Origin of the sequence: Thioclava sp. ES.031 (assembly GCF_002563775.1) — a bacterium.
In the GTDB taxonomy this organism is placed as follows: Bacteria; Pseudomonadota; Alphaproteobacteria; order Rhodobacterales; family Rhodobacteraceae; genus Thioclava.
In genome coordinates this window covers 2482501-2537056 of sequence record NZ_PDJO01000001.1, presented here as the reverse complement: position 1 = coordinate 2537056, position 54556 = coordinate 2482501, and the positions used below count along the sequence as shown (strand labels likewise).

Genomic DNA, 54556 nt, shown 5'->3' with positions numbered 1-54556 from the left:
GTCATCGGAGGCGTTCACGTTGCTCTCGCGCACAAGCTCCATCAGGCCCGCCACGCGCACGGTGTAGAATTCGTCAAGATTGGTGGCCGAGATCGACAGGAAACGCACGCGCTCCAACAGCGGCACACGCGGATTGCGCGACTCTTCCAGCACCCGCCAGTTGAAGGCCAGCCAACTCAGTTCGCGGTTGAAGAACCGGCCCGGGCCGCTGATCTCCGACTCGGGCAGCGCGATTGGCGTGGGGAAGGGGGTCTTGAGGAAATCTGCTTGGGTCATGGCGCGCTTATCGTTGGATTTTGTAATGGCTCCGTGACAGTTTGCGCGGCTCAGTCGAGACTGTCCAGAACCTCCGCCGCCAGTCTTTGGGTGATCGCACGGCGTTGTGCGAGCGCCTGCCGATCGAGCGCCGCGACCAGTTTGCGCGCGGTCGCGAGAGAGCGGTCCATCCGCGTGACCAGCCAGCCGATCAGGTTCGGCGGCACGGTCAGTTGCCGGTCCGAGAACAGCTTCACCAGAACGGCCGCCAGCAGCGCGTCATCGGGGGGCGTGATCCGCACCGTCGCGGTCGCCTCCATCCGGCTGATCAGATCGGGCAGGGTCATCCCCCAGTCGCGCGGCGGCGTGCGCGCGGTCAGCAAAAGTCGCCCACCCTCGGCCTGCATCAGATTGTGCAGGTGAAACAGCGCGCGCTGGCCCGCCTCATCCGCGCCGAGCCTCTCGGCCCGTTCGATCACGGCGGCCCCTTTCGCGACGAGGGCAGGGGCCATCTCTTCGGTCAGCTCGCGCGCGGGTAAGATGTCGGCGCCCTGTTCATCGGCCCAGATCGTCGCGAGATGCGTCTTGCCCGCGCCTTCCGGCCCGATCAGGATCATCCGGCCCAGCGGCCATGTTTCGGGCGCATCGAGGGTCGTCACCGCCAGCGCATTGGCTGGCGAGATGAAGAAGTCTTCACGCCCCTGCGCGGAACGCAGGTGCAGCGGGAAGGTCAACTGCTCGGCCATTCTCAGCTCTCGTGTTCGGTCGTCTCGGTCGCGCCCGTCACTTCCCCGGTCTCCTCGTTGATGAGAGAGATCGGCGAATGGGCTGTCGGCTCGCGCTCCGTTTGCCCTCGGTAAAGCGCCCCTTGCAGATATTGGTCGATGAAGAAGCGCGCAACCACTCCGATCACCGCAGCGACGGGAACGGCGACCAACATGCCAACAAAACCGAACAAAGTACCGAAAGCGGACAGCGCGAAGATCAGCCAGAGCGGATGCAGCCCGACCGAATCGCCCACGAGTTTCGGGGTGACGAAATTGCCTTCGAGAAACTGGCCGAGCACGAAGATGCCCGCGACGATGCCGATATTGAACCACTCGCCCCAGAACTGGAACAGCGCGAGGCCGATGGCGAGCGCGCCGCCGATGATCGCCCCGATATAGGGGATGAAGGTCAGCGCGCCTGCGACCGAGCCCACCAGAAGCCCGAAATCGAGCCCCGCCGCCATCAGCGCGATCGCGTAGAAGGTGCCCAGCACGAGGCAGACCGTGACCTGTCCGCGCACGAAGCCCGAGAGCACCCGGTCGATATCGGTCGCGATGGTGCGGATCGTGTGGACGTGATCGCGCGGCAGCCAGCCGTCGATCTTGGCGACCATCCGGTCCCAGTCGAGCAGCATGTAGAAGGCCACGACCGGCACCACGACGATGAAGACGACCACATTCACCAGCGTCATCGCCGAGCTTAGCAGGGTCGCCGCCAGTTCGCCGCCCCGCGCCTTGATCGCGGTGCCGAGCGTGTTGAGCGTGTCATTCACGACCGAATTGTGCAGGAGATTGGGGAAACGCTCGTTCAGGAAGGTCTGCAACGAGGCCAGAAGATCGGGCGCGAGGGCGACCAACTGCGCCAGCTGCCGCGCCAGCATCGGCACCACGGCGAGCGCGAGGATGACGAAAATCAGCACCGTCGCCAGCCCGATGATCGCGGTAGAGACCGCGCGGCTCAGCCCCAGCTTCTCCAGCCGGTCGGCCAGCGGGTCGAGGAAATAGGCGATCGCGCCCCCCATGATGAAGGGCAGGATGACATTGCCCAGCCACCACAGCGACAGGACCAGCACCAAGGCGGCGACGGACCAATAGGTGACTTGCTGGCGGGCAGGCAGGGCCATGCGCGGTCCTTTTCAGCGATGCGTTCGCTCTAACGTGGCGAAATGCGGTGGGAAATCAAGGCTAGGATCGCCCGCGCCCCTTCCTCTTGGCGGAAATATCCCGGGGGAGGCGCGGATGCGCCGGGGGCGGAGCCCCCACATAGGCGACACCCGCGACCTGCGCCACCATCTTGCCCAACGCCCCCGTTTCCTCTAGGCCAAACGCAACGTCTGACACCAACCCTCGAAGGACCGCTCATGCGCCTGTCCCGCTATTTTCTTCCCGTTCTGAAAGAAACCCCCGCCGAGGCGCAGATCGCCTCGCATCGGCTGATGCTGCGTGCGGGTATGATCAAGCAGCAGCAGGCCGGGATCTATTCCTGGCTGCCGATGGGCTTCAAGGTGCTGCGCCGGATCGAGCAGATCGTGCATGAAGAGCAGGCGCGCGCCGGCCATCTCGCGATCCAGATGCCGACGCTGCAATCGGCCGATCTGTGGCGCGAGTCGGGCCGCTATGACGGCTATGGCGAGGAGATGCTGCGCATCACCGACCGGCAGGGGCGCGATATGCTCTACTCGCCCACCGCCGAGGAAATGGTCACCGATATCTTCCGCGCGCATGTGTCGAGCTACAAGCAGCTGCCGCTGACGCTCTATCAGATCCAGTGGAAATTCCGCGACGAGATCCGTCCGCGCTTCGGCGTGATGCGCGGCCGCGAATTCCTGATGAAGGACGGCTACAACTTCGATCTGTCGAAGGAAGACGCGCTGCACGCCTATAACCGCCACCTCGTCAGCTACCTGCGCACCTATGAGCGCATGGGCCTGCAGGCGATCCCGATGCGCGCCGATAGCGGCCCGATCGGCGGCGATTACACGCATGAATTCCTCGTGCTGGCCGAGACGGGCGAGTCGGAAGTGTTCTACGACAGCGAGATCACCGATCTGACCTTCGGCGACCGCGAGATCGATTATGACGACGTGGCGCAGTGCCAGAGCGTGCTGGAGGAGTTCACCTCGCGCTATGCCCGCACCGACGAGACCCATGACGAAGCGGCCTTCAACGAGGTCCCGGAAGAGCGTCGCCGCGTCGCGCGCGGCATCGAGGTCGGTCAGATCTTCTATTTCGGCACGCAGTATTCCGAGGCGCTGGGCGCGAGTGTCCAGACCCCGGATGGCACGAAGGTTCCGGTCCATATGGGCTCGCACGGGATCGGCGTGAGCCGTCTCGTCGGCGCGCTGATCGAGGCGAACCACGACGACAAGGGCATCATCTGGCCCGAGGGCGTGACGCCGTTCCATGTCGGTATCGTCAATCTCAAGCAGGGCGATGTCAGCTGCGACAGTGCCTGCGAGGCGCTCTACCGGGCGTTCCTCGATCACGGGCTCGACCCGCTCTATGACGACCGCGAAGAGCGCGCAGGCGCGAAATTCGCCACCATGGACCTGATCGGTCTGCCGTGGCGCATCACCGTCGGCCCGCGCGGGATCGCGGCCAACAAGGTGGAACTGACCTGCCGCCGCACCGGCGAGAGCGAGGAGATGCCGGCGGAAGAGGCGGTCGAGAAGATCGTGGGCATCTATGAAGGGCTTTGATCTGATCTTTGCCGCCAGCGCGGTCGCGGCGGGCATGCTCGCCGGGCCCGCTTTGGCGGAAGGCACGGGGCAGGGCGCCGGGCAAGGGCTCGTGGCGTGGTCGAGCGAGACGCTCGGCATCTCGGCGAAAGTGCCGCAGGGCTGGACGTCGGACGAGATGCCGGGGGGTGGGATCCTGTTCTCCGCCCCCGATATCGACCCGCACAAGACCGCCCATGTCGCGCTGCGCGCCCATGTCGATCAGGGGGCCGACCTCACGGTGGCACATGAACAACTGCTGCACACGATCCTGCTCGATGGCGATACGGTGCTGTCGGATGACGTGACCGAGGACGGGTTCGCAATCCGCTCCAAGGACTCGTTCGGCAAGGTGACGCTGCGCAAGACCGAGCGGCTCGATTGCGAGGGTGGGGCGGTGCTGGCCTCCGTGCAGACCGATTACCCGGCCGATCTGGCCGAGGGCATGGCGCCGCTTCTGGCGGATGTGCCCGGCACGCTGGGCTGTAAATAGGGGGCTCTGCCCCCGCCCGTTCCGGGCTCCCCCGGGATATTTCGACCAAGCCGAAACAGGCGCGCTCTCGCCGCTATGACCGGGCGCAGGCTTGACCTTTCGACCCCGCCGCGCCAGCTTGCGCCGAATTTTCGTGGATGGAGCCGATGGCCGCACGCACTGCCCCGTTTTCCCGTTTCGAGTTCATGATCGCGTGGCGCTACCTGCGCGCGCGCCGCGCCGAAGGTGGCGTCTCGGTCATGACATGGATTTCCCTGATCGGCATCGCGCTTGGTGTCGCCGCGTTGATCGCGACGCTTGCCGTGCGCGCGGGCTTCCGCGCCGAGTTCGTTTCGACCATCGTCGGCTCGAACCCGCAGATCACGGTCTATTCCGCGCCGATGGAAGTGGCCGAGGGTTCGGGGGTCTATTCCAAGCTGATCCGCGACTATGCCGCGCGCACCGAGCGGATCAAGGCGATCCCCGGTGTGGTCAGCGCGGCCCCGGCCGTGCGCGGTCAGGCGATGGTCAGCTTCGGCGACCGCTCCAACGTGGCGGATGTCTACGGGTTGGCGCTGTCGGATCTGAAGAACATCCCCAATATCGCGCATTCCGACGACGCGCAGGGCGATATCGACAATTACGGTGAAGGCATCGCGATCGGCATCGGGATGGCGCGCGATCTGGGCGTGACGGTGGGCGACACGGTCAAGGTGATCTCGCCCAACGGGGCCAAGACGCCGTCGGGCACGAGCCCGCGCGTGAACGCCTATAAGATCTCGTATGTGTTCTCGGCCGGGCGTTATGACATCGACCAGACCCGGCTTTATATGCCCTTCAAGGAGGCGCAGAGCTTCTTCAACCGCGAGGGCGGGGTGGATGAGATCGACGTCGACGTGGCCGATCCCGAGCGCATCGCCGAATGGGAGCCCGCGATCATGGATGCGAGCGGGAAGGGCACGCTTTTGTGGACGTGGAAGGACGCCTCGTCGAGCTTCCTGCGCGCGCTCTCGGTCGAGGATAACGTGATGTTCATCATCCTCTCGATCCTCGTGCTGATCGCGTCGATGAATATCACCTCGGGGCTGATCATGCTGGTGAAGAACAAGGGCCGCGATATCGGCATCCTGCGCACGATGGGGCTTAGCGAGGGCTCGATCCTGCGGGTCTTCTTCCTGTGCGGGGCTTTCACCGGGGTGATCGGGACGCTGGCCGGTCTGGGGATCGGGGTGCTGTTCTCGGTGAATATCGACCATGTCATGGGCTTCGTGAACTGGCTCAATGGCGGCGATGCCTGGGATCCGTCGATCCGTGGCATCTATCATCTGCCCGCGAAATTGCAGCCCTGGGACGTGACCAAGGCGGTGGCGCTGTCGCTGACGCTGAGCTTCATCGTGACCATCTTCCCGGCGCGCCGTGCTGCGCGCATGAACCCGGTGGAGGCGCTGCGCTATGAATGACGTGCTGATCTGCGAACAGTTGGAAAAGTGCTACAACCGGGGCAAGCCGAACGAGATCACGGTGCTCAAAGGTCTCGATCTGACCATTCCGAAAGGGCAGGTCGTGGCGCTGGTCGCGCCCTCGGGGGCGGGGAAATCGACGCTTCTGCATATCGCGGGGCTGCTGGACACGCCCGATTCCGGCCGGGTTCTGATCGACGGCGAAGACCTGACCGGTGCGCGCGATGGCAAACGCACGGCCGCGCGGCGCGAGAAGCTGGGCTTCGTCTACCAGTTTCACCACCTGCTGCCGGAGTTCTCGGCGGTCGAGAATATCGTGCTGCCGCAGCTGGCCAATGGCGTCAGCCGCAAGGCCGCGGAAGAGCGGGCCAAGGACCTGCTGAGCCGCGTCGGCATGGCGGGCCGGATGGATCACCGCCCCTCGGCGCTATCGGGGGGCGAGCAGCAGCGTGTGGCGTTCTGCCGGGCGCTCGCGAACGGGCCGAGCCTGTTGCTGGCCGACGAGCCCACCGGCAATCTCGACCCCGCCACCTCGGATACGGTGTTCGACGTGCTGATGGGGCTGGTGCGCGAGACGGGCCTGTCGGCGCTGATCGCGACGCATAACATGGAACTCGCCGCCAAGATGGACCGTGTGCTGCATCTGGATAACGGCGCGCTGGAGGAGGGGATATGATCGTTTACGGGATTTCGACCTGCGACACGGTGCGCAAGGCGCGCAAAGCGCTGGAAGCGGCCGGGCGCGATGTGCAGTTCCGCGACGTGCGGGCCGAGCCTTTGACGGGGGCCGAGGTCGCGGAATTCGAGGCGGCCTTCGGCGACAAGATCGTCAACCGCGCCTCCACGACGTGGCGCAACCTGCCCGAGGATGAGCGCGAAAAGCCTGTCGCCGATCTGCTGGGCGAACACCCTGCGCTGATGAAGCGCCCGGTGATCCGCGAGGGTGACAAGCTCACGCTGGGCTGGGCGAAGGCCACGCAGGCCGAATGGCTCTGAGAGGGGCGCCTCTCTCCGAAGGCTGAGACAGAAAAACGGCGCGCATCCTGCGATGCGCGCCGTTTCAAATTCTTACCGTCCGATCACCCGATCAGAGCAGGACCAGATCCGATGCCGAGGAGCGGCCGTCGCGACCCGACTGCAGCTCATATTGGATCTTCTGATTGTCATCGAGCCCCTTGAGACCCGCACGTTCGACAGCAGAGATGTGCACGAACACGTCCTTGCCGCCTTCGTCGGGCGCGATGAAGCCGTAACCCTTGGTGGAATTGAACCATTTCACGGTGCCAGTGGCCATTACCGTCTTCTCCTTCGTAGTCTCCCGGCGCGATATTGCGTCCGGGCCGTGCAGCCAGTCTCTTTCGGGTCTTCCGGCTGCCTTTTTCAGAAGCGAGGCGGTAGGAAAGTCTGTAACACACGCATATTCAAGTCTCTCCGAGAATTGCGAAAATGCAATGACATTCCATGAGGGGCGTAAGCCCCTCACAGGTCTGTGAAAATTCGCGATAGGCCGTTGAATTGGCGATTATTCGCGCAAATCAGGCGGCGTCGATTCGGTGATCAGCTGCGCCACGATCTCGTCGATCGCCACCGTGGAGGTGCGGGTATCGCCGAGTTTGCGGACCGAAACCGTGCGCTCCTCGACCTCTTTCATCCCGATCGCGAAGATGTAGGGGACCTTGCCGAGCGAGTGCTCGCGGACCTTGTAGTTGATCTTCTCGTTGCGGGTGTCGGCCTCGGCGCGGATACCGGCGGCGCGCAGCTTTTCGGTCACTTCCAGCACGTAGTCGTCGGCATCCGAGACGATCGAGGCCACGACCACCTGACGCGGCGCGAGCCAGAGCGGCATCTTGCCCGCGAAGTTCTCGATCAGCATGCCGATGAAACGCTCGAACGAGCCCAGCACCGCACGGTGCAGCATCACGGGGCGGTGGCGTTCGCCATCGGAGCCCACGAATTCCGCATCCAACCGCTCGGGCAGGTTGGTGTCGACCTGCAGCGTGCCGCATTGCCAGTCGCGCCCGATCGCGTCGGTGAGCACGAATTCCAGCTTCGGCCCGTAGAACGCGCCTTCGCCTTCGAAGATCTCGTAATCGTAACCGGCGGCCTTGCAGGCATTGCCGAGCGCGGCTTCGGTGTAATCCCAGCTCTCATCGCTACCGATGCGCTTTTCCGGGCGCGTCGACAGCTTGATGCGCCAGTCGGTGAAGCCGAGATCGTCATAGATCCCCGAGAGGAACTTGATGAATTTCTCGGTTTCCACCTCGATTTGATCTTCGGTGCAGAAGATATGCGCGTCGTCCTGCGTGAAGCCGCGCACGCGCATGATGCCGTGCAGCGCGCCCGAGGGCTCGTAGCGCGCGCAGGAGCCGAACTCGGCCATGCGCAGGGGCAGGTCGCGATAGGATTTGACGCCCTGATTGAAGATCTGGACGTGGCAGGGGCAGTTCATCGGCTTGAGCGCGTTGACCGTCTTCTCGCGCGCATGATCCTCGTCAACTTCGACGATGAACATGTTCTCCTGATAGTTCTCCCAGTGGCCCGAGGCTTCCCAGAGCTTGCGGTTCACCACCTGCGGCGTGTTCACCTCGACATAGCCGTCGGCGCGCTGCTTGCGGCGCATGTAGTCCTGCAGCGCGGTGTAGATGGTCCAGCCGTTCGGGTGCCAGAAGATCTGGCCCGGCGCCTCTTCCTGCATGTGGAAGAGATCCATCTCGCGGCCGAGCTTGCGGTGGTCGCGCTTGGCGGCCTCCTCCATCATCGTGACCCAGGCGTTGAGGTCCTTCTTGTTTTTGAAGGCCACGCCATAGATGCGCTGCAGCATCGGACGGCTGGAATCGCCCAGCCAATAGGCGCCCGCGACATGGGTCAGCTTGAACGCATCCGCCGGAACCTGACCGGTATGCTGCAGGTGCGGACCGCGGCAGAGATCCTGCCAGTTGCCGTGCCAATACATCCGGATGTCCTCGCCTTGCGGGATCCGGTTGATCAGCTCGACCTTGTAGGGCTCGTTCGTCGTCAGATAGTGGTCGATCGCGTGTTTGCGGCTCCAGACCTCGGTCTTGATGGCGTCGCGCGCGTTGATGATCTCGCGCATCTTCTTCTCGATCGCGCCGAGGTCTTCGGGCGTGAAGGGCTCTTCGCGGTCGAAGTCGTAGAACCAGCCATTGTCGCGGACCGGGCCGATCGTGACCTTCACGCCGGGATAGAGCTCCTGCACGGCGCGGGCCATGATATGGGCGAGGTCGTGGCGGATCAGCTCCAGCGCGGGGCCGTCATCCTGCATCGTGTTGATGGCGATCTGCGCGTCTTCCTGGATCGGCCATTGCAGATCCCAATGCGCGTCATTCACTTGCGCGGAGATCGCTTTCTTCGCCAGCGATGGTGCGATCGAGGCGGCCACTTCGGCCGGCGTCACGCCCGCGTCGTAGTCGCGCGAATTGCCATCGGGAAAGGTGAGGGAGATCTGGGACATGTCGTCCTCCTCGTCGGTTTGGCGCCCACGGAACGCCCGGTTGCGGGATATATGGTTCCCGAGCCTTTTGCGCGGCTCGCGCGCGGCTGTCAATGGGGCGGGGCAGGGGGAGATGTCGCAGGGGGGGGGCTGCCCCCGTCGCCGGAGGGCGACAAAACGCAGGAGGGGGCGCTGCCCCCGCGCTGACGCGCTCCCCCGGGATATTTCGGCCAAGGCGAAGACCAGAGGCGGCTGCCCCTTCGTTTTGGTCAAAATATCCCGGGGGTGAGGTGCGCAGCACCGAGGGGGCAGCGCCCCCTTGGCTATGGGCCAAGAAAAAGGCGCCGCTCGGGCGCCTCTCGCTTACATCTTGTTGAGCTTGCTCTGCAGATCGGCGAGCTGTTTCTTGATCGAGTCCAACTCGCCGCGATCATCGCCGCTCTCGGGCGCGGGGCCGGACGAGCCTGCCGTGCCCCAGCCGGCCATCATGTTCTGCAAGAAGGCCTGTTGCTGCGCCTGCAGCGCCTCGAAGCCCGGCATGGAGGACATGGGATTCGGCATCTTGTTCATATTCTCGAGCATCTGCGAGTGCCCCTCGCGCAGCATCTCGAAGCTGGCTGCGAGGAATTGCGGCACCACCGATTGCGCCGCCCCCGTATAGGAGCGCACCAGATCGGTCAGCACATCGACCGGCAGGACATTCTCGCCGCGGCTTTCGTGCTCGGCCACGATCTGCAGAAGATATTGCCGCGTCAGGTCGTCGCCCGATTTCAGATCGACAATCTGCACCTCGCGCCCGTCGCGGATGAATTTCGCGATGTCTTCGAGCGTCACGTAATCGCTGGTCTCGGTGTTGTAGAGACGGCGGCTGGCGTAACGCTTGATCAGCAAGGGCTTTTCGTCTTCGGCCATGTGATGCGATCCTCCCCGGATTGTGCTTGTGCAGCGATTGTGTGACGCCGCGCTGCCAAAAGCAATAAAAGAAAAAGGGCGCGCCACGAGGGCGCGCCCGAGATACGCGGGGCCGACTGGGAGGAGGAAGCCGGTGCCCGCGGTGAATTCTTACTTCGCAGCCGCGGTGGCTTTCTTCGTCGCAGCGGTCATGTCGGCGGTCGCCTTCTTGACGTTTGCGGAGGCTTCTTCCGACATGTCCTTGCCAGCGGCCATCATCAGCTCGACGGTGTCCATCTGAACCTTTTTCGCGATTTCAGCGAAAGCGGCCATGTTTTCGGCAGCCATCTCGGCCGAAGCCGATGCGAAGTCGCTCATCGCCTTGGCGTAATCGGCGGGCTCTTCCTTGGTCTTGGTCAGGTCGCCCATCTTGTCGATGGTGCCCTTGGTCCATTTGGTCGAGATTTCGGTCGACTTGCCGGCAGCTTCAAGCGCCACCTGCGACATCTTCTCGCCCAGAGCCGCTTGCGATTTGAAAGCGTCTTGGAATTTCGAGGTGTCGACGGGGAAGGATGCCATCATGTCCTGCATGATCTTGGTGTAGTCTTGGGTCTTAGCCATGTGAGTGCTCCGTTGGGTTGGGGCCCGTGGTCTGGAACGTTGGCGGGGCCCTTTGGGTTACGCAACGTATATACATGCTGCGGCGCAGCATTTCAAGAGAAGAATTGCTGCGCTGCAGAAATTTTCAACCCAAGCGGGAAAGTTTTATCTTAACTATCTCTTTGACATAAGTGCCGGGCGCATCAGCCAAAACCGGGTGATCTGCATCGCCGGGCTGGCGTGCGGGCACCATCGCGCCGGACTTCTTGGCCAGCCATTCGCCCCAGCGCGGCCACCAGCTTCCCTCGTGGAATTCCGCCTGCGCGCGCCATTCGTCGGGATTCGCGATCGGAGCTTCGGAGGTGTAATGGCCGTATTTTTTCTTGCTGGGCGGGTTCACGATCCCGGCGATATGGCCCGATTGCGACAGGATGAAGGTTTTGTCCTTCGATCCCATCTTCGCGACCCCGTTGAACGAGGCGACCCAGGGCGCGATGTGGTCGGTCTCGCAGGCGATCGCCATAAGCGGCACATTCACGTCCGAGACCTTGACCGTCTCGCCCAGCACCTCGAAGCCGTCGCGCGCGAAGCGGTCCTTCTGGCAGAGCCCGCGCAGATACTCGACCGCCATCTTGCCCGGCAGGTTCGTCGAGTCGCCGTTCCAGAACAGCAGGTCGAAGGCGGGCGGGGATTCCCCCATCATGTAGCTGCGGATCGCGGGCCGATAGATCAGGTCGTTCGAGCGCAGATAGGAGAAGGTGCGCGACATGAAGTAGCTGTCGAGCACCCCGTCGGCCTTGCATTGCCGCTCGATCCCGTCGACGAAATCGTCCTGCAGGAAGACCGCGAATTCGCCCTGATCCGAGAAATCGGTGAGCGTGGTGAAGAAGGTGGCCGAGTTGATCGACTTGTCCTTGCGCTTGTTCAGAAGGCCCAGTGTCAGCGAGAGCGTGGTGCCCGCGATGCAGTAGCCCACCGCGTTGACCTTCTTCTCGCCGGTGATCTTCTTCACCTCGTCGATCGCGGTCAGGTAGCCCTCCTGCACATAGTCATCCATGCCGACATCGGCATAGCTCTGATCGGGGTTCTTCCAGCTCACCACGAAGAGCGTGAAGCCCTGATCGACGATCCAGCGGATCAGCGAATTCTGCGGCTTCAGGTCCATGATGTAGAAGCGGTTGATCCAGGGCGGGAAGATCACCAGCGGGGTCTTGTGAACCTTTTCGGTGGTCGGCGTGTACTGGATCAGCTCGAACAGGCGGTTGCGATAGACCACCGCGCCCTCGGCCGTGCCGATATTCTCGCCCACGGTGAAGGCGTCCTTGTCGGCCAGCGTCACCAGAAGATCGCCGCGGTTCGCCTCGATGTCGCGCACGAGGTTCTCGAGCCCTTTCACGAGGCTCTCGCCCTCGGTCTCGATCGCCTTCTCCAGCGCGTCGGGGTTGGTGGCGAGGAAATTCGTGGGCGCCATCAGGTCGATGATCTGGCGCGAGAAGTAGTTCAGTCGCTGACGGTCCACCGGGTCGAGATCGTCGAGCTTGTCGACCGCCTCTTTCACGCCTTTGGCCGCGATCAGATACTGCTGTTTGATGTAGTTGAAATAGGGGTGGCTGTCCCAGAGAGGATTGGCGAAGCGCGGGTCGGACGGGCCGGGGTCCTCGGGCGGGCGGAACGCGCCCTTGGCGAGCGCCTCCTGCGCTTCGAGGTAATGCTTCATCGCCTGACCCCAGTAATTCACCTGGGCTTCGAGGATTTTCGAGGGTTTTTCGAGCCACTCATTCATCATGGCGGCGGAGGACGTCATGTAGAGATCGGCGCCGGGGCCTTCGAGGGCCGGATTCATCGGTCGCTTATGGGCGATCGCGTCGACCATGCGCTCGGTCAGTTCTTCGATGCGCGCCAGATTGTCTTGCATCTTCTGCGATGCAGCAATTTTGTCCGTCTCCTCGGTTGTCATAAATGATATTCCTCCCTATCCTCTGCACCAGCATAATATCGCCGCAGTCTTGGGGTAAAGCGGCGTTTCCATTGCCGAGTGAGTGCGTGGCCCGCCCCGAGGAGTTGCATATGAAAACGATCATGTCCTACGACCTGATGGAGACCTTCAGGAACACGAACGAGTGGATGGGCGCCTCGGCGCGCGCCATGGCCTCCTACCCGGTCTGGGGTCTCGCCCCGCATCCGATGTTCAAGATCATGTCGGCCTGGGGCCGCGTGACGGAGCGCTCGTTCGCACGGATGGTGATCAAGCCCGACTGGGGCATCCATTCGATCGCAGCCGAAGACGGGCGCGATCACCTCGTCGAGGTCGAGACCGTGCTCGACAAGCCCTTCGGCAGCCTCGTGCATTTCAACGTCCACGGTCGCGAGCCGATGGAGCGGCGCATCCTGCTGGTGGCGCCGATGTCGGGCCATTACGCGACGCTGCTGCGCTCGACCGTGGCCTCGCTGCTGCCCGATGCGGATGTGTGGGTGACCGATTGGCATAATGCGCGCGACATCCCCGTGTCCGAAGGCAAGTTCGATATCGAGGATTATACCCTCTATCTTGTCGATTTCATGAAGAAGATGGGCCCTGACTGCAACGTGATCGCCGTGTGTCAGCCGGCACCGCTCGCGCTGGCCGCGACCGCCTATCTGGCCGAGGAAGACCCGGCCGCGCAGCCGCGCACGCTGACCCTGATCGGCGGTCCGATCGACCCCGACGCGCAGGCCACCGAGGTCACCGATTTCGGGCGCCGCGTCACGATGGGCCAGCTCGAGCAGATGGTGATCCAGCGCGTCGGCTTCAAATACAAGGGCGCGGGCCGTCTGGTCTATCCGGGCCTGATGCAGCTCGCCTCGTTCATCTCGATGAACATGGACAAGCACGCGCAGGCCTTCCAGGAGAAGATCTGGAGCGAGGCGCAGGGCGAAGGCTCCGAGCATGACAAGCATTACCGCTTCTATGACGAGTATCTCGCGGTGATGGATATGACGGCGGAGTTCTACCTCTCCACCGTCGAGCGCATCTTCAAGGGGCTCGAGATCGCCCAGAACCGCTTCGAAGTCGCGGGCAAGATGGTCGATATCTCGAAGATCACCAAGGTCGCGGTGAAGACCGTGGAGGGCGAGAAGGACGATATCTCCGCCCCCGGCCAATGCGTCGCCGCGCTCGATCTGTGCTCGGGCGTGCCGGATTCGATGAAGCAGCAACATCTCGAGCCCGGCGCAGGCCATTACGGCATCTTCGCAGGCTCCAGCTGGCGCAACAACATCCGCCCGCTGGTGCTCGATTTCATCGATGAGAACGCGGATAACCCCGCGCCCGGGAAGGGCAAGCCCGCGACGGTCACGCCGATCCGCAAGAAGCCGGTGAAGACGGCCGAGGCGGGGTGAGACTTCGACCTTCGCGAGAGTTTTAGAAAAGCGCTGCTTCGGCAGCGCTTTTTTATTCGCGACTTCGCCATCGTTTTGACGGGTTTCGGCGCATGATCGGAAAATCACTTTGATTTTTTGAGACCGAAATTATGGACGCATTGTTTTTCCCCGTTGTGCTTCTCCTCCTCCTCTTAGCCGCGATCGTAAAATCCCCACGCTTCAAGGGGTTCATCGGAGAGGTTTACGTCAGCAAAGGGCTCAAGAAGCTCGCTGAAGAAGGGGGTATGCATCTTTTCGATGATGTGACCCTGCCCGTGAAGGACGGGACAACGCAAATCGATCATGTCCTCATTTCGCGGAGCGGCGTGTTCGTGATTGAGACCAAGAACATGAGCGGTTGGATATTCGGTGCGGAGAGGCAATCTCAGTGGACGCAGGTTCTCTATAAGAAAAAGACCAAGTTTCAGAATCCGCTGCGGCAAAACTACAAGCACATCAAAGCGATTGAAGACTGTCTTGGTGTAGACGGCAGCAAGGTTCAGGGGGTTATCGTCTTCGTTGGTGGGGCGGTCCCGAAAACCGAGTTTCCTCCCAGCGTTCACTGGCGACGGAACTCGATGCTCAACTTTCTGAAGTCTCCCCACCAAGTGATACTCACGGAGGGTGAGGTTGAGGCGCTATGTCAGGCGTTGGAAAGCCGACGGTTCGAGCGGGGTTTGAGGACCACGCAGCAGCACATCAAGAACGTCAGGACGCGAGTCGAAGCGCAGGCGTCGACAGATGCGTGTCCGCGATGCGGATCCGCGATGGTCGAGCGCCGTAGCAAGAAGACGAATGACGTCTTCCTGGGCTGCACGAATTTCCCGAAGTGCCGTGGAACCCGGAAAGTCGAAGCCCCGAAGGTTGTTGCGTTCTCACGCCAACAATAACGGCGCCTCCAGCCAGTCGCGCAGGCCTTGGGTGATCTTCTCGGGTTGCTCCAGCGGGCTCAGGTGGCCTGCGCCGAGGATCAGGCGAAATTCGGCGTGGGGCATCAGTTCGGCGAGGAATTCGTGGCGGCGCGGTGGGCAGATCTTGTCGTATTCGCCGCACATCAGCAGCGCGCGGGTTTTCGTGGCGCGCAGCGTGCGTTGCAGGTCGGGGCGGCGCATCAGGGCGCGCGATTGCACCTCGAACGTGTCGGCGCCCAAGCCTGCCGCCATCTCCAGCATCATCGCCTGAATCTCGGCGCGGCCGGGATCGGGGGCGAGGCTCTCGGCGGGGACTTCTTCGAGCATCATCTCGTCGAGCCGCCCGGTGAGCGCCTTCACGATCCGCGTCTCGCGCGCGGCGGCGACCTGCGGCATCTCGGGCAGGGGGGAGACGTCGAGCAGCGCGACCTGACTGACGCGGTCGGGGGCGCGGCGCAGGATTTCGATCGCGACGATCGCGCCCAGCCAATGCCCGACCAGCGCGAATTGCGGCGGGGCCTCGTCGAGCACCCGCTGCGCCATCTCTTCGATCGTCGCGCCACGCAGCCGCGCCACCATCACCGAGCGCTCGGTGGACAGCTCTTGCAGCGGGTGCCAGAACAGCCGTGCGTCGCACATGAATCCGGGTAGAAAGACCAGCGGGTCGCTTGGCATCGCTCGAAACCTCAATCGCGGCGCGTTTTCGCGCTTCTCGCGTCGAGTGTGCCGCAAGGGGCGAGGCCAAGCAAATCGAAATGCCGCAAGCGGCGGATCACAGCCGGGCGAGCACCTCCGCCAGCGCGGTCTCGATCAGCGCGAGGCAATCGGGGTCCGAGAAGCGGTGATCGGCGCCTTTGACCAGGGTCAGGCGCATGTCCTCGCCCTCGGCATGCTCCAGCAGCCGGATCGCGGTCTCGGTGCTGACGGCCTCGTCGGCGGTGCCTTGCAGGAAACGCGTGGGGAAGGGCAGCGCCAGCGGGCTGCGCAGCACCAGCCGCTCGCGGCCCTCGTTGATCAGGCGGCGCGTGATGACATAGGGCTCGCCGTAATCCGACGGGATCGCGATGGAGCCTTCGCTCTCCAGCTTGTGCCGGGTTTCCTTGTCGAAGCTCGCCCAATAGCCGTCTTCGGTGAAATCGGGGGCGGCGGCGATGGTGACGAGGCCTGCGACTTTCTCGGGATGTTCGCGTGACATCAGAAGCGAGATCCAGCCGCCCATCGAGGAGCCCACGAGGATCTGCGGGCCTTCGGTCTTGGCCATGATCACGTCGCGCGCATCCTCGAACCAGTCGCCGATGGCGCCGTCCTCGAATGCGCCGTCCGAGACACCGTGGCCGGAATAGTCGAAGCGCAGGAAGGCGCGGCCTTCGCGCTTGGCCCAGTCCTCGAGCGCCAGCGCCTTCGTGCCTTCCATGTCGGATTTGAACCCGCCGAGGAACACCACGCCCGGCCCTTTGCCTGGCGTCAGGTTATAGGCGATGCGGCGGCCTTCTTGGGTCTCGAAATACTCGGTCATCTGCGCTCCCTGCGATCTGTTCGCGCCCAGCCTATCGGGCGGCGCGGGTGGCCTCAACCTGTCCGCTTGCGCTCAGTGCGCGGGCTTTTCCTTGCCGGTAACGGCGCGGTAGATCGGCTGGATGATCCGGGTGACGACGGGGATCAGGACCAGACCGTAGATCAGCCCGAAGATGCCGTCGAAGAATGCGGTGATGGCCCAGCTGACGAAGCCTTCCGCCGTGCCTGCCGCATGGGCTGCGGCCTCGGCCTGATGGTGGATCCAGTCATAGGGCGCGTGCCAGCCAAGCTCTGCCAGACCGTGCAGCACGATATTGCCGCCGACCCAGATCATCGCCGCGGTGCCGACGATCATCAGGGTCTTCATCAGCCATGGCATGACTTTCACCATGCCGCGCCCGAAGGCTCGGGTCGCAGAAAGGTTCGCGTTCTCGGCCAGCCAGAGCCCCGCATCATCGGCTTTCACGATCAACGCGACCGAGCCATAGACCAGCACCGTCACGCCGATGCCGATGATCGCAAGCGCGATCGCCTCCATCCAGATCGGTTGGCCCGAGGGCAGGGCGGCAAGGCCGATGGTCATGATCTCGGCGGAGAGGATGAAATCGGTCTTCACCGCGGCTTTGACGCGCTTTTCCTCGAGGTGGTCGGCGGTCTCCGCCGCGACATGGCCCTCGGCGTCCGGCTCATGCGGTTTGAACAGGTGATAGACCTTCTCCGCGCCCTCAAAACACAGGTAAGAGCCGCCCAGCATCAGCAAGGGCGTGATCAGCCACGGCGCGAAGGCAGAGAGCAGCAGCGCCGCTGGCAGCAGGAAGATCAGCTTGTTCTTGATCGAGCCGAGCGCGATTTTCCCCACGATCGGCAATTCGCGGGCGGGCTTGAAGCCGTGGACATATTTCGGCGTGACGGCGGCATCGTCGATCAGCGCGCCAGCGGCTTTCGAACCTGCCTTGGCCGCCTGACCTGCCGCATCGTCGATCGAGGTCGCCGCCACCTTGGCGATCCCCGCCACGTCATCCAGCAATGCCAGCAAGCCACTCATCGCAAACCCTTTCCCAATCACGCCCGCGTGAGCCTAGGGCGCGTCACCCCAAGCCACAAGCGCGAAGACTTGTTCCCGAATTCTTTCCGTCCCGACATGAAAAAGGCGCCCGAAGGCGCCTTGATCGGAATGGTTTGCAAGGCTTACAGCCCCAGCTTCTGCGCGACGATTTGGTTGACCGCCTTGGGGTTGGCCTTGCCGCCCGAAGCCTTGATGACCTGACCGACGAACCAGCCAGCCAGTTTCGGATTGGCCTTGGCCTTCTCGACCTGCTCGGGGTTCGCGGCGATCACCTCGTCCACGGCGGCCTCGATGGCGCCGGTATCGGTGACCTGAATCATGCCGCGCTCTTCCACGATCTTCTCGGGGTCGCCGCCTTCGGTATAGACGATCTCGAACAGGTCCTTTGCGATCTTGCCCGAGATCTTGTCGGACTTGATCAGCCGGATGATCGCGCCGAGCTGCGCGGCATCGACCGGGCTCGACGAGATGTCGTGATCTTCCTTCTTCAGGCGACCGAACAGCTCGTTGATGACCCAGTTCGCGGCGAGCTTGCCGTCACCGGCCTCGGCCACCACGGCCTCGAAGTAATCCGCGTTCTCGACCTCTGCGGTCAGCACCGAGGCGTCATATTCCGACAGGCCCAGCTCCTTGACGAAACGCGCCTTCTTCTCGTCGGGCAGTTCCGGCATCGAAGCGCCGATATCGTCGACCCAAGCCTGCTCGATTTCCAGCGGCAGCAGGTCGGGGCAGGGGAAGTAGCGGTAATCATGCGCCTCTTCCTTCGAACGCATCGAGCGCGTCTCGCCCTTGTCGGGATCGTAGAGGCGGGTTTCCTGCACCACTTCGCCGCCGTCTTCGACGATGGCGATCTGGCGACGCGCCTCGTATTCGATCGCGGCTTGGATGAAGCGCATCGAGTTCATGTTCTTGATCTCGCAGCGCGTGCCGAGATGGCTGAAATCCTGCGTTTCCTGATATTTCTCGTAAGCGCCCGGCTTGCAGATCGAGACGTTCACGTCGGCGCGCAGGTTGCCGTTCTGCATGTTGCCGTCGCAGGTGCCCAGATAGCGCAGGATCTGGCGCAGCTTGCCGACATAGGCCGCCGCTTCCTCGGGGCCACGGATGTCGGGGCGCGAGACGATTTCCATCAGCGCGACGCCGGTGCGGTTGAGGTCCACGAAGGACATATGCGGATCCATGTCGTGGATCGACTTGCCCGCATCCTGCTCGAGGTGGATGCGCTCGATCCGGACCTTGCGGGCGACGCCCGGGCCCATGTCGACGATGATTTCGCCCTCGCCCACGATGGGGTGATAGAGCTGGCTGATCTGGTAGCCCTGCGGCAGGTCCGGGTAGAAATAGTTCTTCCGGTCGAAGGCCGAGCGCAGGTTGATATCGGCCTTGAGGCCGAGGCCCGTGCGCACGGCCTGCGCCACGCAGAACTCGTTGATCACCGGCAGCATGCCGGGCATCGCCGCGTCAACGAAGGCCACATTGGAGTTCGGCTCTGCACCGAACTTGGTCGAGGCGCCCGAGAACAGTTTGGCTTTCGAGGCCACCTGCGCGTGGACTTCAAGCCCGATCACCAGCTCCCAATCCGATTTGGCACCGGCAATGACCTTGGGTTCGGGGGCTTGGAATTCGAGATGGTCGAGCATGTCCACATCCTGTCAGTAAAGGCTTGGGCAAGCTTCTAGGACAGGGCAGGGGCGGGAGCAAGAGGGCGACCGCCCCGGATTGGGGATCAGACCACCGGCACGCCGTAGGATTCGAAAATCGCGCTGAGCCGGTCGAGCGGCGGCGTGGCCTCTCGCGGCAGGTAGGCGCGACGCCCGTCGCGCAGCGTGACCATGCATTCGTCGCCCGCAAGCTTGCGCCGCCGCAGCCGCGCCGAGTCGATCTGTGCGAGCGGGAACGTGCCCAATTGCCGCCCATTCCGATAGACTTCCATTCGTGCAGGCGTGATCCGCAGCAGCCCCGAGCGGTTGCGCATCAGCTTGTACAAGGTGAGGGCGAGATAGATCCACGCGGCGACATGGATCCAGGTCGTCGCGGTCAGTTTCATTGCGCCGTAAAGCAGCGCCATCCCGAAGGCGAGGGCGAGATACCCTCCCGCCCGGCGGGCTTGGTGTCGATACTCAAATTCGTTGTCGTCCATGGTCGAGCCCATCCGCGAAATTGCGTGCCGCCCGCATGGCGCGGGCGTCCGCGTTTCGTAGGTCAAGAACCCGGCACGGATGGGCCGAGAATGCGGCCAATCCGTGGTGAGATGGGCGCGCCCGCGGGCGCTGAGCGGAAATCAGCCCAACAGACGCTGCGTCATCTCCGACAGGTCGCGGCTGAGGCCCGGTTGGGCGGCGATCCGTTCCAACTCGCTGCGCATCTTTTCGCGCCGGCCTTCGTCATAGCGAGTCCACGTCTCGAAAGCGGTGGACATGCGGGCTGCGACCTGCGGATTGACCGGATCGAGCTTCATCAGCCAGTCGGCATAGAAGCGATAGCTCGCCCCGTCCGCGCGGTGGAAGCCCGCGTGATTGCCCGACAGCCCCGCCATCAGCGCGCGGAAGCGGTTCGGCGTCTTCCATGTGAAGAGCGGATCGCCGGTCAGCGCCTCGGCGCGCTCCAGCGCCATCCCTGGCGGGCAATTGGCCAGCTGGACGAGGAACCACTTGTCCATCACCAGCCGGTCGCCCTGCCAGCGGTCGCGGAATTCGGCCATGGCCGCGGCGTCCTGCCCGGTCTGCACCAGAGCTGCGAGCGCGCCGAGGCTTTCGGTCATGTTCTCGGCCGAGGCGAATAGCGCCCCCGCCCGTGCTCCGCCGTCGATGCGGTTCAGGAGCCGCAGGACCGCAAGGCGCAGCGCCCGCGGACCGGCCTGCTCGGGATCGGAGCTATAGGGACCCCTCGCTTCGGTGCTGGTGAAGATCTCGGCCAGAAGCGTCTTATGCGCATTCGCCAGATCGCGGGCGAGCCCTTCGCGCGCCGCGTAGATCGCCGCCGGATCGGGCGTCTCGCCCTGATCGTAGAGCGCCTGCGCGATGCTGTCCTCGGAGGGCAGGTTCAGGCACAGTGCGCGGAAGGCCGGATCGGCGGTCTCGTCGCGCAGCAGCGCCCCGATCGCATCAGAGAAGGACGCGTCGGACTTCTGTCCTTGCACCCGCCCTATCAGCACTTTCTGGGCCAGCGCGCGGCCTGCCTCCCAGCGGTTGAACGGGTCGCGGTCATGGGTCAGCAGGAAGGCCAGCTCGGACGTGTCGGCGTCGCGCTCCAGCCGCACGGGGGCGGAAAAGTCGCGCAGGATCGAGGGCACCGGGCGCGTCGCGAGCCCGTCGAAGGTGAAGCTCTGTTTCGCCTCGGTCATCTCCAGAACGGTGGAGGGCACGACCTCGTCGCCATTTTCGGACAGAAGGCCGACTTCGATCGGAATGTGGCGCGGAAGTTTTTCCGGCTGGCCCGGCGTGGGGCGCGTTTCCTGTTCGAATTCAAGCGTATATGTGCCGTCCTTGAAGCTGTCGCGCACCCGCAGGGTCGGCGTGCCCGCATCGGTATACCAGCGCTTGAACTGGCTCAGATCGCGGCCCGAGCTGTCCTCGAAGACCTTCAGCCAGTCCTCGATCGTGCAGGCTTGCCCGTCATGACGCTCGAAATAGAGGTCGAGCGCGGCGCGATAGCCCTCTTGCCCGAGCAAGCGATGCAGCATCCCCACGATCTCGGCGCCCTTCTCATAGACGGTCGCAGTGTAGAAGTTGTTGATCTCGCGGTAATGATCGGGGCGCGGCGGGTGCGAGAGCGGGCCGCGATCCTCGCGGAACTGCCGTCCGCGCAGCGCCAGCACATCGTCGATCCGCTTCGTCGCATGGCCGCGCATGTCGCCGGTGAACTGCTGGTCGCGATAGACCGTCAGCCCTTCCTTCAGGCACAGCTGGAACCAGTCGCGGCAGGTGATCCGGTTGCCGGTCCAGTTGTGGAAATACTCATGCGCGATGATGCCCTCGATACGCTCGTAATCGGCGTCGGTCGCGGTCTCGGGCGAGGCGAGAACCCATTTGGAGTTGAAGATGTTCAGCCCCTTGTTCTCCATCGCGCCCATATTGAAGTCATCGACGGCGACGATGTTGAAAATGTCCAGATCGTATTCGCGCCCGTAGGCCTCTTCGTCCCAGCGCATCGAGCGATGCAGTGCCTGCAGGGCGAAGTCGCAGCGATCTTCGTCGCCCGGACGGACCCAGATGTTCGTCGCGACCTCGCGGCCCGACATCGTGGTGAATGTGCCCGAATGCGCGCGCAGATCGCCCGCGACCAGCGCGAAGAGATAGGCGGGCTTGGGCCACGGATCGACCCATTCGGCATAGCCTTCGCGGCTCTCGATCAGGTCGCCATTCGCCAGCAGCACCGGCTGGTCGCCGGTGATCGTGACGTGGAAGCGCGCCATCACGTCGGGGCGGTCCGGGTAGAAGGTGATCTTGCGGAAGCCCTCGGCCTCGCATTGCGTGCAATACATGCCGTTCGACATATAAAGCCCTTCCAGCGCGGTATTCTTCGACGGCGCGATCCGCGTGACGGTCTCCAGCGTGAAGGCCTGAGACGGCAGAACATGCGCCGGGATCGTAAGGCCCGTCTTGCTCAGCGTGTAGTCGTCAGGCGTCAGCGCGCGCCCGTCCACTGCGACCGAGACAAGCTCCAGATCTTCGCCATCGAGTTCCAGCGCGGCCGCCTCTTGCCGGGGCGAGAAGGCGAGGCGCGCGCGCACTTCGGTCGCATCCGGGTCGAGCGTGAAATCAAGCCGCACGGTCTCGAGGGTGAAGGGGTAGGGGCGGTAGTCGCTCAGGCGCTTGGCAGGGGCTTCGGCAGCCGTCAGTTCAGCGGACATTCTAACGATATTCCTAATTAACTTCGGGTTATTTCAGGTGGAGTGCGCCCGCGCGAAAGCAAGTTCGCCTTTGCGTGAGCAGCGCCTCTCGTGACGGGCGGGCGCGATCCGGTCTTGGCGTCGCAGTCCCGCAGCTGGCGGCACAGTATCCGCCCCGCTCGGGGTTTTCAAAGCGGTTTCGCGGACCGCTCGGAGAGACGCGGTGGCGCGCCGGGTGAACCCGAAGCGGGAGGGCTGCGTTACCTAGGGTGAAAGGGGGCGGTTTAGCGCAACGTCGCGACCGCCCCGACATGAACCTTTGGAAGATGGAAGGAGGACATTCGATGTCCGCACCCGATACCAATGTGAAGACCCAGCAGAAGAGACACGCCCCCGCCCTGATCGGGATCGCCGTGGTCGCGGTGCTGGGCGTGGCGGTGATCCTGGTTTGGCTCGCGATGGCGGCAGATACCTCGGAACCCGCGGCAAGCGATGCGGGGCAGGCCGAGGTCACGACGCAGCCCGCGCCGGAGACCGAGGGTGTCGTGCGCTCGGAACCGCCAGCGGAACCGCTGGACGGGGTTGGCCTGTCCACCACGCAAGCGCCTGAGACGACCGGTGTCGGCACTGCTGAAAGCAATGGCGACGCGACGGAGGCCGACCCGATCCAGCAGTGAGCTTGGACGGGTCGCGCGCGCCTGCGGTGCCCACGTTTCCGTGAGCCGCTGGCCTTTTTGCGCCCTTTCACCGTCTTAGCGTCTTCCCGCGCGCTGACGCCAATCCGCTGGACATTCTCGTCCAGCGGTTTCATCTAGTACGCGTCTAAGAAAACCGGGAGGGCACAATGGCACAGCGGGTCGCACGTAACGAACTGCAGGTGGCGGTCGAACTGGCCGCCTTCATCGAGGATCAGGCTTTGCCGGGAACCGGCGTCGCGCCCGAGCGCTTCTGGGAGGGGCTGTCGGACCTGCTGCATACGCAGGGACAGAAGAACCGTGCGCTGCTGGAGACGCGCGAGGCGATCCAGTCCAAGCTCGACGACTGGCACGCGCATCACCGCGCCGAAGGCTTTGATTTCGAAGACTATAAGTCCTTCCTGAAAGAGATCGGCTACCTCCTGCCGGAAGGCGACGACTTCAAGATCGAGACGCCGGAAACCGATCCCGAATTCGCCACCGTCTGCGGTCCGCAGCTCGTCGTGCCGATCACCAATGCGCGCTATGCGCTCAACGCCGCGAATGCGCGCTGGGGCAGTCTTTATGACGCGCTCTACGGTACGGACGCGCTTGGCGATCTGCCGCAGGGCAAGGGCTATGACCCCGAACGTGGCGCCCGCGTGATCGAGCGCGCGAAAGCATTTCTCGACGAGGCGGTGCCGCTTGCAGGCGGAAGCTGGACCGGCGTGACCGCGCTGCGCGTCGAGAACGGTGTCTTCTTCGTGGAGAACGCGGTGGGCGAAACCGGGCTGGCCGATCCGGCGCAGTTCCTCGGGTTCAACATCTCCGACGAGGGCGCGCTGTCCGAGGTTCTGCTGGAAAATAACGGGCTGCATCTCGTGATCGAGATCGACCCGACCACCGAGGTAGGCCAGGCCGATCCCGCCGATATCGCCGATGTCATCCTCGAGGCCGCGATCAGCACGATCATGGATTGCGAGGACTCGGTCGCCTGTGTCGATGCCGAGGACAAGGTTCAGGCCTATGGCAACTGGCTGGGCCTGATGAAGGGCGATCTGCGCGAAAACGTCGTGAAGAACGGCGAGAAGACGGTCCGGCGGCTCGAAGGCGATTACCAGTTCACCGGCGGCGGTGGCGAGAAGATCACGCTGAAGGGCCGCTCGCTGATGCTGGTGCGCAATGTCGGTCACCTGATGACCACGCCCGCGATCCTGACCCGCGACGGCGAAGAAGCCTGCGAGGGGCTGATGGACGCGATGGTCACCACGCTTTGCGCGATGCATGACCTCAAGAAGACCGAAGGCCCGCGCAACTCGGTCACCGGCTCGGTCTACGTGGTGAAGCCGAAGATGCACGGCCCCGAAGAGGTCGCCTTCGCGACCGAGATCTTCGACAAGGTCGAGGAGGTTCTGGGCCTGCCACGCTACACCGTGAAGCTGGGCATCATGGACGAGGAGCGCCGCACCTCGGTCAATCTCAAGGAATGCATCCGCGCCGCGAAGAACCGCGTGGCCTTCATCAACACGGGCTTCCTCGACCGCACGGGCGACGAGATCTACACCTCGATGCAGGCCGGGCCGATGCTCGCCAAGGGCGAGATGAAGGGCCAGCCTTGGATCGAAGCCTATGAGGATCGCAACGTCGATATCGGGCTGGCCTGCGGGCTGGCGGGTAAGGCACAGATCGGTAAAGGCATGTGGGCGATGCCCGACCGGATGGCCGATATGCTCGAGGCCAAGGTCAATCACCCGCTGGCGGGTGCGAACTGCGCCTGGGTGCCGTCGCCGACGGCCGCCACGCTGCATGCCACGCATTACCACAAGGTCGATGTGAAGCGTCGCCAGCAGGAGATCGCCGCGATGAACCGCCCGGCGCGGCTCGACGATCTGCTGACGATCCCGCTCGCACGCGGCAAGAACTACTCGGAAGAGGAAATCCGCACCGAGATCGAGAATAACGCGCAAGGCATCCTCGGCTATGTCGTGCGCTGGGTCGATCAGGGGGTGGGCTGCTCGAAGGTGCCCGACATCCACGACGTCGGCCTGATGGAAGACCGCGCGACCTGCCGGATTTCCAGCCAGGCGATCGCGAACTGGCTCGAACATGGGCTGGTCAGCGAGGGTCAGGTGATGGAGGCGCTGCGCAAGATGGCCAAGGTCGTCGACCGCCAGAACGAGGGCGACCCGAACTACCGCCCGATGGCGCCCGGCTATGACGGCTTCGCCTTCCAGGCGGCGTGCGATCTGTGCTTCCTGGGTACGGTCCAGCCCTCGGGTTATACGGAACCGGTGCTGCATCAGCGCCGCCTGCAAGTGAAGGAGGAACGCGCATGATCACGCTCGAACAAGCGCAGAAGATGATCGACACCGCGCTCGCGCAAGGTGTGGAAGACGAACTGAAACCGCTCTCGGCGATCGTGCTGGATGCGGGCGGCCACCCGCTGGCTTTCGCGCGCGCCGATGGCGCCGCGCCGGGCCGGTTCGAGATCGCGCGCGCCAAGGCTTACGGCGCGGTGATGCTGGGCATGGGCGGCAAGGCGCAGATGGCGCGGGCCGAAGCGCAGGCCTATTTCATGGCCGCCGTGAACGGCATCTATGACGGCAAGACCTGCCCGGTGCCCGGCGGCGTGCTGATCCGCGATGAGAGCGGGGCTGTGATCGGTGCGATGGGCGTCACCGGCGATACCTCGGACAATGACGCCAAGGTGGCCGTGGCCGGGATCGAGGCTGCGGGCTTCACCGCCGAGGACTGATCCTTTCGCAAGGTTCGATTTCGGGCGGTCCGGCAGGCGATGCCGGGCCGCCCGCGTCGTCTCTGCCCTCGCTCGGAGCCCGCTCGGGCCATTGACGCGCCCGGCGCGCTCTGGCAGGGGAGAGCGCAAATAAGGACAATGAGAATGCACCTGTTTTCCGACATCCGCGCCGCGGTGATTGCGGCACTCGATCAGATGGTTTCCGAGGGCGCGCTGCCCGAGGGGCTGGACTACGCAAACGTCGCGGTGGAGCCGCCGCGCGATCCGCTGCATGGCGACATGGCGACCAACGCCGCGATGGTGCTGGCCAAGCCCGCCAAATCGAAGCCGCGCGACATCGCCGAGACGTTGGCAGGCAAGCTGGCCGCAGATGACCGGATCGTCAGCGCCGATGTGGCCGGTCCCGGCTTCATCAACCTGCGCCTCGATCCGAAGGTCTGGGCGGATGTGACCCACGCCGTGCTCAAAGAGGGCGCGGATTACGGGCGTTCCGATCTGGGTAAAGGTGTGAAGGTGAACGTGGAATATGTCTCCGCGAACCCCACCGGCCCGATGCATGTCGGCCATACGCGCGGCGCGGTCTTCGGCGATGCGCTGGCGAGCCTGCTGGATTTCGCGGGCTATGACGTCACGCGGGAATATTACATCAACGATGGCGGTGCGCAGGTCGATGTGCTCGCCCGTTCCGCCTATGAGCGTTACCGCGAAGCCTGTGGCCTCGAGCCGGAAATCCGCGAGGGGCTCTATCCCGGCGATTACCTGATCCCGGTCGGCGAGGCGATCAAGGCGAAGTATGGCGAGAGCCTGCTCGACAAGCCCGAGGAAGACTGGCTCGAAGATATCCGCGAATTCGCAACCGAGCAGATGATGGAGATGATCCGCGGGGATCTCGCCTGTCTCGGCGTGAAGATGGACGTGTTCTCCTCCGAGAAATCGCTTTACGGCACCGGCCAGATCGAGGCTGCGCTGAAGCGGCTCGAGGATCTGGGCCTGATCTACGAGGGCGTGCTCGACCCGCCGAAAGGCAAGCTGCCCGAGGATTGGGAGGAGCGCGAGCAGACGCTGTTCCGCTCGACCGACTATGGCGATGACGTGGACCGTCCGGTGAAGAAGTCGGATGGCTCCTGGACCTATTTCGCCCCGGATATCGCCTATCACTGGACCAAGATCGACCGTGGTTACGACCTGCTGATCGACGTCTTCGGCGCCGACCATGGCGGCTATGTGAAGCGGATGAAAGCGGCGGTGGCGGCGCTGTCGGATCGCAAGGTGACGCTCGACATCAAGCTGATCCAACTGGTGAAGCTGTTCAAGAATGGCGAGCCCTTCAAGATGTCGAAGCGCGCGGGCACGTTTGTCACGCTGCGCGACGTGGTGGAGCAGGCGGGCGCGGATGTGACCCGCTTCCACATGCTCACCCGCAAGAACGACGCGCCGCTGGATTTCGATTTCGACAAGGTGCTGGAGCAGTCCAAGGACAACCCGGTCTTCTACGTGCAATATGCCCATGCTCGGGTCTGCTCGGTGTTGCGCAAGGCGGCCGAGGCTGGCTGGGACATGTCCGATGCGCGTCTGGCCGAGGTCGATCTGTCCGGCGACTGGCATCCGTCCGAGCTGGAACTGGTCAAGAAGATCGCCGAATGGCCGCGTCTTCTGGAGATCGCGGCGCGCGCGAACGAGCCGCACCGGGTGGCTTTCTACCTCTACGATCTTGCCTCGGACCTGCACAGCCTGTGGAACCGTGGCAATGACGAGCCGGCCCTGCGCTTCCTGCAGGAGGGCAACGAGGCCGCATCGGCGGCGAAAATCGCCCTTGCCCGTGCCAGCGCCGTTGTCATTTCCGCCGGTCTTGGTATTCTTGGCGTGACCCCGGCTGAAGAGATGCGCTAAACGCACGCCGCCGGGAACAGGCAAATTCCGGGTCAACCGGGCAAGGCCGGGCAACCGGCGGCGAGGCGACGAGCATGACGACCTACGACTACCGCGAGAGTGGGGGTTACGGGCATGAACACCCGCAGCCCCATTACGCGTATCCCGAAGATCCCGCTCCTGAACGTGCGCCACGCGTCGTGTCGCGCTGGGTCAATGTGGCCGGGGCGCTGACATCGGTCGCGATGATCGCGGGTCTCGTGGTCTGGGGCTACAAGCTGGCGATGCGCGACCTCAACGGCGTGCCGGTGATCCGCGCGATGGACGGGCCCGCCCGGATCGCGCCCGAGGACCCGGGCGGCGAACTTGCGCGCCATACCGGTCTTGCCGTGAACGACGTCGCTGGCACGGGGCAGGCGGCGCCTGCGCCCGAGAAAGTGACGCTCGCGCCCAGCCCGGAAGGCTTCACCGACGATGACAAGCCGATGGGCGAGCTGGCGGCTCAGGCCAAGGTGGCAGGCGATGAGGCCAACACTGCGTCCAATCCGGCCGTGGAGGCCGCAATCGCGGCGCTCGAGCCTGCCGCGCTCAATGCCGATCCCTCTCAGGTGAAGGACGCGCCCGACATTCCCGTCAAGCCCGCGCTGATGAGCCCGGCCATGCCCGAGACGCGCCCCGACGCGGTCGCGCAGGAAGCCGCACCCGAGAGCGACGCGGTCAGCGGCGTGATCCCGGCCTCGGTGCCGGGCGTGTCGCGCTCGCCGCGCCCGCAGGCCAAACCGATGCGCGATCAGCTTCTGGCGGCGGCGCTGGAGCAGGCGGTGACGAAGCAGATGTCCTCCGGTCAGGCCGAGGCGGGCGTCGTTGACATCAATCCTGCGGATCTGGCGGCGGGCACGCGCCTCGTTCAGCTTGGCGCCTTCGACACCGAGGCCGCGGCCAAGGGCGAATGGGACCGTATCGCCAAGCGCTTCGATGCGCTGATGTCCGGCAAGAAGCGCGTGGTTCAGAAGGCGAGCTCGGGCGGGCGCGATTTCTATCGCCTGCGCGTCGCGGGCTTTGACGACGTGACCGAAGCGCGCCAGTTCTGCGCCGCCCTCGTGGCCGAGCGGCAGAACTGCATCCCGACGCAGGCGCGCTGATGGGCGTCGCCGCGATCTTCGGCTGCGAGGGGACCGAGCTCTCCGCGCGTGAACGCGACTTCTTCCGCGAGGCCGACCCGTGGGGCTTCATCCTGTTCTCGCGCAATATCGACACGCCCGAGCAGGTCGCCCGGCTGACCGATGCGCTGCGCGGGGCGGTGGGGCGCGATGCGCCGGTGCTGATCGATCAGGAAGGCGGCCGGGTGCAGCGGATGCGCGGGCCCCAGTGGCGCGAATGGCTGCCACCGCTGGAGCAGGCGAAGCGGGCAGGGGCGCAGGCGCCGCGCTCCTTCTGGCTGCGCTCGCGGATCATGGCGGAGGAGTTGCGCGCGGTCGGCATCGACGTGAACTGCGCGCCGACCTGCGATATCGCGGGGATTCTGACCCATCCTTTCTTGCAAAACCGCTGTCTGGGCGAGGACGCCGCTACCGTGATCGCCAATGCGCGCGCCACGGCCGAGGGGCTGCTGGCGGGCGGCGTGCTGCCGGTGATCAAGCATATCCCCGGCCACGGCCGTGCGATCTCCGACAGCCACAAGGACCTGCCGGTGGTCGAGGCCTCCAAGGCCGATCTGATCGCGCGTGATTTTGCGCCCTTCAAGGCGCTGAACGATTTGCCGCTGGGGATGACCGCGCATATCCGCTTCACCGCGCTCGACGATGCCCCTGCGACGCAGAGCGCGAAGATCATCAAGATGATCCGTGAAGAGATCGGCTTCGGCGGGCTCCTGATGAGCGACGATATCGGGATGGAGGCGCTGGCGGGCGGCTTCGGGACACGCACGGCTGCCGCACTGGCTGCGGGCTGCGATCTGGTGCTTCATTGCAAGGGCGACATGCCCGCGATGGAAGAGGTGGCGATGGCCGCCCCGGCGATGAGTGAGGCCGCAAAGGCCCGCGCCGAGGCCGCGCTGGACCGGCGCTTGCCGCCCGAGACAGTTGACATGGCCGCGCTCGATGCCGAACTTGAGGCACTCTTGAGCGGCGGCATGGATGAGTGACACCGAAAATCTGTTCGACTCGCAAACGGTAGCGGATCGGCTTCAGGCCGAGGCGCTGATCGTCGATGTCGACGGGTTCGAAGGCCCGCTCGACCTTCTGTTGACGCTTTCGCGCAGCCAGAAAGTCGATCTGCGCAAGATCTCCGTGCTGCAACTGGCCGAGCAATATCTGGCCTTCGTCGACCGCGCGAAGGCGCTGCGGATCGAGCTGGCCGCGGATTACCTCGTGATGGCGGCGTGGCTCGCCTTCCTGAAATCGCGGCTTCTGCTGCCGCCCGACCCGGAGGCCGAAGGCCCCTCGGCGGAAGATCTGGCCGAGCATCTGGCCTTCCAGCTGGAACGCCTGCAGGCGATGCGCGAGGCGGCGGCGCAGCTGATGGCGCGCGACCGGCTGGGGCGCGACACCTTCGCGCGCGGTATCTCGGAAGAGGTCGAGCGCGTCCGCAAGGTCACCTATTCGGCCTCGTTGATGGACCTGATGCAGGCCTATGCGCGCATCCGCACGCGCGATGAATTCCGCCCCTATGCGTTCGATCGGACCAATGTCTTCACGATGGAGGAGGCGCTGGACCGGATGCGCGGGCTGATCGGTTTCGCGGGCGGCTGGTCGGAGCTGACCACCTTCCTCCCCGACGGCTGGACCGCCGATCCCAAACGCCGACGCTCGGCCACCGCCGCGACTTTCGCGGCCTCGCTGGAGATGGCCAAGCAAGGCCAGATCGAGCTGCGCCAGAGCGATACGTTCCAACCCATTTCGATCCGGAAGAAGACATGAACGACGAGCCGGAACAGACTGAAGAAAAAGAAGAAACCCTCTTTGCGGCGCCGCCCATCGCCGAGCAGGAGCGGATGGTCGAAGCGATCCTTTTCGCCTCTGCCGAACCCGTCCGTCTGCGCGAGATGGAAGAGCGGATGCCGCATGGCTGCGACCCTGCCGAGGCGCTCGTGCATCTGCGCAAGCGCTACGAGGGGCGCGGCGTGCGCGTGGTGAAGGTGGGCGACGCCTGGGCCGTGCGCACCGCGCCCGATCTCGCCTTCCTGATGCAGAAGGAGACGGTGGAGGAGCGCAAGCTGTCCCGCGCCGCCGTCGAGACGCTCGCGATCATCGCCTATCACCAGCCGGTCACCCGCGCCGAGATCGAAGAGATCCGCGGCGTCGCCGTCTCGCGCGGCACGATCGACCAGTTGCTGGAGATGGAATGGATCCGCTTCGGCCGCCGCCGGATGACGCCGGGCCGCCCGGTCACCTTCGTCGTGACGCAGGAATTCCTCGACCAGTTCAGCCTCGAGAGCGCCCGCGATCTGCCGGGCCTCAAGGAGCTGCGCGCCGCCGGTCTGCTGGACTCGCGCCCCCTTCCCGGTGCAGGCTCGGATGACGACGAAGAGGGCGAGGAGGACGAAGCCCAGACCGGCCAGTCCGAGCTGTTCGAGGATTGAGAGGGATCAGATGAACCTCAACCAGATCATCAACATGGTCATCCGGATGTTCCTGCGCCGCGGGATCAACTGGGGGATCAACAAGGGCGTCGGCATGGCCTCGAAGCGGGGCGGCAAGGGCAAGAGCGCGGGCCCGATGACGGCGCAGGAGCGCAAGGCCCAGCAGGGCGCACGTGAGGCGGTCAAGCGGGCACGGAAGGCGGCGCGGATCACGCGGCGCATGTGAGGGGCTCCGGCAGCTCGCTTTCTCAGCAATTGTGATAGCGGATAGGGTTCTGCCCATGTCGTTTGTCTTCGGGTAGGCGCTTCCCTCTCGAACCAACAAAATATTCCCATATTTCATCGTTGGCTTTGTGACCTATGAAGCCGATACGCTTTGATGTCGGCTCGCTAAATCTGCGTGGCGGGAAATGCTCTGGGGTGGCTGGAAGCCATTCTTCGGGAACGAAAGCGCCGCGCACTACACCATGGATTACTGCCAAAACATATTCGGCACTGCGTGCGCGCTGCTCCGACAGCCGCCAAGCATAGCGGACTCTGTCCAGCAATTCTTCATCGGACGTATGCTCTGCGGAATTGATGTTGATAAGGATAAGCCTGTAATCGCCGAGATCGGCTTCGGGCAAAGAGTATTTGTCCGCGATTTCCTGCGCGTGCATTGGACCGCGATCGTTGCTGTAATGGCCCGCTGAAATGTTGGATAGGCCAGCATAGGCGTCGATCAAAGCCGCTTCGACCTCATATGCTGTTTTTGCATCAGGAATTCCATGGCGATGAACAATGTGAACTACATCGAGACCAGCGCGATGAATATCGTTAAGTCGTTTGACCTTGAGAGATACTTCGTCTTCTGAATTGCCTTCCGCATCATCGTCGGACGCGACGATTTCGGTTACATCAGTCGCGTGTCGGGCGTTCACATGTTGGAACAAACGATCACCTTTTCCTTTTCCTACGTAGAATGTTTCTCCGTTTCGCGGATCAATCAGACGATATACGTAGAATTGGATTTTTTCGCCCACTCCTAGAGGAAACTTGTCCATCTTGGTGCTCCGATTTTTCTAACCAAACTGGTTGATATGCTTCAAAGAATGATGGCCAAGTCTGGTACGAAACTTATGAAAAATAAACTGGGCTCACGTCTTCCTTTTCACCGCCCCTGCCGTCGCGCCATGAAGGCCAGCCGCTCGAACAGATGCACATCCTGCTCGTTCTTCAGAAGCGCCCCGTGCAGTTTCGGCAGAAGGCTTGCGCCTTCGCGTTTGAGGTCTTCGGGGTTCAGATCCTCGGCCAGCAGCAGTTTCAGCCAGTCGAGCACCTCGGAGGTCGAGGGTTTCTTCTTCAGGCCCGGCGTCTCGCGGATCTCGTAGAACTGGCTCAGCGCCTCGGTCAGCAGGCGGTCCTTGATGTCGGGGAAGTGGACGGCGACGATGTCTTTCATTACCTCCGGCTCGGGGAAGCGGATGTAGTGGAAGAAGCAGCGGCGCAGGAAGGCGTCGGGCAGCTCCTTCTCGTTATTCGAGGTGATGATGACGACGGGGCGGTGTTTGGCCCGGATCGTCTCGCCGGTCTCGTAGACATGGAACTCCATCTTATCGAGTTCCTGCAGCAGGTCGTTCGGGAACTCGATATCGGCCTTGTCGACCTCGTCGATCAGCAGCACGACTTTCTTGCCCGCCTCGAAAGCCTGCCAGAGCTTGCCCTTGCGAATGTAGTTCTTCACGTCGTTGACGCGTTCGTCGCCCAGCTGGCTGTCGCGCAGCCGGCTCACCGCGTCATATTCGTAAAGGCCCTGCTGCGCCTTGGTGGTGGATTTGATGTTCCACTCGACCATCTCCATTCCGAGGCTCTGTGCTACCTGTCGCGCGAGTTCCGTCTTGCCGGTGCCCGGTTCGCCCTTCACCAGAAGGGGGCGCTCCAGCGCCACGGCGGCATTGACCGCGACGGTCAGATCGGGCGGGGCGACATAGCTGTCGGTCGATTGAAATTGCACGGGGAACACGCTCCGGTTTCGAGATCGCTGCGCAATGATCTTGCGCAAATCGTTTGCAACCTATCTGCGCCAAAATGCTGCCGCAACCCGGGCGTAAGATTTGATGAGGAAACACGCAGTCCGGGTGAATGCGGACGTGACAACACAGTGTTCTTGGGGTATTGCCTCGCCCGAGGAGAGTTGGCCGATGGCGAATGACGATCATGGTGACGCCCCCGGCACGTATGAGAGGGCAGGTATGAGAGCTGAAGTATTCCTTCCGGATGATTATCGTCCGGCCGAGAATGAACCCTTCATGAATGACCGGCAGCTGGAGTATTTCCGCAGAAAGCTTCTGGCGTGGAAGGCCGAACTTCTCGAACAATCCGCTGAAACGCTCGAAGGTCTCGCGGAATCCGCGCGCAACGTTCCCGATATTGCCGATCGCGCCTCCGAGGAAACCGATCGTGCGCTGGAACTGCGCACCCGCGACCGTCAGCGCAAGCTGGTCAGCAAGATCGACTCGGCGCTGCGTCGGATCGAAAATGGCGAATATGGCTATTGCGAGAAGACCGGGGAGCCGATCTCGCTCAAGCGTCTTGATGCGCGTCCGATCGCGACGATGACGCTGGAGGCGCAGGAAAAGCACGAACGCCGCGAACGGGTGCATCGCGACGACTGATCGCCTGCGCGGACTGCGTGTGGTGATGCACAAAACGCGCGTTGCCTTCGGGCGGGAAGGCGCGCAAAACATTTCGACACCGGCACCGCCAAGGTGCCGGTGTTCGCTTTTGAAGGAGGTCCCATGCTGATCGGGCGCAAGGTTACGGTTCTGGGTGCGGGGATCGCGGGGCTGACCGTGGCGCGGGCTCTGGCGATGCGCGGCGCGGATGTCGAGGTGCTCGAACAGGCCGAGGCGATCCGCGAAGTGGGCGCCGGGCTGCAGGTCTCGCCCAACGGGGCGGCGGTGCTGCGCGCGCTGGGTCTGGGTGAGGCGCTGGAGGCTGCCGGGCCGCGCGCCGAAGCGGTGCGGCTCGTCGATGGCGAGACCGGGAGCCAGGTCGCCAAGCTCGACATGGCGCGGCTGCGCCCCGATGCGGATTACCATTTCGTCCATCGCGCCCGGCTGATCGAATTGCTGGCCGATGGGGCGCGCGAGGCGGGGGTGAAAATCCGCCTGTTGCAGCAGATCGAGCGGGTGGACCTGTCCGGGCCGCATCCGGTGCTGCACACCAAGCAGGGCGCCGAGATCGAGACCGACCTGTTGATCGGCGCGGATGGGCTCAATTCCAAGACGCGCGAGGCGCTGAACGGGCGGGTGGCGCCGTTCTTCACCCATCAGGTTGCGTGGCGCGCGCTGGTGCCGTGCGACGATTCCGAGCCGAAGATCGCGCAGGTCTTCATGGGCGCGGGCAAGCATCTGGTGAGCTATCCTCTGGGCCGCGGCCTGCGCAATATCGTGGCCGTCGAGGAGCGGCATCGCTGGGTCGAGGAAAGCTGGGCGCTCGAGGATGATCCGATCAATCTGCGCACCGCCTTCGAGGATTTCTGCCCGACCGTGCGCGGTTGGCTCGATCAGGTCGAGAAGGTGAACCTCTGGGGATTGTTCCGTCATCCGGTGGCCGAGCGCTGGTTCGCGCCCGGTGTTGCGATTCTGGGCGACGCCGCGCATCCGACGCTGCCTTTCCTCGCGCAGGGGGCCGTGATGGCGATGGAGGATGCCTGGGTTCTGGCCGAGGCGCTTGCCAATTACGAGACCGACGAGGTGGCCTTCGCCGCCTATCAGAATGCGCGCTGGGATCGCTGCGATCAGATCGTGACTGCTGCGAACAAGAACGCGCGGAACTATCACCTCTCGGGGGCGCCGCGCACCATCGGGCATCTCGCATTGCGTGCCGCCTCGCGATTCACGCCGGAGCGGCTGGTGGGGCGGTTCGACTGGATCTATGGCCACGACGTGACGCAGCAGGCGGGGTAGGGCGGTGGTGCCTGCCTGAGGGCGCATAGGCGGTGTCAGCGCGGGCTCGACCGACCTGCGGGCTTGCGAGATAAAGTGCCAAGCCACATAGCGCGCCAATCGCCCACCCGAGGCTCGGGCGCTGCCCTCAGTCGCTACAGAGTCGCTGCCCCGGCCCTTCGCTTGCGCTTCGGGCGTTCGCCGGGCGTCCTTCCATTGGAAGGACGCTAATCCCGGCTCACCCCATCCGGAAATGCTTGGCGAGCTTCAGGCCCTGTCCCTGATAGTTCGAGGCGATGTCCTTGCCGTAAAGCTGGCGCGGCTCCTCGGCCATGCGCTCATAGACGAGACGGCCCACGACCTGCCCATGCTCGAGCGCGAAGGGGGCTTCGTGGCAGCGCACTTCCAGCACCCCGCGCGAGCCCGTCCCGCCGGCCGCGCCATGTCCGAAGCCGGGATCGAAGAAGCCTGCATAATGGACGCGGAATTCGCCGACCATCGCCAGATAGGGCGCCATTTCGGCAGCGTGATCGGGCGGGATCGTCACGGCCTCTCGGCTGACGAGGATATAGAACGCGCCGGGGTCGAGGATGATGCGGCCATCGGAGGCGCGCACCTCTTCCCAGAAATCGCGGGCCGGGTAATGGCCGATCTTGTCGATGTCGATCACCCCGGTATGGGGTTTGGCGCGGTAGCCCACCAGATCGCCCTCGGCGGGCTTCAGATCGACCGAGAAGCCCAGACCCTCGTCGATCACCGCGGGGCCATCCACAAGCGGCTCCTGCTGATGCAGGATCTTCAGTTCGGCATCGCTGAGCACCGCCTGACCGGCGCGGAAGCGGATCTGGTTGAGACGCATTCCGGGCCGCACCAGCACCGAGAAACTGCGCGGACAGATCTCGGCATAGAGCGGGCCGCTATAGCCTTCGGGGATTCGGTCGAACTCGGTGCCGTCATCGGTAATCAGGCGAGTCAGCAGATCGAGCCGCCCGGTGGAGCTTTTGGCATTGGCGACCGCCGTGACGTCCTCGGGCAGCGCGAGGGTCTCCATCAGCGGCACGAGATAGACGCAGCCCTTTTCCAGCACCACGCCGTCATCGGTCAGCGCCATGCGGTGCATCTCGAAATCATGCAGGCGGTGCGAAACCTTCGCGCCCTTGCCCGCGAGGAACGAGGCGCGCAGCCGGTAGGCCACGGTGCCAAGCCGCAGGTCGAGGCTCGCAGGTTGGATCTGTTCGGGAATGATGGCTGGCTCGGCGGCGATCTCGCCCCGCGAAATCATCTCTTGCAGCATCGTGTCTGGCAGCACGCCGATGGTCATCCGATCCCTCCTCCGGATACACGAACGCCCACCCCGATAAGAGGGTGGGCGTTTGTCGAAATGGTCGGGCTGGCGAGATTCGAACTCACGACCTTCCGTCCCCCAGACGGACGCGCTAACCAGGCTGCGCCACAGCCCGACGAGGGGGATATAGTGCGAACCGGGCGGCGGGTGCAAGCAGTTAGTGAGAGAAATTTCACGCCAATTCGTCCGGGGTTGCGATCAGTCATTCCGCTCGCTCGGAGCCATGCTGTGCGAGCCGCGCCTGAAGGGCCTGCGCACGCAGGCGCAACATGCGCAGATCGCCCCGATCGGCGGGGCTCAGCCGCGCCGGATCGAGCGTGCGCAGCCCATGTAACAGCTTTGCCAGATCGGCCCGCGCGGCGATTTTCGCGGCGCGTTCCTGCGGCCCGCGGTCGATCGTCATCGCCACGACCGGGGCCATCGGTTCCGGCTCGGGTTCGACATCGAGCGCCATCGGGGCCTCCGCGTCGTCATCCGACTCGTCCGCTTCGGGGGATTCGCCGGAGGCGGTTTCCGACTCGTCGAAGAAGGAAGGCTGCGACGGGGCAGGGAAGGGTGTCACGGAGCCGCCCTGATGGGCCTCGACGGCGGCGTCCTTGGCGGGGGCAAGATCGAGCAGTTCCTCGGGGCGCTCAGGCGATGCCTCGGATTGGGACTCGTCTTGAGCTGTATCCTGCGCGCTGTCCTCGAGAGAGGCCGCCTCTTGCGGGGGCTCCTCCTGCGGCGCGATTTCTTCCGGCGCGGCCTCGGTCGACTCGGGCTCGCCTAGGGTCGCGTCCTGCGCCTGAGGCTCTTCTTGCGGGGCAGGGCTGTGCTGAGGCGCGGCAACCGGGGCAATCGGCTCCGAAGCGCTCTGCGTGGCCTCATCGGCCTCGCGCTCATCCTCGACGCTGACCTCGCCACGTGCGGCCACTTCGCGGATGCCTTCCTCGCGCAGCAGTTTCTGCACGCCGCGGATGGTCATGCCTTCTTCATGAAGCAGATGCTTGATGCCGCCCAGAAGCGCCACATCGGCAGGCCGGTAATACCGCCGCCCGCCGGCACGCTTGACAGGTTTCACTTGCGTGAACTTGCTCTCCCAGAACCGAAGAACATGGGTCGGCGTGTCGAGAAGGTCTGAAACCTCAGAGATCGTCCGAAACGCGTCGGCGGATTTACCCATCGGTAGGACCTGTCATTTGTTATCGGGTTACTTCGAGTTGCCCGCCGCCACGCGGTCCTTCATCAGATGCGAGGGACGGAAGGACAGCACGCGACGCGGCGAGATCGGAACCTCTTCGCCGGTCTTGGGATTGCGGCCCATGCGCTTGGCTTTCTCGCGCACCGAGAAGGTGCCGAAAGAGCTGATCTTGACCGTCTCCCCCTCCACGAGGGCGTCGGACATATGCTGCAGCACGCTTTCGACAAGCTGCGCCGATTCATTGCGCGACAATCCAACTTCGCGGAACACCGCTTCGCTCAGATCCATGCGCGTCAGGGTCTTCGACATCCTATCCCCCCGGATAAACGATTTGGCTAACAGTGACCGACCGCAATTCCCGAGTCAATATCAAGCACTTGGCGGACGGGATTGATGCGCGGGCTCACGCGCGTTTGCGCGCAAGCCGGGCAAAACGCGTGCAGAGAGGCCGCGTTTACCAGCGCAGGACGACCGAACCCCATGCCAGACCGCCGCCGATCGCCTCGGTGACCAGCACCTGGCCTTCCTTGATCTGGCCGCGTTGCTTGCCGACCGAGAGGGCCAGCGGGATCGAGGCCGCGGAGGTGTTGCCGTGGTCCTGAACCGTGACGATCACGCGGTCCATCGGCAGCTGCATCCGCTCGGCCGTGGCCGAGATGATGCGCAGGTTGGCCTGATGCGGCACGATCCAGTCGACGTTCTCGCCGGTGAGCCCGGCCTTATCGAGCGCCTTATGCGCGGTCTCGGCCAGTTTGGTGACTGCGTGTTTGAAGACCGCGTTGCCCTGCATGCGCAGGTGGCCCGCCGTGCCGGTGGTAGAGACCCCGCCGTCGACATAGAGCAGATCCTTGTAACGCCCGTCGGAATGCAGATCGGACGACAGGATGCCGCGATCATTCGCGGTGCCGGTGCCTTCGGCGGCCTCGAGGACCAGCGCGCCCGCGCCGTCGCCGAAGAGCACGCAGGTGCCCCGGTCGGTCCAGTCCATGATCCGCGAGAAGGTCTCGGCGCCGATCACCAGCACGCGCTCTGCCTGCCCGGAAAGGATCAGCCCGTTCGCATTGGTCAGCGCGAAGATGAAGCCTGCGCAGACCGCTTGCACGTCATAGGCAAAGCCCGTGGTCGAGCCCAAGCCCGCCTGAACCATCGTGGCGACGGAGGGGAAGGTGCTGTCGGGCGTCGAGGTCGCGACGACGATCGCGTCGATCTGGTCGACGCTCATATTCGCGTCTTCGAGCGCGGCCTTCGCGGCCTTGATCGCGAGATCGGAGGTGTATTCCCCTTCGGCGGCGATATGACGGCGCTCGATCCCGGTACGCCCGCGAATCCATTCATCCGTGGTATCGAGCGTTTTCTCGAACTCGGCGTTCTCGACAACGCGCTCGGGCAGGTAATGGCCTACGCCGCGCACCACGGATCTGATCGTCATTGGCTGCTCTCGCTTTTCTCGGCGGCAGATGGCGCGCCGGATTTGGTCTCATCCTGCCCCGAGGGAAGGGTGGTGGCAACCCGTGCGGCAAGCTTCGCGCCGAAGCCCGAGCGTGCCAGACGGGCGGCCAGTTCGATCGCGGCGGCGAAGCTGGTGGCATCCGCTGAGCCGTGCGATTTCACGACCGTACCGTTGAGGCCGAGGAAGACGCCGCCATTGGCGCGGCGCGGATCGGTCTTGTGACGCAGGCGCTTGAGCGCGCCCATCGCGAAGAGGGCGCCCAGCTTCGACATCACCGAAGAGGTCAGCGCCTCGCGCAGGAGTTCGGCCACGAATTTCGCGGTGCCCTCGCCGGTTTTCAGCGCGACATTGCCGGTGAAGCCGTCGGTCACGATCACGTCGGCGCGTGCGCCGGCCAGCTCGTTGCCCTCGACGAATCCCGCGAAGTCGAACTGGCCCGCCTCTTGCGCGTTGCTGATCAGCTCATAGGCTTCTCGCAGCTCGGGGCGGCCCTTGTGCTCTTCGGTGCCGATATTCAGCAGACCGATGCGCGGACGCTCCAGCCCCAGCGCATTGCGGGCATAGGAAGTGCCCATCAGGGCGTAGGTCAGAAGATCCTCCGCATCGGCTTTCACGTCGGCGCCCATGTCGAGCATGACGTTCCAGCCCGCAGGCCCGCGGGAGGGCCAGAAGGAGGCGATGGCCGGACGGTTCACGCCCGGCATTTTGCGCAGCCGCATCATCGAGATCAGCATCAGCGCCCCGGTATTCCCGCAGGAGACCGCGACATCGGCCTCCTTGTCGCGCACCGATTCGATGGCCGACCACATGGAGGTGTCCTGCCCGGTGCGCAGAACCTGCGCGGGCTTGTCCTCCATCGTGACGGTTCGCTCGGCGTGGCGCAGATCGACACAGTCGCCAAGATCGTGCTTGGCGATCAGCGGTTCGAGCTGCGGGCGCGGGCCGTGGATGATGAAATGCAGATCGGGGTGAGCGCGATGCGCCTTCGCGACGCCGGCGATCGTGGCCTCGGGGCCAAGATCACCACCCATCGCATCGACGGACAGAACGACAGCGCCGGCATTCGCCGGCGCTTTGCCCTTCTGGGCGGCTCGCATTTCTGCGGCCTTCATCTGCGATCCCGACTGCGGCTGGTCCTGCGTATCTTGCATGACGTGCGGCGCGGGTCGACGGGCTTACGCCGCGTCGTCGTCCAGATCGACCTCTTCGGTCAGAGCGACGACCTCACGGTCGGCGTAGTGACCGCAGGACGGGCAGACGTGATGCGGGCGCTTGAGTTCGCCGCAGCTGGGGCATTCCGCCGGGTTGCCAGCGGTAAGCGAGTCGTGGGCGCGGCGCATGTTACGGCGCGAACGCGTGACTTTATTCTGAGGGACAGCCATGTCTCAACCTCGGGGTTTCGGGGGCCAGTAGCCCGTGTTTGCGGCGTTACAGCCCTGATTTTCCTTGTGGTTTCGTCACTTGGCCGAAAGCGTCTCTCGGGGTGCGAAGCCAAACGTCGAATGAGGCCGGGAACATACTCGGATTCTTTTTCCGTGCAAGCCTTTTTTCCGGCCATTTTTCAAGCGGTTTCGGGCGGCCCGAAGCCGCGTCTTCCACTATGCGTCGCCCTTACCGTTTTCGCCCTTGGCAAGCAAGTCGCGCAGATTGGCAAAAGGCTTCATCTGCTCGTCGCTGAGCGGCTCGGCGCCCGGCTCTGTCACCTGCGCGCCTTCCAGTTCCGCGTCTGCTGCACGCGGATAAAGCGGAAGGGCCAGCTCCATCGCCTCGAGCGCGACCACGCCGAGATTCACTGTCGTGGGCAGCGGTTCGGCGGTGTCATCCTCGGGCATCTCGACCTCTTCGGAGGTCGGCATCTCCATATCGGCGAGATAACGCCGCACCACCTCTTCGCGAATATCGGTCGTGACCGGGGCGAGGGTGATCACACAATCCTGAACCACGCGGGCCTCGAGGGTCGCGCGCAATTCCCAGTCCGAGCGCCCCTTCGGCGCAAGCTCGCCCTTGAGGCGCAGCGCCTCGACGCCGCGAATATCCGCCCAGTCTGCGATCGCCTTGAGCCGCTCTCCCTTGGCTTCGATGTCGAAGCGCGTGGGCTTGCGGCTGGGCAGATCGGCCAGCCGCATGGGCTCGCTCCAGATCGTCTCGGGGGCGGCGGGCAGGTCGGGATCGACGGGGGTCTGTGTCATGTCCGGCTCCTTGTTTTGGGTCGCCCGGCGTTGTCCGGCGACCCCTTGCATGCGCCCGAGTGCCCAATCGGCGCGCTCTAGCGCTTGAGGGCGGCGCAGTCATGATGTAAGCGTCACTAAAAGCCCGAAGTGTCAGAGGCAATAGGGGGTTGCAGGTGGGGATCGGTTCTATGATGCGCAAGGCCATGCTGTTTATCGCGTTCGGCGTGGTGCTTTTCGCGGGTGCCTGTTCTCCGATTTACCGCAACCATGGCTATGTGCCGATTGACGAAGACCTCGCTCAGATCGAGGTCGGCAAGAGCACGCGTGACGATGTCGCGTCCGCGATCGGGCGGCCCAGCTCGACCGGGCTTCTGGAAGGCTCGGGCTGGTATTACGTCGGTTCGCGCTGGAAAACCGTGACCTGGCACGCCCCTGAGGAAATCAAGCGCGAAGTCGTCGCCGTGTCGTTCAACGACAATGGTGTCGTCTCCAATGTCGAACGCTTCGGCCTTGAGAAAGGTCAGGTCGTGACGCTGTCGCGCCGCGTGACCGAGAGCAAGGTCAAGGGCGTCGGCTTCCTGCGTCAGCTGATGGGCTCGATCGGTCGTGTCAGTGCCGGCCAGGTTCTCGGCAACAACTGATCGCGGCGGGGCGACCGATCGCCGGCCGCCACCATGACCCGCGAGGTCGCATGTCCCTGAGTTTCGCAAAAGGCGCCTATCAGGTCCGCGAGGCGGCAAGCCCGGAAGATCGAGAGGCCGTGCTGCGCCTGCGCGCCGATGCGTTCCGGGCCGGGGCTTCCGATGCTGACCGCTTCGACCCGCTCTGCCGCCACATCCTGATTTGCGACGATCACGGACCCGCCGCCGCCGCGCGGCTTTTGCTGCTGGAGGGTGGGGCCGCGCTGCCCGAGGGCTATTGCGCCCAGTTCTACGATCTCGCGCCGCTCGCCGCATGGGCCGGGCCGATCCTCGAGCTGGGCCGCTTCTGCACCCGTTCGGGGCTGCGCGACCCGGACGTGCTGCGACTGGGCTGGGCCGCGATCACGCGGATTGCGGAGGAGAGCGGGGCCGGGCTGCTGATCGGCTGCTCCTCTTTCACGGGCAGCGACTGGCAGGCGCATCGCGCAGGGCTTGCCCATCTTGCATCCCGCGCGCTTGGCCCCGCCGCGTTGCGCCCACGTCCCAAGGCGCCCGAACGCGTGGACTATCCCGCGGCGCTGGCGGGGGAGGCGGGCGATGTCAGTGCGCTGCCGCCGCTGCTGCGCTCCTATCTCGGCATGGGCGGTTGGGTGTCGGATCACGCGGTGATCGACTGCGATCTCGACACCTGTCACGTTTTCACCGCGCTGGAGATTGCCGCGATCCCCGAGGCGCGGCGGCGCAGCCTGCGGGCGCTGGCGCAATAAGGCGGGCGGCTGGGCGGCTTGAGAGGGCGGAGGCCTCCGGCGGGGATATTTGTCTCAAGGAGAAGGGGGCGCGGGCGCGCATAGGGGCTGCGTCGCGCATGGCCCATTGACCTTTCGCCAAGGCCCGCTTAGCTCGCGAGCATGGCACGTGCACCGCTTTTACAGCTTTCCGACATCTCGCTCACCTTCGGCGGCAATCCCGTTTTCGAAGGACTCTCCCTCACCGTCCAGCAAGGCGACCGCGTCGCGCTGGTGGGCCGAAACGGCTCGGGCAAATCCACCTTGATGAAGGTGATGGCCGGGCTGGTAGAGCCGGATTCGGGCACGCGGGTCGTCCCGCCGGGCATTTCCGTGGGCTATATGGAGCAGGAGCCTGACCTGTCGGGCTTCGCGACGCTGGGCGATTTCGCCGCCTCCGAACTGGACCCGGCCGAGGCTTACAAAGTCGAGATGGTCGCAGAGGGGCTGAAGTTCAAACCCGAGACCCCGGTCGAGACCGCCTCGGGCGGCGAGCGTCGCCGTGCGGCGCTGGCCAAGCTTCTGGCCGAGGGGCCGGAGCTGATGCTGCTCGACGAGCCGACGAACCATCTCGATATCGAGGCGATCGCCTGGCTGGAAAACCAGCTGAAGGAGACCCGCAAGGCCTTCGTGCTGATCTCGCACGACCGCGCCTTCCTGCGCGCTCTGACGCGGGCCACGCTCTGGATCGACCGGGGCGAGGTGCGGCGCAACGAGCAGGGCTTCGAGACTTTCGAGGATTGGCGCGAAAAAGCCTGGGCCGAGGAAGACGAGGCCCGTCATAAGTTGAACCGCAAGATCAAGGCCGAGGCGCGTTGGGCGGTCGAGGGCATCTCGGCCCGGCGCAAGCGCAATCAGGGCCGGGTGCGCGCGCTGCAGGCGCTGCGCGCCGAACGCGCGGGCCAAATCAAGCGGCAGGGCGTTGCCGCGATGGAGCTCGACTCGGGTCAGCAATCGGGCAAGCGGGTGATCGAGGCCACGGGCCTGTCCAAGCGCTATGGCGACAAGCAGATCGTGAAGGATTTCGACCTGCGCGTGCTGCGCGGGGATCGCGTGGCCTTCGTCGGTCCCAACGGTGTGGGCAAGACGACGCTTCTGAAGATGCTGACCGGCGAGGTCGCACCCGATGAGGGCGCGGTGAAGCTGGGCACGAATCTCGAGATCGCCGTCTTCGATCAGGCGCGTGCGACGCTCAATCCCGAGCAAACGCTATGGGACGGGCTGGTCAACGACCCGGATATGGCGGTGAAGGGGCGCTCCGATCAGGTGATGGTGCGCGGCACGCCGAAACATGTCGTGGGCTACCTGAAGGACTTCCTGTTCGACGAGCAACAGGCGCGCGGCCCGATCCGGTCGCTTTCGGGCGGCGAGCGCGCGCGGCTTTTGCTGGCGCGGATCATGGCGAAGCCGTCGAACCTGCTGATTCTCGACGAACCGACCAACGATCTCGACGTGGAGACGCTCGATCTGTTGCAGGATCTGCTGGGCGAATATGACGGCACGGTGCTGCTGGTCAGCCACGACCGCGATTTCATCGACCGGGTCGCCAGCACGACCATCGCGATGGAAGGCGACGGGCGCGCCACCGTCTATGCGGGCGGCTGGTCGGATTATCAGGCGCAGAAGGCCGAGGCCGCGCCGGAGACCAAGCCCGCGCCGAAGAAAGACGCACCCAAGGCAGAGGCGAAACCCGCCGCGCCCCAGAAAGCTGCGCCGAAGAAAGCGGGCCTCAGCTTTACCGAGAAGCACCGGCTGGAAGAGCTGCCCGGCGTGATCGAAAAGCTCGAGCATGAGATTTCCAAGATCAACGAATTGCTCGCCGATCCCGATCTCTTCACCCGCGAGCCCGTGAAATTCGCGAAGGCGACCGAGATGCTGAGCGACCGCCAGTCTGCGCTCGACGCGGCCGAGGTCGAATGGCTCGAGCTCGAAGAGAAGGCGCAAGAGGCCTAGGCCCTTCGCACGCGGCTCGGTCGGATGCCTCCGGCGGGGATATTTGATCCAAGCCGAAGGGGAAGGCATTCTCTTTCGGATTGGCAGAAATATCCCGGGGGCTGGCGAAGCCAGCGGGGCAGAGCCCCTCTGACGGGGCGACAAGGAGGGGCGCATGACCAAGCGAACGGGGACCAAAGGGACGGGACCGCTCAGCGGGCTGCGCATCGTCGAGATTTCCGGGCTGGGGCCGACGCCATTTGCGGCGATGTGTATGGCCGATTTCGGGGCCGAGGTGATCCGCATCGCGCGGCCCGGCTCGGGCGGGGCCGAGAATCATGTCCTGGGGCTGGAGGTCGACGTGCTCGACCGAGGCCGCGACGTGGTGGAGCTGGATCTCAAATCCGACGCCGGGCGCGAAGCGGTGCGCACGCTGATCGCGCGCGCCGATGGGGTGATCGAAGGCATGCGGCCGGGCGTGATGGAACGGCTGGGGCTGGGGCCTGACGATTTCCCCGATCATCCGGCGCTGGTCTATGGAAGGATGACCGGCTGGGGGCAGGAGGGGCCGCTGTCGCAAACGGCGGGCCATGACATCAACTACCTGTCTCTGACCGGGGCGCTGCACGCTATGGGCGGAGAGGCGCCCGCGATCCCGCTCAACCTTCTGGGCGATTTCGGCGGTGGCGGGATTTATCTGGCCTTCGGGATGCTGGCGGCGCTGTGGCAGGCGCGAGAGACCGGGCGGGGGCAGGTCGTCGATTGTGCGATCACCGACGGCGTGGCGCATCTGATGGCGATGATCACCGGGATGGCCGGGCAGGGGGCGTGGACGGATCGGCGGCAGGCGAATCTGCTCGACGGGGCCGCGCCGTTCTACACGGTCTATGAATGTGCCTGCGGTGGGCATATGGCGGTGGGGGCACTCGAGCCACAATTCTACGCGGCACTGATCGCGGGGTTGGGATTCGCGCCCGAGGACTTGCCTGCGCGCGAGGCCCGTGCGAATTGGCCGGCGTTGCGTGACGCTTTCGCCGAACGCTTTGCGACTCGCAGCCGGGATGACTGGGCCGAGGTCTTCGCGGGCAGCGATGCCTGCGCGACGCCGGTGCTGTCGATCGCTGAGGCCATTGCGCATCCGCAGAACGCCGAACGCGGCGCCTATGTCGATCTCGACGGCATCGCCCAGCCCGCACCTGCGCCACGGCTCTCGGCCACGCCGGGGCAGGCGGGCGCGCAGGGGCGAAGGCTCTCTGCGGCGGAGGCGCTCGCCCGCTGGAGCGATTGCGGATAAAACCTCGATTTTCCTTGACAGATGGGGGCTGATCCCCGATATCGGCCCGACCCGGCGGAGAGTCTTCTTTCCGCCGGGCCTCGTTTTTGCAACTTCGCTTCCATGAGAAGCGCGCAGTCCGACGGCGGGCCGACAGGTCCAACGAACTCCGATCAGGGGCCACAGGGCGCGGATGAAGAAAAGGAAAGACCCATGTTTGCGGTCCTCAAGACCGGCGGCAAGCAATACAAGGTTCAAGCGGGCGATCTGCTCCGCGTGGAACTGCTCGCAGCCGAAGCTGGCGATAAAGTCCAGTTCAACGAGATTCTGATGGTCGGCGGCGACAAGCCCCAGTTCGGCACCCCGCTCGTCGAAGGTGCGGCCGTGCAGGCGGAAGTCATCGACAACATCAAGGCCGACAAGGTCATCACCTACCACAAGCGTCGTCGTAAGCACTCGTCGCAGCGTACCCGTGGTCACCGTCAGCAGCTGACCCTGCTGCGCGTCACCGACGTCCTCGCCACCGGCGGCGACAAGTCGGGCGTGAAGGAAGCCGTGGGCACCGCGATCGCACGTCGTGCAGCGCATGGTGGTAAAGGCGAAGCCGCTCCGGCCAAGCCCGCCAAAGCCGCTGCTGCTCCGAAAGCCGCGCCGAAGGCTGATGCCGCCGTCGCGGAAGCGGACGATCTGAAGGTCATCACCGGTCTCGGCCCGGCGGCCGAGAAGAAGCTGAACGAAGCTGGCATCACCACCTACGCCCAGCTCGCTTCGGTCGATCCCGAAACCTTTGAAGCTACCAAGGTCAAGCCCGACTGGGTCGAGCAGGCCAAAGAGCTCGCGAAATAAGGAGAGACACCCATGGCACACAAGAAAGCAGGCGGTTCATCCCGTAACGGCCGCGACTCTGCGGGTCGTCGTCTTGGCGTGAAACTGTTCGGCGGTCAGGCAGCGATCCCGGGCAACATCATCGTGCGTCAGCGCGGCACCAAGTGGTGGCCGGGTGAGGGCGTCGGCCTCGGCAAGGATCACACCATCTTTGCAACGGCTGAAGGCCGCGTCACCTTCCATAAAGGCCTCAAGGGCCGCACCTTCGTATCGGTCCTCCCGGCTGCGGAGGCCGCCGAGTAACCCGACCGACGAAAGTGTCACAAAATCGGGGGATCGGCTGAAAGGCCGGTCCCCTTTCTCGTTGCGGTGCAGCACGCAAATGTTTGCAATCGCGGCGAGAAAATTTACCGGGTCGGGGGATGTATCGTCATCTTCCTGTCCTATTTATTTACTAGGACCACGCGGCAGGAGGGGCCGCCGGTTCGTCCGCGTTTCGAGGAGGAGCGCCCATGTACCAGGAGACGATTTCCACCCAACCCGTGATCGAAACGGAGCGTTTCGTGCTGCGCCCGCTGCGCCGTTCGGATGCCGGTCTGATCGAGATGTATTCCGGCGATAAACGCGTCGCCGAAGGCACTCGCGCGATACCGCATCCGCTGCCGCCCGGCACGGCCGAGAATTTCATCACACGCGCACAGGCTGAAGACCGCGTCGAAGACGTCTGGGCGATCGATGGCTCGCGTCATGGCATGGGCGAGCTTCTGGGTGTCGTCTCGCTGACCCGTCTCGACGACGATCAGTCCGAGATCGGCTATTGGGTGGGTCCGGGCTTCTGGAATACGGGCCTCGCCTCCGAAGCGGTCGCGGCGATCATCGCGGCGAACCCGCAAAACGCGCGCACGCTCTTTGCCGAGGTCTTTCAGGACAATCCGGGTTCGGCCCGTGTCCTGACCAATTGCGGCTTCGAGTATCTGGGCGATGCGGAAAGCTGGTCGCTCGCGCGCGGTCGCCATGTTCCGACTTGGACCTATCTGCGCAAGATGTAACGCAGGCCGAGAGCGTGGACGGGAGGGCGCTGCCCTCCCGAACCCTCCCGGGATATTTGGGCCAAGAGGAAGATGCATCTCATTGAAACGCCGCGCCTCGTCTTGCGTCCGCTGACTTCGGAAGATGTCGATGCGATCGCGCGGGCCGCGAATGATTTCGAGGTTGCGCGTTGGCTCACGCGGATGCCGCATCCCTACAGCAAAACCGATGCCGAGGCCCTGGTCGCTGCCAATCGCGAGAATTTCGGGCGAGTCTGGGGAATCACGCGACCGGGCGATTTTTGTGGATTGATCGGGAAGGTCGGCGCGTTCGGTTATTGGTTGGGCCGGGACCACTGGGGCAATGGCTATGCCACCGAGGCCGGTCGCGCCGTCATCGCTGTGCATTTCGAGGCCCCGGATGCGCGGCCGCTCGCGGCGGGCTATTTCGAGGGCAATCACCGTTCGCGCAGGGTTCTCGAGAAGCTCGGGTTCCGCACCATAGGCGAGTCGCTTGTCGATAACCGGGCGCTGGGGCGCAAGCTCCGGCACTTCGACATGATCTGCGAGACTCCGCCTCGCGACGCGCATTCCCCTTCATCTTGGTGAAAATATCCCGGGGGTGTGGGGACCGCGCCCCCACGCGGCGCTTGATCCTGCGCGCGCGGGCAGCTATCCCGGCGCCTTGATGAAAGGGGCCTGACCATGAAATTCCTCGATCTCGCCAAGGTCTATATCCGCTCGGGTGGCGGCGGCGCGGGCTGCGTCTCGTTCCGGCGCGAGAAATATATCGAATTCGGCGGCCCCGATGGCGGCGACGGCGGCAAGGGCGGCTCGGTCTGGATCGAGGCGGTCGAAGGGCTCAATACGCTCATCGATTTCCGCTACCAGCAGCATTTCTTCGCCAAGTCCGGCCAGCATGGCATGGGTAGCCAATGCACCGGCAAGGACGGCGATGACGTTGTGCTGAAAGTGCCGGTCGGGACCGAGATCCTCGACGAGGATCAGGAGACGCTGATCGCCGACATGACCGAGGTGGGCCAGCGCGTGCTGCTTGCCAAGGGCGGCAATGGCGGCTGGGGCAACCTGCATTTCAAATCCTCGACCAACCGCGCGCCGCAACGCGCGAATCCCGGTCAGGAAGGTGTCGAGCGCACGATCTGGCTGCGCCTGAAGCTGATCGCGGATGCCGGGCTTCTGGGTCTGCCCAATGCGGGCAAGTCGACTTTCCTGGCTGCGACCTCGAATGCGCGCCCCAAGATCGCGGATTATCCGTTCACGACGCTGGTCCCGAACCTCGGCGTAGTCGGTATCGACGGGCGCGAATTCGTCGTGGCCGACATTCCGGGGCTGATCGAGGGCGCCTCCGAAGGGCGGGGTCTCGGCGATCAGTTCCTCGGCCATGTCGAGCGCTGCTCGGTTCTGCTGCATCTGGTGGATGGCACGGCGGAGGACCCGGTCGAGGATTGGCGCACGATCATCGGCGAGTTGGAGGCCTATTCGGAAATCCTCGCGCAGAAGCCGCGCGTCACCGTGCTCAACAAGATCGACGCGATTGACGAAGAGACGCTGGCCGAGCGCAAGGCCGCGCTGGAAGAGGCGTCGGGCGGGCGCGTGATGCTGATGTCGGGCGTTTCGAAGAAGGGCGTGCCGGATGTGCTGCGCGCGCTTTGGGCGGAGATCGCCAAGGACAAGCCGAAGCCGGAGGACGAGGGCGGAGCATGGCAACCGTGAGCGCGCCCGCTCTGGCGCAGGCGAAGCGTCTGGTGATCAAGATCGGATCGGCGCTTCTCGTCGATCAGAGCGGATTGCGCGCGGATTGGCTGCGCTCGCTGGCCGCCGATGTGGCGGCTTTGCGCGCCCGCGGCACGGGCGTCGTGATCGTCTCCTCCGGCTCGATTGCGCTGGGGCGGCGGGTGCTTGGTCTCGCGGGCGAAACGCTGCCGCTGGAGCAAAGTCAGGCCGCGGCGGCCGTGGGCCAGATCCGCCTCGCGCGCGCTTATGAGGAAGTGCTGGGGCCGCATGACGTAAGCACCGCGCAGGTTCTGGTGACGCTGGAAGACACTGCGGACCGTCGCCGCTACCTCAATTCGCGCGCGACGCTGGAGACGCTGTTGAGCCTCGGCGTCGTGCCCATCGTGAACGAGAACGACACGGTCGCGACTGACGAGATTCGCTTCGGCGACAATGACCGGCTGGCAGCCCAGATCGCCGTGACGATCGGGGCGGATCAGCTGCTGCTGCTGTCCGATGTCGACGGGCTCTACACCGCGAACCCGAAGACCGATCCGAGCGCCGAGCATCTGCCGGTGATCGAACACATCACCCCCGAGATCGAGGCGATGGCGGGCGATCCCGTCTCCGGCCTCTCGAAGGGTGGGATGAAGACGAAGCTGCTGGCCGCGAAGGTCGCGGTTGCGGGAGGCTGCGCGATGGCGATTGCGGAGGGCTTCGCCGAGCATCCGGTCGGCGCACTGGAGCAGGGCGGGCGCTGCAGTTGGTTCCTGCCCGAGGGCGATCCGCAGGCCGCGCGCAAACGCTGGATCGCGGCGATGAAGCCGCGGGGCGAGCTCTTCGTGGACGAGGGGGCCGCCAACGCGCTGCGTTCTGGCAAGTCGCTGCTGCCCGCCGGGATCACCAAGGTCGTCGGGCGCTTCGGGCGCGGTGATCCGGTCACCATTGCGGGGCCGGACCGTGCGGTGCTGGGCAAAGGGCTCGTGCGCTACACCGGCGACGAGGCGCGGCTGATCGCGGGGCACCGCTCGGGCGAGATCGAGGAGATCCTCGGCTATCCCGGCCGCGCGGCGCTGATCCATCGCGACGATATGGTGGTGGGCTGAGCGCGGTTACTCTGCCCCCCTCATTCGGCCCAGTCCGGCTTGCGCTTTTCGATGAAGGCCTGCACGCCTTCCTTGGTATCACGCCAGAGCATGTTCTCGACCATCACCGCGGCCGTGTGCTCATAGGCCTGCGCGAGGTCCATATTGGCCTGATCGTAGAAAGCGCGCTTGCCGATCTTCACGGCGGCGCCCAGCTTGCCTGCGATGGTCTGCGCGAGCTTCTCGGTCTCGGCGCCAAGCTCCTCATGCGGTGCGATGCGATTGACCAGCCCGACCTCGCGGGCGCGGGCGGCATCGATGAACTCGCCGGTGGTCAGCATCTCGAAGGCCACCTTGCGCGGCACGTTGCGCGAGAGCGCCACCATAGGGGTCGAGCAGAACAGCCCGATGTTTACCCCGTTCACCCCGAACCGGGTGCCCTCGGCTGCCACGGCCAGATCGCAGGACGCGACCAGCTGGCAACCGGCGGCGGTCGCGATGCCATGCGCCTCGGCGATCACCGGCTGAGGCAGGGCGGGGATCATCTGCATCACCTCGGCGCAGCGGAAGAAGAGATCGGCGAAATAGGCGCGGCCCTGATCCTCGGCCTCGCGTCCGCGCTGCATCTCCTTGAGGTCATGGCCCGCGCAGAACGCCTTGCCCGCGCCGCGCAGCACCACGACCTTGATGCTTGTATCCTCGGCCAGCTCGGAAAACCGCGCCTTGAGCGCGGCCAGCATCGCATCGGACAGCGCGTTGAGGCTGCCGGGGCTGTTCATCGTCAGATGCGCCACCGCGCCATTATCCTCGCGGATCACCAGATCGGTCATTGAAACTCCTCCTCTTTGGCGAAACTCTAGGGGCGAGCGAGGGACAAGGGAAGGGGAGGGCGCATGGCGCTGGTAATGGATCGCGACGAGCTCGCGGAATTTCTCGACGAGGCGTTTCCGCAGGTGAAAGGCGACTTCGCGATCGACGCGCTCGATGAGGACGAGCTCGTGGTGCGCCTGAAGGTGGAAGAGCGCCATTTGCGGCCCGGCGGCACGGTCTCGGGGCCGAACATGTTCGCGCTGGCCGATGTCGGGATCTATATCGCGATCCTCGCGCGGATCGGGCGCGTGGCGCTGGCGGTGACGACGAATGCGAGCATGGATTTCATGCGCAAGCCCGCCGCAGGTGCCGACCTGATCGCGAAGATCCGGGTGCTCAAGCTGGGCCGCGTTCTCGCCGTGGGCGATGCGCTGATCTATTCCGAAGGCGACGATCGGCCCGTTGCGCGCGCAAGCATGACCTATTCGATCCCGCCGCGGGCGATGGGGTAAGGCGCTGCACGCTTTGCGCCTTCGCCTTGGTCCAAATATCCCGGGGGAGGCGCGAATGCGCCGGGGGCAGAGCCCCCAACCCGGCCCAACATCGCGTCGAGGCGTGGGGTATTTTGATACCTAATTTTTACCGCGTTGTTTTTGCTGATAAAATTCCGAAACGATGCACTTGAAAACGCGTCCGGAATCGCGCAAAAGCCCGCATCAGAATTCGAAATACCCCACAAGGGCAGATCACAGATGAAAACCTACACCGCAAAACCCGCGGAGATCGAGAAGAAATGGGTCATCATCGACGCTGAAGGCGTCGTGCTGGGCCGTCTCGCGTCGATCGTCGCAATGCGTCTGCGTGGCAAGCACAAGGCCACCTTCACGCCGCACATGGACATGGGCGACAACGTCATCGTCATCAACGCCGACAAGGTGCAGATGACCGGCAAGAAGCGTGACGACAAGACCTACTACTGGCACACCAACCACCCCGGTGGGATCAAGTCGCGCACCGCGCGTCAGATCCTCGAGGGCGCGCATCCCGAGCGCGTGGTTATGAAGGCGGTCGAGCGCATGATCTCGCGCAACCGTCTGGGTCGTGCGCAGATGGCGAACCTGCGTGTCTACGCTGGTGCCGAGCATCCGCACGAAGCGCAACAGCCTGAAGTTCTCGACGTCAAGTCGATGAACAAGAAGAACACCCGGAGCTGATCATGGCCGACGATATCAAGACCCTCGACGATCTGAAATCGGTCGTGACCGGCTCGGACAACGCTGGCGCCACCGAAACCGAAACCTCCACGCCCCGTGAGCCCGTGCGCGACGCGCAAGGCCGCTCCTATGCCACCGGCAAGCGTAAAGACGCGGTCGCCCGCGTCTGGGTCAAGCCGGGCACCGGCAAGGTCGAAGTGAACGGCAAGGCGATGGACAAGTACTTCGCGCGTCCCGTGCTTCAGCTGATCGTGAACCAGCCCTTCGGCGTGGCGAATGTGGACGGCCAGTTCGACGTCTACGCGACCGTCGCAGGCGGCGGCCTCTCGGGCCAGGCCGGTGCAGTCAAGCACGGCATCTCGAAAGCGCTGCAGCTCTACGATCCCTCGCTGCGTCCGGCTCTGAAAGCCGCAGGCTTCCTGACCCGCGACTCGCGCGTTGTGGAACGTAAGAAATACGGCCGTGCGAAAGCCCGTCGTAGCTTCCAGTTCTCGAAGCGCTAAGCTTCGCGAGATACGATTTGGAAAGCGGCTCCCGTTCGGGGGCCGCTTTTCGTTTGGGGCTCCGCCCCCGGCGCGTGCCGCGCCTCCCCCGGGATATTTCGGGCAGTTGGAAGGGCCGCGCGGGCTCTGACTTCCAACTGCGTCAAATATCCCGGGGGTGAATTCGGCGAAGCCGAAGCGGGGGCGGCGCCCCCGATCTTTTGCCCGCGAAAAAGAAGAAGGCGCCCCGTTCGGAGCGCCTTCGAGTCTGTCTGACCTGCGAGAGGCAGGGACTTACTCCGCCTCGTCCATCTTGGCGGCGTTGAGCAGGGCATAATTCTGCGCGCCCACGCGGTCGTAGAGGTCGAGCTGCGTCTCGAGGAAATCGACATGGCCTTCCTCATCCGCGATCAGCTCTTCGAACAGATCCTTCGAGACGTAATCGCGCACGCTTTCGCAATGGTCGCGCGCCTCGCGATAGAGGGTCAGCGCGTCATGCTCGCCCGCGAGGTCGCATTCGAGCGTCTCGCGCGGGCCTTCGCCGATGCGCAACGGGTCGAGTTTCTGCAGGTTCGGATGGCCTTCGAGGAACAGGATGCGCGCGATCAGCTTGTCGGCGTGATGCATCTCCTCGATCGATTCCTCGCGCGATTTCTTCGCCATCGCGGCGAGGCCCCAGTCTTCCTGCATCCGGAAGTGCAGCCAGTATTGCGAAACTGCCGTCAATTCGCTGCGCAGAGCTGCGTTGAGATAGTCGATGACCTTAGCGTCGCCCTTCATGTCGTCTTCCTTCCATTGGTGCCTGTCTCAGCCCGGTCAGTTCGACCGGCACTTTCAAATTGGTATTCTTGCGCATCGTGGAAAGAAAGAGCGGCATGCATCCGCCGCAGTCTGCCCGCTTCCCGAGTGCGTGATAGATCTTGCCCGGCGTGATGATCGTGCTCGGGTCCGAGGCCCGCATCCAGTCGATCGCGGCGTGGATGTCGCGATCGGTGATGGTCTGACAATGGCAGATGATCATGGTCGTGCGCCCTGTTTCCGGGGAGGGGGATTCCTGTCCGCCTATAGGTGAGTAGTTTTGTCGGAAATGTCAATCCGACAGAAAGAGTCGGAGATAAGGCCGCCCCCGGCGTCCGTTTCCCGCCCCGTTTCCATCGCCGCGCAACTGGGGTAAGCACGGGCAAACAGTTCAAGAGGCCCGTATGTCCGTCTCCATGCTCTCCACCTTCGTCAAACCGATGCATCCCGAAGGGCGCAAATTCGTCGCCATCTTCGCGGGCATCACCTTCATCTTGTTCCTGATCTGGGAGCCTCTGGGCTGGATCGGGGTCGGGCTGACCGTCTGGTGCTATTACTTCTTCCGCGATCCGCCGCGGGTGACGCCGACTCGCGAGGGGCTGATGGTCTCTCCCGCCGATGGCGTGGTCTCGCTGCTGGAGCCGGCCGTGCCGCCGGCGGA

General features: G+C 64.3%; 58 protein-coding genes and 1 tRNA gene (2 of these 59 running past the window's edge). 32 read left to right on the top strand and 27 right to left on the bottom strand.

Features of this window, described 5'->3' with window-relative positions:
* The 3 genes in view from AXZ77_RS12095 to AXZ77_RS12085 are tightly spaced (at most 50 nt apart) and all read right to left on the bottom strand, a layout consistent with a single transcriptional unit that may run on beyond the window.
* Positions 1-276, bottom strand: the start of a protein-coding gene (locus AXZ77_RS12095) for an RNA degradosome polyphosphate kinase (RefSeq protein WP_098411332.1). 1890 nt of this gene lie to the left of the window's left edge; 276 of the gene's 2166 nt are visible here — the first part of the coding sequence; it begins with the start codon at positions 274-276; its stop codon lies beyond the left edge, outside the window.
* Between the two features lie 50 nt (positions 277-326).
* Positions 327-1001 (bottom strand): DnaA/Hda family protein, encoded by a 675-nt coding sequence (locus tag AXZ77_RS12090; protein WP_098411331.1) that lies wholly within the window; start codon positions 999-1001, stop codon positions 327-329.
* Between the two features lie 2 nt (positions 1002-1003).
* The gene (locus AXZ77_RS12085) at positions 1004-2146 is read right to left on the bottom strand and encodes an AI-2E family transporter (protein ID WP_098411330.1); all 1143 of its coding nucleotides are present in this window, start codon (positions 2144-2146) and stop codon (positions 1004-1006) included.
* 237 nt (positions 2147-2383) lie between these two features.
* Between AXZ77_RS12085 and proS the strand changes: the two genes are divergently transcribed.
* From proS to AXZ77_RS12060, 5 genes are all read left to right on the top strand, one after another.
* A complete protein-coding gene (gene proS, locus AXZ77_RS12080) occupies positions 2384-3721 on the top strand; it encodes a proline--tRNA ligase (protein WP_098411329.1) in 1338 nt (445 codons plus the stop codon).
* Positions 3708-4232 (top strand): hypothetical protein, encoded by a 525-nt coding sequence (locus tag AXZ77_RS12075; RefSeq protein WP_098411328.1) that lies wholly within the window; start codon positions 3708-3710, stop codon positions 4230-4232. Before proS ends, AXZ77_RS12075 begins: the two co-directional genes overlap by 14 nt.
* 146 nt (positions 4233-4378) lie before the next feature.
* Positions 4379-5671: a lipoprotein-releasing ABC transporter permease subunit gene (locus AXZ77_RS12070; RefSeq protein WP_098412535.1), complete on the top strand. Its 1293-nt coding sequence runs from the start codon at positions 4379-4381 to the stop codon at positions 5669-5671.
* Complete coding sequence (locus AXZ77_RS12065) at positions 5664-6347, top strand: ABC transporter ATP-binding protein (RefSeq protein WP_078606113.1); 684 nt, start codon at positions 5664-5666, stop codon at positions 6345-6347. Before AXZ77_RS12070 ends, AXZ77_RS12065 begins: the two co-directional genes overlap by 8 nt.
* Complete coding sequence (locus AXZ77_RS12060; RefSeq protein ID WP_098411327.1) at positions 6344-6667, top strand: arsenate reductase family protein; 324 nt, start codon at positions 6344-6346, stop codon at positions 6665-6667. The genes AXZ77_RS12065 and AXZ77_RS12060 overlap by 4 nt, the downstream gene beginning before the upstream one ends.
* Positions 6668-6758: 91 nt before the next feature.
* Here AXZ77_RS12060 and AXZ77_RS12055 read toward each other — a convergent pair whose 3' ends face one another.
* From AXZ77_RS12055 to phaC, 5 genes are all read right to left on the bottom strand, one after another.
* On the bottom strand, positions 6759-6965 hold the full coding sequence (locus tag AXZ77_RS12055) for a cold-shock protein (RefSeq protein ID WP_075775516.1): 207 nt from the start codon (positions 6963-6965) through the stop codon (positions 6759-6761).
* Positions 6966-7193: 228 nt separating this feature from the next.
* A complete protein-coding gene (gene thrS, locus AXZ77_RS12050) occupies positions 7194-9143 on the bottom strand; it encodes a threonine--tRNA ligase (protein ID WP_098411326.1) in 1950 nt (649 codons plus the stop codon).
* Positions 9144-9485: 342 nt separating this feature from the next.
* Positions 9486-10034 carry a polyhydroxyalkanoate synthesis repressor PhaR gene (phaR, locus tag AXZ77_RS12045; protein WP_098411325.1) on the bottom strand — a complete coding sequence of 183 codons (549 nt, stop codon included), beginning with the start codon at positions 10032-10034 and terminating at the stop codon, positions 9486-9488.
* Positions 10035-10184: 150 nt separating this feature from the next.
* Positions 10185-10634 carry a phasin, PhaP gene (locus AXZ77_RS12040; protein WP_078542726.1) on the bottom strand — a complete coding sequence of 150 codons (450 nt, stop codon included), beginning with the start codon at positions 10632-10634 and terminating at the stop codon, positions 10185-10187.
* Between the two features lie 124 nt (positions 10635-10758).
* Positions 10759-12570 (bottom strand): class I poly(R)-hydroxyalkanoic acid synthase, encoded by a 1812-nt coding sequence (gene phaC, locus AXZ77_RS12035; protein WP_098411324.1) that lies wholly within the window; start codon positions 12568-12570, stop codon positions 10759-10761.
* 110 nt (positions 12571-12680) lie between these two features.
* Here phaC and phaZ point away from each other — a divergent pair, with 110 nt between their 5' ends.
* Together phaZ and AXZ77_RS12025 are read left to right on the top strand one after the other, a co-directional pair.
* Entirely contained in the window at positions 12681-13991 is a 1311-nt protein-coding gene (phaZ, locus tag AXZ77_RS12030) for a polyhydroxyalkanoate depolymerase (RefSeq protein ID WP_098411323.1), read from the top strand.
* A gap of 131 nt (positions 13992-14122) precedes the next feature.
* Positions 14123-14902, top strand: a complete 780-nt coding sequence (locus AXZ77_RS12025; protein ID WP_098411322.1) for an NERD domain-containing protein — start codon at positions 14123-14125, stop codon at positions 14900-14902.
* On the opposite strand, the gene AXZ77_RS12020 is transcribed toward AXZ77_RS12025, so the two are convergent.
* The 6 genes from AXZ77_RS12020 to pepN form a co-directional block, all read right to left on the bottom strand.
* Positions 14888-15598, bottom strand: a complete 711-nt coding sequence (locus tag AXZ77_RS12020) for an alpha/beta fold hydrolase (RefSeq protein ID WP_098411321.1) — start codon at positions 15596-15598, stop codon at positions 14888-14890. The two genes, AXZ77_RS12025 and AXZ77_RS12020, sit on opposite strands and share 15 nt — an antisense overlap.
* A 97-nt stretch (positions 15599-15695) precedes the next feature.
* On the bottom strand, positions 15696-16439 hold the full coding sequence (locus tag AXZ77_RS12015) for a carboxylesterase (RefSeq protein ID WP_098411320.1): 744 nt from the start codon (positions 16437-16439) through the stop codon (positions 15696-15698).
* A 72-nt stretch (positions 16440-16511) separates the two neighbouring features.
* Positions 16512-17483, bottom strand: coding sequence for a DUF808 domain-containing protein (locus AXZ77_RS12010; protein WP_098411319.1), 972 nt, complete (start codon positions 17481-17483; stop codon positions 16512-16514).
* A gap of 143 nt (positions 17484-17626) precedes the next feature.
* On the bottom strand, positions 17627-19144 hold the full coding sequence (gatB, locus tag AXZ77_RS12005) for an Asp-tRNA(Asn)/Glu-tRNA(Gln) amidotransferase subunit GatB (RefSeq protein WP_098411318.1): 1518 nt from the start codon (positions 19142-19144) through the stop codon (positions 17627-17629).
* An 86-nt stretch (positions 19145-19230) separates the two neighbouring features.
* A complete protein-coding gene (locus tag AXZ77_RS12000; RefSeq protein ID WP_078571758.1) occupies positions 19231-19644 on the bottom strand; it encodes a hypothetical protein in 414 nt (137 codons plus the stop codon).
* 141 nt (positions 19645-19785) lie between these two features.
* Positions 19786-22356 carry an aminopeptidase N gene (gene pepN / locus AXZ77_RS11995; RefSeq protein WP_098411316.1) on the bottom strand — a complete coding sequence of 857 codons (2571 nt, stop codon included), beginning with the start codon at positions 22354-22356 and terminating at the stop codon, positions 19786-19788.
* Between the two features lie 323 nt (positions 22357-22679).
* On the opposite strand from pepN, the gene AXZ77_RS11990 reads away from it, so the two are divergent.
* The 9 genes from AXZ77_RS11990 to AXZ77_RS11950 all read left to right on the top strand — a co-directional run bounded on the left by AXZ77_RS11990 (position 22680) and on the right by AXZ77_RS11950 (position 31439).
* Entirely contained in the window at positions 22680-23012 is a 333-nt protein-coding gene (locus AXZ77_RS11990) for a hypothetical protein (protein WP_098411315.1), read from the top strand.
* 167 nt (positions 23013-23179) lie between these two features.
* Positions 23180-25345, top strand: a complete 2166-nt coding sequence (locus AXZ77_RS11985; RefSeq protein ID WP_098411314.1) for a malate synthase G — start codon at positions 23180-23182, stop codon at positions 25343-25345.
* Positions 25342-25764 carry a heme-binding protein gene (locus AXZ77_RS11980; protein WP_078547435.1) on the top strand — a complete coding sequence of 141 codons (423 nt, stop codon included), beginning with the start codon at positions 25342-25344 and terminating at the stop codon, positions 25762-25764. Before AXZ77_RS11985 ends, AXZ77_RS11980 begins: the two co-directional genes overlap by 4 nt.
* Positions 25765-25908: 144 nt before the next feature.
* Complete coding sequence (gene argS, locus AXZ77_RS11975) at positions 25909-27654, top strand: arginine--tRNA ligase (protein ID WP_098411313.1); 1746 nt, start codon at positions 25909-25911, stop codon at positions 27652-27654.
* 74 nt (positions 27655-27728) lie between these two features.
* Positions 27729-28775 (top strand): SPOR domain-containing protein, encoded by a 1047-nt coding sequence (locus tag AXZ77_RS11970; RefSeq protein WP_098411312.1) that lies wholly within the window; start codon positions 27729-27731, stop codon positions 28773-28775.
* Positions 28775-29776, top strand: a complete 1002-nt coding sequence (nagZ, locus tag AXZ77_RS11965) for a beta-N-acetylhexosaminidase (RefSeq protein ID WP_098411311.1) — start codon at positions 28775-28777, stop codon at positions 29774-29776. Before AXZ77_RS11970 ends, nagZ begins: the two co-directional genes overlap by 1 nt.
* On the top strand, positions 29769-30551 hold the full coding sequence (locus AXZ77_RS11960) for a ScpA family protein (protein WP_078522820.1): 783 nt from the start codon (positions 29769-29771) through the stop codon (positions 30549-30551). Before nagZ ends, AXZ77_RS11960 begins: the two co-directional genes overlap by 8 nt.
* The gene (gene scpB / locus AXZ77_RS11955) at positions 30548-31213 is read left to right on the top strand and encodes an SMC-Scp complex subunit ScpB (protein WP_078547427.1); all 666 of its coding nucleotides are present in this window, start codon (positions 30548-30550) and stop codon (positions 31211-31213) included. Before AXZ77_RS11960 ends, scpB begins: the two co-directional genes overlap by 4 nt.
* A 10-nt stretch (positions 31214-31223) precedes the next feature.
* Positions 31224-31439, top strand: a complete 216-nt coding sequence (locus tag AXZ77_RS11950) for a hypothetical protein (RefSeq protein WP_098411310.1) — start codon at positions 31224-31226, stop codon at positions 31437-31439.
* 22 nt (positions 31440-31461) lie between these two features.
* Here AXZ77_RS11950 and AXZ77_RS11945 read toward each other — a convergent pair whose 3' ends face one another.
* Positions 31462-32256 carry a hypothetical protein gene (locus AXZ77_RS11945; protein WP_098411309.1) on the bottom strand — a complete coding sequence of 265 codons (795 nt, stop codon included), beginning with the start codon at positions 32254-32256 and terminating at the stop codon, positions 31462-31464.
* A gap of 107 nt (positions 32257-32363) precedes the next feature.
* The gene (locus tag AXZ77_RS11940; RefSeq protein WP_098412534.1) at positions 32364-33206 is read right to left on the bottom strand and encodes a MoxR family ATPase; all 843 of its coding nucleotides are present in this window, start codon (positions 33204-33206) and stop codon (positions 32364-32366) included.
* 238 nt (positions 33207-33444) lie between these two features.
* Between AXZ77_RS11940 and dksA the strand changes: the two genes are divergently transcribed.
* The gene (gene dksA / locus AXZ77_RS11935) at positions 33445-33867 is read left to right on the top strand and encodes an RNA polymerase-binding protein DksA (protein WP_075775492.1); all 423 of its coding nucleotides are present in this window, start codon (positions 33445-33447) and stop codon (positions 33865-33867) included.
* Positions 33868-33990: 123 nt separating this feature from the next.
* Positions 33991-35163 (top strand): FAD-dependent monooxygenase, encoded by a 1173-nt coding sequence (locus tag AXZ77_RS11930; RefSeq protein ID WP_098411308.1) that lies wholly within the window; start codon positions 33991-33993, stop codon positions 35161-35163.
* A gap of 217 nt (positions 35164-35380) precedes the next feature.
* Here the strand turns inward: AXZ77_RS11930 and AXZ77_RS11925 are convergent, their stop codons facing one another.
* The 8 genes from AXZ77_RS11925 to AXZ77_RS11890 all read right to left on the bottom strand — a co-directional run bounded on the left by AXZ77_RS11925 (position 35381) and on the right by AXZ77_RS11890 (position 41306).
* On the bottom strand, positions 35381-36463 hold the full coding sequence (locus AXZ77_RS11925) for a 2'-deoxycytidine 5'-triphosphate deaminase (RefSeq protein WP_098411307.1): 1083 nt from the start codon (positions 36461-36463) through the stop codon (positions 35381-35383).
* A gap of 61 nt (positions 36464-36524) precedes the next feature.
* Positions 36525-36602: transfer RNA gene (locus AXZ77_RS11920), tRNA-Pro, on the bottom strand.
* 87 nt (positions 36603-36689) lie between these two features.
* Positions 36690-37649 (bottom strand): MerR family transcriptional regulator, encoded by a 960-nt coding sequence (locus AXZ77_RS11915; protein ID WP_098411306.1) that lies wholly within the window; start codon positions 37647-37649, stop codon positions 36690-36692.
* 27 nt (positions 37650-37676) lie between these two features.
* A complete protein-coding gene (ihfA, locus tag AXZ77_RS11910; RefSeq protein ID WP_075775489.1) occupies positions 37677-37976 on the bottom strand; it encodes an integration host factor subunit alpha in 300 nt (99 codons plus the stop codon).
* A gap of 145 nt (positions 37977-38121) precedes the next feature.
* Positions 38122-39096, bottom strand: coding sequence for a beta-ketoacyl-ACP synthase III (locus AXZ77_RS11905; protein ID WP_078542750.1), 975 nt, complete (start codon positions 39094-39096; stop codon positions 38122-38124).
* Positions 39093-40214, bottom strand: coding sequence for a phosphate acyltransferase PlsX (gene plsX, locus AXZ77_RS11900; protein ID WP_098412533.1), 1122 nt, complete (start codon positions 40212-40214; stop codon positions 39093-39095). The genes AXZ77_RS11905 and plsX overlap by 4 nt, the downstream gene beginning before the upstream one ends.
* Before the next feature lie 78 nt (positions 40215-40292).
* Positions 40293-40499, bottom strand: coding sequence for a 50S ribosomal protein L32 (rpmF, locus tag AXZ77_RS11895; protein ID WP_078522810.1), 207 nt, complete (start codon positions 40497-40499; stop codon positions 40293-40295).
* Positions 40500-40715: 216 nt separating this feature from the next.
* The gene (locus tag AXZ77_RS11890) at positions 40716-41306 is read right to left on the bottom strand and encodes a DUF177 domain-containing protein (RefSeq protein WP_078542751.1); all 591 of its coding nucleotides are present in this window, start codon (positions 41304-41306) and stop codon (positions 40716-40718) included.
* Positions 41307-41476: 170 nt separating this feature from the next.
* Here AXZ77_RS11890 and AXZ77_RS11885 point away from each other — a divergent pair, with 170 nt between their 5' ends.
* The 10 genes from AXZ77_RS11885 to proB all read left to right on the top strand — a co-directional run bounded on the left by AXZ77_RS11885 (position 41477) and on the right by proB (position 50612).
* Complete coding sequence (locus AXZ77_RS11885) at positions 41477-41929, top strand: outer membrane protein assembly factor BamE (RefSeq protein WP_098411305.1); 453 nt, start codon at positions 41477-41479, stop codon at positions 41927-41929.
* A 50-nt stretch (positions 41930-41979) separates the two neighbouring features.
* Positions 41980-42696 (top strand): GNAT family N-acyltransferase, encoded by a 717-nt coding sequence (locus AXZ77_RS11880; RefSeq protein ID WP_098411304.1) that lies wholly within the window; start codon positions 41980-41982, stop codon positions 42694-42696.
* A gap of 141 nt (positions 42697-42837) precedes the next feature.
* Positions 42838-44667 (top strand): ABC-F family ATP-binding cassette domain-containing protein, encoded by a 1830-nt coding sequence (locus AXZ77_RS11875; RefSeq protein WP_098411303.1) that lies wholly within the window; start codon positions 42838-42840, stop codon positions 44665-44667.
* Positions 44668-44821: 154 nt separating this feature from the next.
* Positions 44822-45940 carry a CaiB/BaiF CoA-transferase family protein gene (locus AXZ77_RS11870; protein WP_098411302.1) on the top strand — a complete coding sequence of 373 codons (1119 nt, stop codon included), beginning with the start codon at positions 44822-44824 and terminating at the stop codon, positions 45938-45940.
* A 192-nt stretch (positions 45941-46132) separates the two neighbouring features.
* Positions 46133-46765, top strand: coding sequence for a 50S ribosomal protein L21 (locus tag AXZ77_RS11865; RefSeq protein WP_078522804.1), 633 nt, complete (start codon positions 46133-46135; stop codon positions 46763-46765).
* Positions 46766-46777: 12 nt separating this feature from the next.
* Positions 46778-47047, top strand: coding sequence for a 50S ribosomal protein L27 (gene rpmA, locus AXZ77_RS11860; protein WP_075775480.1), 270 nt, complete (start codon positions 46778-46780; stop codon positions 47045-47047).
* A 209-nt stretch (positions 47048-47256) separates the two neighbouring features.
* Positions 47257-47793, top strand: coding sequence for a GNAT family N-acetyltransferase (locus AXZ77_RS11855; RefSeq protein WP_098411301.1), 537 nt, complete (start codon positions 47257-47259; stop codon positions 47791-47793).
* 72 nt (positions 47794-47865) lie between these two features.
* Positions 47866-48381: a GNAT family N-acetyltransferase gene (locus AXZ77_RS11850; protein WP_098411300.1), complete on the top strand. Its 516-nt coding sequence runs from the start codon at positions 47866-47868 to the stop codon at positions 48379-48381.
* Positions 48382-48477: 96 nt separating this feature from the next.
* The gene (gene obgE, locus AXZ77_RS11845; protein WP_098411299.1) at positions 48478-49506 is read left to right on the top strand and encodes a GTPase ObgE; all 1029 of its coding nucleotides are present in this window, start codon (positions 48478-48480) and stop codon (positions 49504-49506) included.
* Positions 49494-50612 carry a glutamate 5-kinase gene (proB, locus tag AXZ77_RS11840; protein ID WP_098411298.1) on the top strand — a complete coding sequence of 373 codons (1119 nt, stop codon included), beginning with the start codon at positions 49494-49496 and terminating at the stop codon, positions 50610-50612. Before obgE ends, proB begins: the two co-directional genes overlap by 13 nt.
* Positions 50613-50632: 20 nt before the next feature.
* Here proB and AXZ77_RS11835 read toward each other — a convergent pair whose 3' ends face one another.
* Positions 50633-51421 (bottom strand): enoyl-CoA hydratase, encoded by a 789-nt coding sequence (locus AXZ77_RS11835; RefSeq protein WP_078542758.1) that lies wholly within the window; start codon positions 51419-51421, stop codon positions 50633-50635.
* A 63-nt stretch (positions 51422-51484) separates the two neighbouring features.
* Here AXZ77_RS11835 and AXZ77_RS11830 point away from each other — a divergent pair, with 63 nt between their 5' ends.
* From AXZ77_RS11830 to rpsI, 3 genes are all read left to right on the top strand, one after another.
* A complete protein-coding gene (locus AXZ77_RS11830) occupies positions 51485-51913 on the top strand; it encodes a PaaI family thioesterase (protein WP_075775475.1) in 429 nt (142 codons plus the stop codon).
* Between the two features lie 240 nt (positions 51914-52153).
* Entirely contained in the window at positions 52154-52615 is a 462-nt protein-coding gene (rplM, locus tag AXZ77_RS11825; RefSeq protein ID WP_078522797.1) for a 50S ribosomal protein L13, read from the top strand.
* 2 nt (positions 52616-52617) lie between these two features.
* Entirely contained in the window at positions 52618-53118 is a 501-nt protein-coding gene (gene rpsI / locus AXZ77_RS11820; RefSeq protein ID WP_078522796.1) for a 30S ribosomal protein S9, read from the top strand.
* A gap of 273 nt (positions 53119-53391) precedes the next feature.
* Here rpsI and bfr read toward each other — a convergent pair whose 3' ends face one another.
* Positions 53392-53877 (bottom strand): bacterioferritin, encoded by a 486-nt coding sequence (gene bfr, locus AXZ77_RS11815; RefSeq protein WP_078542760.1) that lies wholly within the window; start codon positions 53875-53877, stop codon positions 53392-53394.
* Complete coding sequence (locus AXZ77_RS11810; RefSeq protein ID WP_078547388.1) at positions 53861-54118, bottom strand: bacterioferritin-associated ferredoxin; 258 nt, start codon at positions 54116-54118, stop codon at positions 53861-53863. Before AXZ77_RS11810 ends, bfr begins: the two co-directional genes overlap by 17 nt.
* 181 nt (positions 54119-54299) lie before the next feature.
* Here AXZ77_RS11810 and AXZ77_RS11805 point away from each other — a divergent pair, with 181 nt between their 5' ends.
* A protein-coding gene (locus AXZ77_RS11805; RefSeq protein ID WP_078547370.1) for a phosphatidylserine decarboxylase crosses the window boundary here: on the top strand, positions 54300-54556 show its 5' portion. 442 nt of this gene lie beyond the right edge of the window; the window shows 257 of its 699 coding nt (coding positions 1-257); it begins with the start codon at positions 54300-54302; its stop codon lies beyond the right edge, outside the window.

Excerpts from the sequence above, each read along its gene's own strand:
- proB (WP_098411298.1), top strand. The coding sequence starts at position 49,494 with ATGGCAACCGTGAGCGCGCCCGCTCTGGCGCAGGCGAAGCGTCTGGTG.
- AXZ77_RS11960 (WP_078522820.1), top strand. The coding sequence starts at position 29,769 with ATGAGTGACACCGAAAATCTGTTCGACTCGCAAACGGTAGCGGATCGG.
- AXZ77_RS11915 (WP_098411306.1), bottom strand. The coding sequence starts at position 37,649 with ATGGGTAAATCCGCCGACGCGTTTCGGACGATCTCTGAGGTTTCAGAC.
- thrS (WP_098411326.1), bottom strand. The coding sequence starts at position 9,143 with ATGTCCCAGATCTCCCTCACCTTTCCCGATGGCAATTCGCGCGACTAC.
- AXZ77_RS11875 (WP_098411303.1), top strand. The coding sequence starts at position 42,838 with ATGGCACGTGCACCGCTTTTACAGCTTTCCGACATCTCGCTCACCTTC.
- bfr (WP_078542760.1), bottom strand. The coding sequence starts at position 53,877 with ATGAAGGGCGACGCTAAGGTCATCGACTATCTCAACGCAGCTCTGCGC.
- argS (WP_098411313.1), top strand. The coding sequence starts at position 25,909 with ATGCACCTGTTTTCCGACATCCGCGCCGCGGTGATTGCGGCACTCGAT.
- AXZ77_RS11850 (WP_098411300.1), top strand. The coding sequence starts at position 47,866 with ATGCATCTCATTGAAACGCCGCGCCTCGTCTTGCGTCCGCTGACTTCG.
- AXZ77_RS11880 (WP_098411304.1), top strand. The coding sequence starts at position 41,980 with ATGTCCCTGAGTTTCGCAAAAGGCGCCTATCAGGTCCGCGAGGCGGCA.
- scpB (WP_078547427.1), top strand. The coding sequence starts at position 30,548 with ATGAACGACGAGCCGGAACAGACTGAAGAAAAAGAAGAAACCCTCTTT.
- gatB (WP_098411318.1), bottom strand. The coding sequence starts at position 19,144 with ATGCTCGACCATCTCGAATTCCAAGCCCCCGAACCCAAGGTCATTGCC.
- AXZ77_RS11925 (WP_098411307.1), bottom strand. The coding sequence starts at position 36,463 with ATGACCATCGGCGTGCTGCCAGACACGATGCTGCAAGAGATGATTTCG.
- AXZ77_RS12085 (WP_098411330.1), bottom strand. The coding sequence starts at position 2,146 with ATGGCCCTGCCTGCCCGCCAGCAAGTCACCTATTGGTCCGTCGCCGCC.
- AXZ77_RS11885 (WP_098411305.1), top strand. The coding sequence starts at position 41,477 with ATGATGCGCAAGGCCATGCTGTTTATCGCGTTCGGCGTGGTGCTTTTC.
- phaR (WP_098411325.1), bottom strand. The coding sequence starts at position 10,034 with ATGGCCGAAGACGAAAAGCCCTTGCTGATCAAGCGTTACGCCAGCCGC.
- AXZ77_RS12075 (WP_098411328.1), top strand. The coding sequence starts at position 3,708 with ATGAAGGGCTTTGATCTGATCTTTGCCGCCAGCGCGGTCGCGGCGGGC.
- AXZ77_RS12010 (WP_098411319.1), bottom strand. The coding sequence starts at position 17,483 with ATGAGTGGCTTGCTGGCATTGCTGGATGACGTGGCGGGGATCGCCAAG.
- AXZ77_RS11990 (WP_098411315.1), top strand. The coding sequence starts at position 22,680 with ATGTCCGCACCCGATACCAATGTGAAGACCCAGCAGAAGAGACACGCC.
- rpsI (WP_078522796.1), top strand. The coding sequence starts at position 52,618 with ATGGCCGACGATATCAAGACCCTCGACGATCTGAAATCGGTCGTGACC.
- AXZ77_RS12040 (WP_078542726.1), bottom strand. The coding sequence starts at position 10,634 with ATGGCTAAGACCCAAGACTACACCAAGATCATGCAGGACATGATGGCA.
- AXZ77_RS12020 (WP_098411321.1), bottom strand. The coding sequence starts at position 15,598 with ATGCCAAGCGACCCGCTGGTCTTTCTACCCGGATTCATGTGCGACGCA.
- AXZ77_RS11905 (WP_078542750.1), bottom strand. The coding sequence starts at position 39,096 with ATGACGATCAGATCCGTGGTGCGCGGCGTAGGCCATTACCTGCCCGAG.
- phaC (WP_098411324.1), bottom strand. The coding sequence starts at position 12,570 with ATGACAACCGAGGAGACGGACAAAATTGCTGCATCGCAGAAGATGCAA.
- AXZ77_RS12055 (WP_075775516.1), bottom strand. The coding sequence starts at position 6,965 with ATGGCCACTGGCACCGTGAAATGGTTCAATTCCACCAAGGGTTACGGC.
- phaZ (WP_098411323.1), top strand. The coding sequence starts at position 12,681 with ATGAAAACGATCATGTCCTACGACCTGATGGAGACCTTCAGGAACACG.
- AXZ77_RS12060 (WP_098411327.1), top strand. The coding sequence starts at position 6,344 with ATGATCGTTTACGGGATTTCGACCTGCGACACGGTGCGCAAGGCGCGC.
- AXZ77_RS12070 (WP_098412535.1), top strand. The coding sequence starts at position 4,379 with ATGGCCGCACGCACTGCCCCGTTTTCCCGTTTCGAGTTCATGATCGCG.
- AXZ77_RS11970 (WP_098411312.1), top strand. The coding sequence starts at position 27,729 with ATGACGACCTACGACTACCGCGAGAGTGGGGGTTACGGGCATGAACAC.
- AXZ77_RS12025 (WP_098411322.1), top strand. The coding sequence starts at position 14,123 with ATGGACGCATTGTTTTTCCCCGTTGTGCTTCTCCTCCTCCTCTTAGCC.
- AXZ77_RS11865 (WP_078522804.1), top strand. The coding sequence starts at position 46,133 with ATGTTTGCGGTCCTCAAGACCGGCGGCAAGCAATACAAGGTTCAAGCG.
- plsX (WP_098412533.1), bottom strand. The coding sequence starts at position 40,214 with ATGCGAGCCGCCCAGAAGGGCAAAGCGCCGGCGAATGCCGGCGCTGTC.
- nagZ (WP_098411311.1), top strand. The coding sequence starts at position 28,775 with ATGGGCGTCGCCGCGATCTTCGGCTGCGAGGGGACCGAGCTCTCCGCG.
- AXZ77_RS11830 (WP_075775475.1), top strand. The coding sequence starts at position 51,485 with ATGGCGCTGGTAATGGATCGCGACGAGCTCGCGGAATTTCTCGACGAG.
- AXZ77_RS11950 (WP_098411310.1), top strand. The coding sequence starts at position 31,224 with ATGAACCTCAACCAGATCATCAACATGGTCATCCGGATGTTCCTGCGC.
- AXZ77_RS11985 (WP_098411314.1), top strand. The coding sequence starts at position 23,180 with ATGGCACAGCGGGTCGCACGTAACGAACTGCAGGTGGCGGTCGAACTG.
- AXZ77_RS11945 (WP_098411309.1), bottom strand. The coding sequence starts at position 32,256 with ATGGACAAGTTTCCTCTAGGAGTGGGCGAAAAAATCCAATTCTACGTA.
- AXZ77_RS11855 (WP_098411301.1), top strand. The coding sequence starts at position 47,257 with ATGTACCAGGAGACGATTTCCACCCAACCCGTGATCGAAACGGAGCGT.
- proS (WP_098411329.1), top strand. The coding sequence starts at position 2,384 with ATGCGCCTGTCCCGCTATTTTCTTCCCGTTCTGAAAGAAACCCCCGCC.
- AXZ77_RS11980 (WP_078547435.1), top strand. The coding sequence starts at position 25,342 with ATGATCACGCTCGAACAAGCGCAGAAGATGATCGACACCGCGCTCGCG.
- rpmA (WP_075775480.1), top strand. The coding sequence starts at position 46,778 with ATGGCACACAAGAAAGCAGGCGGTTCATCCCGTAACGGCCGCGACTCT.
- AXZ77_RS12000 (WP_078571758.1), bottom strand. The coding sequence starts at position 19,644 with ATGGACGACAACGAATTTGAGTATCGACACCAAGCCCGCCGGGCGGGA.
- AXZ77_RS11810 (WP_078547388.1), bottom strand. The coding sequence starts at position 54,118 with ATGATCATCTGCCATTGTCAGACCATCACCGATCGCGACATCCACGCC.
- AXZ77_RS12065 (WP_078606113.1), top strand. The coding sequence starts at position 5,664 with ATGAATGACGTGCTGATCTGCGAACAGTTGGAAAAGTGCTACAACCGG.
- rpmF (WP_078522810.1), bottom strand. The coding sequence starts at position 40,499 with ATGGCTGTCCCTCAGAATAAAGTCACGCGTTCGCGCCGTAACATGCGC.
- AXZ77_RS11870 (WP_098411302.1), top strand. The coding sequence starts at position 44,822 with ATGACCAAGCGAACGGGGACCAAAGGGACGGGACCGCTCAGCGGGCTG.
- AXZ77_RS11890 (WP_078542751.1), bottom strand. The coding sequence starts at position 41,306 with ATGACACAGACCCCCGTCGATCCCGACCTGCCCGCCGCCCCCGAGACG.
- dksA (WP_075775492.1), top strand. The coding sequence starts at position 33,445 with ATGAGAGCTGAAGTATTCCTTCCGGATGATTATCGTCCGGCCGAGAAT.
- pepN (WP_098411316.1), bottom strand. The coding sequence starts at position 22,356 with ATGTCCGCTGAACTGACGGCTGCCGAAGCCCCTGCCAAGCGCCTGAGC.
- AXZ77_RS12015 (WP_098411320.1), bottom strand. The coding sequence starts at position 16,439 with ATGACCGAGTATTTCGAGACCCAAGAAGGCCGCCGCATCGCCTATAAC.
- rplM (WP_078522797.1), top strand. The coding sequence starts at position 52,154 with ATGAAAACCTACACCGCAAAACCCGCGGAGATCGAGAAGAAATGGGTC.
- obgE (WP_098411299.1), top strand. The coding sequence starts at position 48,478 with ATGAAATTCCTCGATCTCGCCAAGGTCTATATCCGCTCGGGTGGCGGC.
- ihfA (WP_075775489.1), bottom strand. The coding sequence starts at position 37,976 with ATGTCGAAGACCCTGACGCGCATGGATCTGAGCGAAGCGGTGTTCCGC.
- AXZ77_RS11835 (WP_078542758.1), bottom strand. The coding sequence starts at position 51,421 with ATGACCGATCTGGTGATCCGCGAGGATAATGGCGCGGTGGCGCATCTG.
- AXZ77_RS11930 (WP_098411308.1), top strand. The coding sequence starts at position 33,991 with ATGCTGATCGGGCGCAAGGTTACGGTTCTGGGTGCGGGGATCGCGGGG.
- AXZ77_RS12090 (WP_098411331.1), bottom strand. The coding sequence starts at position 1,001 with ATGGCCGAGCAGTTGACCTTCCCGCTGCACCTGCGTTCCGCGCAGGGG.